Origin of the sequence: Novosphingobium sp., assembly GCF_965229225.1 — a bacterium.
Lineage (GTDB): Bacteria > Pseudomonadota > Alphaproteobacteria > Sphingomonadales > Sphingomonadaceae > Novosphingobium.
The window spans coordinates 3267892-3323252 of record NZ_OZ245867.1; the positions used below are offsets into that span (position 1 = coordinate 3267892).

Genomic DNA, 55361 nt, shown 5'->3' on the forward strand with positions numbered 1-55361 from the left:
CGATCACCGCGATGACCGCGAGCGTGCAGATGAACGGGCTGGCGAACCAGTCGGCATTGCGGCCCTCGTCCAGCATGATCTGCAGCGCGCCGACCCAGATCACCAGCAGCACCAGCCCGATATAGTCGATCGGCCGCTGCACCGTCGGCGTCTCGAAGCGCAGGACATAGCGCACCGCGAAGACCGCGCAGAATGCCACCACCGGCAAGTTGATGAAGAAGATCCAGTGCCAGCTCCAGCTGTCCGAGATCGTGCCGCCGAAAATCGGGCCGAGGATGGGCGCGACGACCACCGTCATGCTCCACAGGCCCAGCGCCATGCCCACCTTTTCGGGCGGGAAGATGCGCACCATCAGCGTCTGCGACATCGGCATGATCGGCCCGCCGCTGAGGCCCTGGAGGATGCGGAACACGATCAGCGCTTCAAGGCTGCGCGAAATCCCGCAGAGCAGCGAGAACAGCGCAAAGCCAATGATCGCGGTCAGGAACACGCGCACCGCGCCGAAGCGCGCCGCGAGCCATCCCGAGAGCGGTACGCAGATCGCCTCTGCCACCGAATAGGACGTGATCACCCAGGTGCCCTGCGAGGGCGAGACGGCAAGGCTGCCGGCGATATGCGGCACCGAAACGTTGGCGATGGTGATGTCGAGCACCACCACGAAGTTGGCCAGTGCGAGGCTGAGCCCGGCCAGCACGAGTTGCCAGCCTTTCAGTCCCTCCGGCCTCGCGTCCAGCGCAGCGCCGCCGCTCATCTCACTTCGCTCCGGTGTCGATCGTCGCGGTCATCGAAAGACCGACCCGCAGCGGATGCGCCTGCAGTTCCTTCGGATCGAGCGTCACGCGCACGGGCAGGCGCTGCACCACCTTGATCCAGTTGCCGGTGGCGTTCTGCGCCGGGATCAGCGCCTGCGCCGATCCCGTGCTGCCCGAGAAGCCCGCGACCCGCCCGTGATAGACCACGCCCGAGCCATAGAGGTCCGAGGTGAGTTCGACCGGCTGGCCCGGCGCGACACCGCGCAGCTGGCCTTCCTTGAAGTTGGCATCGACATGCGCCTCGCCCAGCGGAACCACCGTCATCAGGACAGTGCCGCCGGCGACGCGCTGGCCCACCTGCACGGCGCGCTGGGTGACGATGCCATCGACCGGCGCCCGGATCACGGTGCGCGCAAGATCGAGCTTCGCGCGCTCGAGCCGCGCCTTGGCGGCCAGCACGTCGGGGTTTCCGGCCGGCGCCGTACCGCCGACCAGCGCGGCATTTGCGTTCGATTGCCCCTGCGCCGATCCGCGCGAGGCACGCGCCTGCGCAAGGTCCGCTTCGGCAACGGTCAGCTGGCCCTGCGCCGCCGCGAAGGCATTGCGTGCGCTCGAAAGTTCCTCGCCCGAAACCGCACCGCCCGAAACCAGCGCCTCGCGCCGCGCGAGATCGATCCGGGCGCGGGCAAGGTTCGCGGAGGCGACACCGACAAGCGCCTGCTTGCGGCGGATATCCGCATCGGTTGCCTGAACCTGCGCGGCCAGCGCTGTCCCGGTCTCGACCGTCTGGTTCACGCGCCGCAGCGCCTGCGCCACGGCGGCTTCCGCTTCGGCCACGGCAATGCGTGCATCGGCCGGATCGAGCTCGATCAGCACGTCGCCCTTCTTCACCTGCATCGTATCGACCGCGGCGACGCGGATCACCGTCCCTGGTGCCAGCGCCGTGACGGGCGCGATCTCGGCCGCGACGTAGGCGTTGTCGGTCTCGACATATCGGCCCGCGAACAGCCATTCGTATCCGCCATAGACAATCATGGCCGCGAGAACGACGCTGCCCAGAATGGCAAAGCCGCGCTTGCGCTTGCCAGCCGGATCGCTGGTGGGGGCGTCGGGAGGGGGAGGCGCCATGGTTTCGGTCTCTTCGAGCATGATCTGGGGATCGCGGTCGGCCATCGGGTGATCTTTCTTCAGGCTTTCGGGCCGTATCCGCCGCCAAGGGCGCGGATCAGCTCTACATTGAGGGTCAGCGCACGCGCATCGAGCGCGGCGACAAGCTGGCGGTTGCGCAGCAGCGCGTCCTGCGCCGTCAGCACCGAGAGATAGGGCGAAAGGCCGCCTTCATAGCGCCGCCGCGCGATGCTGTAGGCTTCCTCCGAAGCGGTGAGCGCGGCATGAGCCTCAGCCTGCCGCACCCCGAGCGCGCGCTGCGAGGCAGCCACATCGGCTACTTCATTGAGCGCGCGCACGAGGGTCTGGTCATACTGCGCCACGGCTTCGTCAAAATCGGCCCGCACGGCGCGGTAGTTGCCCTGAATCCGCCCGCCCGAGAAGATCGGCAGGCTGATTGCAGCGCCGGCTTGCGCGATGTCCGATCCCTGGGCGGTCAGATTGCCGAGGCCCAGCGATTGCAGGCCGATGAAGCCCATGAGATTGACGTTGGGATAGAAGCCAGCGCGCGCGACGGTGATGCGCGCCCCGGCAGCTTCGGCGCGGCGGCGCGCGGCAGCGATATCGGCGCGGCGGCCGACAAGATCGAGCGCGAGGTTGGCGGGCAGGCCGGGGGTGGTCAGCCTGCGGGGCGAGGGCAGGGCAATCGCCGCGCCGCGCTCCGGCCCGGCCCCGAGCAGGGCGGCGATGCGATTGCGGGTGAGCGCGATGGCCTCGTCCGTCGCGGCGAGATCGCCCCGCGCCAGTGGCACTGCGGCATCGGCCTGACGCTGCTCGCCGCGCGTGTCGAGCCCGCTCGTCACCCGGCGAGCGACCAGCGCGGCCACTTCCTCGCGCTGCTGCACCGCAGCCAGCTGCACCTCGCGCTCGGCGGCGAGTCGGGCGAGATCGGCGTAAGAAGCGGCGACCGAGGTGGCTAGTGCCAGGCGGGCCGCGCGTGCCTCGAGCCCGGCGGCTTCACGCTCCGATGTTGCGGCGCGCAGGGCTGCGCGGTTCTTGCCGAAGAAATCGAGCTCGTAGTTGAGATCGAGGCTGACGCGTCCGGTATCGTTCAGCCCCTTGGGCACGAATTGCGCGGGGAAGCCATTGTTGTAGCTCTGCTTGACTTCGGTCACCTGGCCATCGGCGCTGAGCGAGGGAAGCAGCGCGGCGCCAGCGCTTTGCGCATAGGCCGCCGCCTTGCGGGCACGCGCATCGGCGGCCGCCAGCGTCGGCGAACCTGCCAGCGCTTCCTCGATCAGCGCGGCAAGCTGCGGATCGCCATAGTCCTTCCACCAGCCATCGCCGGGCCACTGGCCCGTGGCTGCATCCGCCGGAACGGCGACCGCGCCCAGCGTGGACGGATCGCGCAGGGCGGGACGCGGGCCGAGATCAGGCACGGTGGCGCACCCGGCCAGCGCGCCGCAACTGCCGAGCAAGAGAACGGTGCGCAGCGCCTTGCGGACGTGCTTTGGCGGAATACCCAAGTGCATCGATGACACCATAATGACAGTACGGTTCGGTCACTAACGAGATGAAGGCTTGCTTCCGCCGAGTCAAGTGAATAAGTGTACGGAATGGTCACTAGCGAGACATTGGCCAAGGGGAGGCTGGGGCGACAAAGCCCTGACGAACGGAGAGAAAACATCCTCGCCGTAGCGGCGGAGGCGTTTGCCCTTGAGGGCTATGGCATCACCTCGATGTCCACGATCGCCGCTCGGCTGGGGGGATCGAAGGCCACGCTCTACAAATATTTCACCTCGAAGGAGGAATTGTTCCAGGCGGTGATGCAGCGCAAGTGCGAGGCAGTGATCGGGCCGCTCGAGGAACTGGCCGATACATCGCGCGATCCGGCTTCGCTGCTCTACGCCTTCGGCAAGATTTTCCTTACCCGGCTGTGTCAGCCCGATGCGCTTGTCATTCACCGCACGGTGCACGGAGAAGGGCAACGTTTTCCCGAAGTGGCGCGAACCTTCTTCGCTTATGGACCCGAGGCAGCCTATTCCGTGCTGACGCCAGCATTTGCGCGGTTTCATGAGGAAGGGCTGATCGATTGCCCTGATCCGCGCCTCGCAGCCGAGCAGTTCCTCGCCATGGTGCGCGGCGATCTCCATCTGCGCGTCTCCAGCGGCCTGATCCCGCCGCCAGACGATGCCGAGATCGAGCGGCAGGTGGCCCATGCCGTCGGCATTTTCGTGCGCGGCATTTCGCGGCGTGACCGGGCCGATTGAAATCTCGCGCAGCCCTCCGCTCGCCCCTTGACCACATCCCCTCCGCGCGGGCACACCCCCTTCCGCACCGACCCCGAACCGGGGCGGTCACAAGGCTGACTACAAAAGGAGAGGCCATGTTTTCGCACGTCATGCTCGGCAGCAACGATATCGAGCGCTCGAAGAAGTTCTATGACGCCACGTTTGCGGCGTTCGGCGGCAATCCCGGGATGGTCGATCCCAAGGGGCGGCTCATCTACGCGCACAACGGCAGCATGTTCCTGCTCACACCGCCGATCAACGGTGAGCCCGCCACTTGCGCCAACGGCGGCACGGTCGGCTTCGCGATGACGCCCGAACAGGCCGATGCCTGGCATGCGGCCGGCTGCGCCAATGGCGGCACCGCCTGCGAAGATCCGCCGGGGCCGCGCGAAGGCTCGCCGTTCTACCTTGCGTATCTGCGCGATCCGGACGGCAACAAGCTGTGCGCGCTGCACGTGATCGGCAGCTGAGGCAGGATATCCATGGTGCCTGATTCCACGTTCGAGACCGTTTCGACCAGCAAAGCCCATGGCGGCACGCTCGGCGTCTATCGGCACCAATCCACCGCGACGGGGACGGGAATGACCTTTTCGGTCTTCCTGCCCCCCCAAGCGGCAAAGGCGCAGGTGGAAGCGGGAGCCAAGCTCCCGGTGCTGTTCTACCTTTCGGGGCTTACCTGCACCCACGCCAACGTGACGGACAAGGGCGAGTACCGCCGTGCCTGCGCGGAAGCAGGGCTGATCTTCGTGGCGCCGGATACCAGCCCGCGCGGCGAGGGTGTGGCGGATGATACCGAAGGCGCCTACGATTTCGGCCTTGGCGCGGGCTTCTACGTCAATGCCACCGTGGAACCCTTCGCGGCGCACTACCGCATGTGGGACTACATCGCGCATGAACTGCCTGCGCTGATCGAGGAACATTTCCCGATTGATCCTGCGCGCATGGGCATCACCGGCCATTCGATGGGCGGCCACGGTGCGCTGACCATCGGCCTGACCTTCCCGGACAAGTTCAAGTCGCTATCCGCCTTCGCGCCGATCGTCGCGCCCGGGCAAGTGCCGTGGGGCCACAAGGCGCTCGGCGGCTATCTGGGGCAGGACCGCGCCGCGTGGCGCGCGCACGATGCGACCGCGCTGGTGGAAGACGGCAAGCGCCCGGCGGGCGCCGTCCTGATCGATCAGGGCGCGGCGGACGGCTTCCTCGCTGAACAACTGCGCCCCGAACTGTTCGAGGCGGCCTGCAAGGCGGCGGGTGTGGACCTCACGCTGCGTCTGCAGGACGGCTACGACCACAGCTACAACTTCATTTCCAGCTTCATGGACGATCACATCCGCTGGCACGCCGAGCGGCTCTAGGTCTCCGACTATCGTCACCCGCGAGAGTAGCGAAGCAATCTAGGGCCGAGTAAAGCTGCCCTTGATTGCTTCGTTACGCTCGCGGGCGACGCGGCTCATGGTTGGTTGAAAGCTGAGCCCCACCCAATTCTTCGTCATTCCCGCGAAGGCGGGAATCCAGTGCGGCTGGCGCTGGGTGTGGGGCTCTGGATTCCCGCCTTCGCGGGAATGACGAGATAGGGGAGCTCTGCCGAGGGGGCGTTTACTTCCGCACGTCCTTCGCCACCGCATCGAGCAGCCCGTTGACGAACTTGGTCTCGCGCGCGTCGAAGAAGGCGTGGGCGACATCGAGGTATTCGCCGATCACGGTGCCCACGTTGATATCCGCGCGGGCCATCAGCTCGTAGGCACCTGCGCGCAGGATCTGGAGCATTGTGCGGTCGAGCCGGGAGATCGACCAGCCGTCCGCCAGCCGGCGCGTCAGCACGTCGTCGATCTCGTCACGCCGCGCTGCGACGCCGCGCACCACATCGTCGAAGAAGGCGACATCGGCTTCGAGGTACTGGTCGTCCTCGATCTCCGCGCCGAGGCGGTGCATGTGGAACTCGTCCAGCAGCAGGTGCAGCTGGGGTTTCTCCATCTCGAGCTGGTAGAGCGCCTGCACGGCGGCAAGCCGCGCGGCAGATCGATTGGGGGCCTTCGAGCGGGTCATATTCCAAGCCTTAATTCGATCGAGCGGGCATGCGCGGCAAGCCCTTCCGCCTCGGCCAGCGCCACTGCTGCCGGGCCTACCGCACCAAGCGAGCCTTCGCTCACGGAAAGGAAGCTGGTGCGCTTCATGAAATCGAGCACGGACAGGCCCGAAGCAAACCGCGCGCGCCGCCCGGTGGGCAGCACATGGTTGGGTCCCGCCACGTAATCGCCGATGGCCTCGGGCGTGTAGCGGCCGAGGAAAACGGAACCCGCATGGCGGATGCCCGCAAACAGCGCTTCGGGATCATCTGTCGCGATTTCCACGTGCTCCGCCGCCAGCGCGTTGGCGAGGGCAGGGGCTTCCTTAAGCGAATCGACGACGATGATCACCCCGTGCGCATCCCAGCTGGCGCGGGCGACGGCGGCGGTCGGCAGCAGCGCGATCTCGGCCTCGACCGCCGCGGCGACGGCATCGGCAAACGCGGCGTCGTCGGTGATCAGGATCGCCTGCGCGGCGGGATCATGCTCGGCCTGGCTGAGCAGGTCGGCGGCGATCCACTGCGGATCGTTCGCGCCATCGGCAATGACGAGAATTTCCGAGGGGCCCGCCACCATGTCGATGCCGACCACGCCGTAGAGCTGGCGCTTGGCTTCGGCCACCCAGGCATTGCCCGGACCGGTGATCACATCGACGGGCGCGATGCGATCCGTGCCATAGGCCAGCGCGGCAATCGCCTGCGCACCGCCGACGCGCCAGACTTCATCGACGCCGGCAAGGTGCGCGGCGGCGAGGACGAGCGGATTGATCTGACCCTTGGGGGTCGGCGTGGTGACCACGAGCCGGCCAACGCCCGCTACTTTGGCGGGAATGGCGTTCATCAGCAGCGAGGACGGGTAGGCCGCGCGTCCGCCGGGAACATAGAGCCCCGCACCATCGACCGGACCCCACTTCGCGCCGAGGCGGACGCCGGCAGCATCGACATAGTCGCGGGGCTCGGGAAGCTGCGCCTCATGGTAAGCGCGGATGCGCTCCGCTGCGAGTTCAAGCGCGGCGCGCAAGGGCGGATCGAGTGCGTCGAAAGCCTCGCGGCAGGTCTCCGCCGGGATTCGCCAATCCTCGCCCAGATTGTGGCCATCGAAGCGCGCGGTGTAGTCCGCCAGTGCTTCGTCACCGCGTGCGCGGACGTCGGCAAGAATGGCGGAGACATCGCGCGCGACATCGGTATCGCTCTCGCGCCGGTCGCCGACGACAGCGGCGAAAGCTTCGGCAAAGCCCGCGTCACGCGTGTGGAGGCGCTGCATCAGGCGGCCTTCCGGCGCGCTACGAGTTCGCGGAAAGTATCGATCAGCGCGCCCATGCGCGCTGGATCGGTCTTGAGCGCGGCGCGGTTGATGATGAGGCGCGCCGAGACGGGAATGATCCGGCTCGTCTCGACCAGCCCGTTGTCCTTGAGCGTGCGGCCCGAAGAAACGAGATCGACGATCCGGCTGGCGAGGCCCAGCGAAGGCGCCAGTTCCATCGCGCCGTTGAGCTTCACGACTTCGGCGGCAACGCCGAGCTTTTCGAAGTGGCGGCGGGTGAGGCTGGGATACTTGGTCGCGACGCGGGCATGGCTCTCGCGCGCGGTCGCCCCGCTGGCGACAGCATCAGCCGGCTCGGCCACCGAGAGGCGGCAATGCCCGATATCGAGATCGACCGGCGCGTAGAGATCGGCATAGTCGAATTCGTCGATCACGTCCGAACCGACGATGCCGGCCTGCGCCGCACCGTGGGCCACGAAGGTCGCCACATCGAACGCGCGCACGCGGATGATCGTCATGTCCGCCCGGCTGGTGGCGAAGCTCAGCTTGCGCGAGGCCTTGTCGAAGAAGTCCGCCTCGGGCACGACACCGGCGTCCGCCAGCAGCGGCAGCGCCTCGTCGAGGATGCGGCCCTTGGGCAGGGCGAAAACGATAGGGGTCGGCGCGGTCATGACGCGCTCGCCCCTATGGCAAAGGGCCGGAAAGGGCAACCGTATGGAACGGGTCATGGATACGCACGACGTCGCGGCAGCGATTGCCTGGCAGGCGGATCACGCGGCAAACAACGGCGCGCCCTGCACTGCGCGAGTGGTGCGGGCGCAGCTGGCGCTGCTTTCGGGCGAGACCGAAACGGGACGGCGGCTGGCAAGCTGGCCGGGCATTCCGCTCGAAGATGCGCTGCCGCTGCGGCTGGCGGGGGGCTTCCATCATCTGGTCCTCTCCGGCGCGGATCTGCGGCTTGCCGCGGTCTATCGCGGGGAAGTGACCGATCAGAACGCAGTGGATGCGCTGATTGTGGACCTTGCCCGCCAGCACGACGCGGCGCTGCTGCCATGGCTCGATGGGCCGCCGCAGACCAACGAGGCTGGGCGGTCTGCCTCGATCATGGCAGCGCTGCTGTGGCTTTCACCGCGCATGGGCCCCCGCTTCGAGCTGAACGAGCTGGGGGCCAGCGCGGGCGTCAACACAATGATGGACCGCTATCACTACGAACTCGGCGGCACCGAAGTCGGCCCGGCGGATTCGCCGATGCGGATCATGCCCGAATGGCGTGGGCCTGCGCCTGTGCCCGCGCCGGTTGAGATAACGTCCATTCAGGGCTGCGACCGCGCGCCGGTGAACCTCGCCGATCCCGCTGAGGCGCTGCGCCTCAAGAGCTATGTCTGGGCCGAGGTGACCGAGCGCATGGCCCGCATCGACGCGGCAATCCGGCTGGCGGGGGAGCAGCCGCCGACTCTCACGCAGATGGATGCAGGGGACTGGGTGGACCAGCGCCTTTCCGCGCCACTGGCGGAAGGCACCACCCGCGTGTTCTACCATTCGATCGTCTGGCAATATCTGCCACCCGAAACCCGCGCGCGGATCACGGCGGCGATCACCGGCGCGGGTGAGGCAGGCCAGCGTATCGCGTGGATCATGCTGGAAACCAATCGCGAGACGTTCCGGCATGAGCTGACCGTGCGGTTCTGGCCCGGCGGCGCCGAGCCGGTGCTGCTGGGCGAGGCGCATGCCCACGGTGCGTGGGTGGCGTGGCACGGGGCAGCGTGATTGGCCGCAGGGACCAATTGCGCCTGCCGCCGCGCGTGCTAGCCTCTTGCCAACTTCGCGGAGAAAGCCCCCCATGCGCCCGATGAAACTGCTCCTCGCCGCCCTCGCGCTTGCCGCCGTTCCGGCCGCCGCCTTTGCCGATTCCCCGCCCGTGGGCTGGCGCGAGCAGGTGCGCGCGTTCAACATCGAGCACTGCAAGCACCCGGCCTGGGGCACCTCGCATTCGGACCGCGACTATGCGCTCGCCAAGGCCATGGCAGCCACGGACAAGGTTGCGCTGGACGACGACGTGCTCTTCGCCGCCGCCTATCTCCACGATATCGCGGCGTTCAAACCCTACGAGAAGTCTGATCTCGATCATTCGGACGTCGCCGCCGATATCGTCGGCAGCATCCTCGCGCCCACAGGCTTCCCGATGGCGAAGCTGCCACGCGTGCAGGCCGCGATCCGTGAACACATGTACTACCGCACGCCGACCGTGCCCGAATCGCTCTATCTCCACGATGCCGATGCGCTCGATTGGCTCGGCGCGATCGGCGCGGCGCGGATCATGGCGCTGGCGGACCCCAACGGCGGCCAGCCCGATGGCCCGGCGGTGCTGCCGATGCTCAAGGAAAACCTGCGCGATGTGCCCGCGCGCGTGCTGTCGCCCGCAGGCAAGGCGCTGATGCCCGCCAAGCGCGATTCGCTGGCCAGGTGGATGGAGACGCTCGCGGCGGAGACGGACGGGTACAAGACGCTTTGACCATGCCCGGGATCCAATACCGCCCCTACGCCAAGTCCGACGAGGACGCCGTCATCGCGCATATCCTTGCCATCCAGCAGGGCGAGTTTGCGGTGCCCGTCACCGCCGAGGACCAGCCCGATCTGCGCGCGGTGGCTGAGGTCTATCAGTCCGGCTCCGGAGGCTTCTGGGTCGCCGAAATGGAGGGCCGCATTGTCGGCACTATCGGCCTGATCGGCTTCGGCGGTGGTAAAGGGGGCAGTGGCGAAGGCGCGCTGCGCAAGATGTTTGTCGCCGCCGAGGCGCGTGGGCGCGATCTGGGGGTGGCGGCGGGGTTGCTGGCCATACTCGTCGATCATGCCCGCGCCGCCGGGATAGTTGGGATCACCCTCGGCACGATCGAGCGCCTTCATGCCGCGCGCCGGTTCTACGAGAAGAACGGCTTTGTGCCGATCGATGCCGCTGCATTGCCCGAAGGCTTCCCGCGCATGGCGGTGGACACGCATTTCTACCGGCTGGAGCTGTAGGCAACACCGTTCGATCGACACGAACGGAACCGGGGTGATTGGCGTTGGTCAATTACCCCAGAAACGCATCCAACGCGGCGTTGACCTTCCCGGGCGCTTCCCACGGCACGAAGTGGCCGCAATCGGGCACTTGCACCACGGTCAGATTCGGGATCATCGCGTCCAGCCCCTCAAGGTTCGAGGGCGGCAGGGCCATGTCGTCCATCGCCCAGATCACCAGCGTCGGGATGCCGAGCGGCGGCAGCGGCGGCGGGGCATAGCCTTCGGGCAGCGCGAAAGGCGCGTCCATCGTCGGCACATCCATCGGGCTTGCGCGGTACCAGTTGAGCATGGCGATCGCACTGTCCGGGTTCGACCAGTCCTTCAGCAGCGCCGCGCGCTCTTCCTCTTCCATCACCGGCGCGCGGTCGCCCCAATCGAGCGCTTGCATGAGCAGCGCACCGAGGCCGTGTTCGCGCACCAGCGGATCGTGGGCGGTATCGCGGAAGGCGCGCATATACTGGCTCGCGCCGCGCTGGACGGGATCGAGCCAGAGCAGCTTCTGGAAGATAGCCGGATGCGGGGCATTGGCGACCACCGCGCGCGTCACCCGCGTGCCCTGTCCCATCAGCGCTACACCCCAGGCAATCGCGCCGCCCCAATCGTGGCCCAGAACGGTAAACTGCCCCACACCCAGCGCATCGGCGAGGAGGAAGATATCGCCGATCAGCTTGTCGGGCGTGTAGTTCTCCGCGCCCTCGGGCTTCGACGAGCCGCGATAGCCGCGCTGGTCTGGCGCGATGCAACGGAAACGGCCCGAAAGGTGCGCGATCTGGTGCCGCCAGGTGCGATGCGATTCGGGAAAGCCGTGGAGGAACATCAGCGCGGGCGCATCGCGCGGGCCGACATCCACCACATCGAGCTCGATTCCGTTGGCGAGCTTCACGCGCGTCAGTTCACTCGACACTGGCCTGCTCCATCTTCTTCGCATAGCCATCTGCCACCATCGCGGCCATCTTGTCGAAGATGGCTTCAGGCGTGCGGCAGGCTTCGCCGATCTCCTGTTCGAACCCGCGCGCGACGATGATCTCGCGCTCCCCGGCGGCCATGGCGGCAAGGATCGCCGCGGCTGCATCAGCCGGATCGAGGCCCTTGTCGATCGCCTTGTCGCTCACGCCCCGGCGGCTGCCATCGGCATTGAGCGCATTGCGCGAGACATTGGTGCGGACCGAGCCCGGCGCGATGACATGGACCTGCAGCCCCTCGCCGGTCACTTCGGTGCGCAGCGCATTGGCATAGCCGATCAGGCCGAACTTGGCTGCGCTGTAGGCTGTGCGCATCGGCACGCCGACTTTGCCCGCCACGCTCGAAACCATTGCGATGCGGCCCTTGCCGCGCGCCACCATGCGGCCCAGCACCGCCTGCGTCAGCGCGATGGGGGCGAGAAGATCGACCGCGATGATCCGTTCATAGACAGTGTAGTCGGTATCAATGGCGAGGCTGCGCTGCGAGATCCCTGCGTTGTTGAAGAGGATGTCGATCCCGCCGCTGCGCTCTGCCGCCCAGGCCCAGGCCTGCTCCGCTGCCGCAAGGCCGGCCGGATGGTCGGTCGCTTCGAATGGCAGAACGAGGGCGGTGGCATTGCCGATGGCGCAGTCCGCCGCGACTTCCGCCAGTGCCTCCTCGTTCCGGCCCGACAGGATCACATGCGCGCCTTCCGCCGCCAGCGCGCGCGCCATTGCCGCGCCGATCCCCGATGATGCCCCGGTGATCCATGCCACCTCTCCGGCAAATGCCATGTACGTCTCTCCCTCTTGTATTCTGATCTAAAGATTGGCGCGCGTGTTGGGCACCTTGGGCAGGGGGATGAACTCGTCCTCGTCCCCCGGCACCTTGGGAAAGCGCCCTTCATCCCAATCGTGCTTGGCCTGCGTGATCCGCTCGCGGCTTGAGCTCACGAAATTCCACCAGACATGGCGCTGCGTGGTAAAAGCCTCTCCGCCAAGCAGCATCACGCGCCCGCCGCCTTCGGAGGATAGCTTCAGCGCCGTGCCCGGCGCCAGCACCGCGAGGCTGTAGAGCGCGAGCGGCACGCCATCGACGCTGGCTTCGCCGCCCACCAGCATGACCGCGCGCTCGTCCGCCGCAGCGTCGATGGGGATCGCGCCGCCGGGTGCGAACAGGATCTCGGCATAGATCGTCTGGCTGTGCTGCGTGGTCGGCGCGGTCTTGCCCCAGAGCGTGCCCATGATCACCCGCGCGGTGGTGCAGCCGTCCTCGATCAGCGGCAGGTCCGCCTGCTGCTCGAAGGCAGGGTCGATATCCTCGCGCCCGTCGGGCAGCGCCAGCCAGGTCTGCATGCCATAGAGCGCCGGGCTGCCTTCTCGCTCCGATGCAGGGCTGCGCTCGGAATGAACGATGCCGCGCCCCGCCGTCATCAGGTTGACCTGACCGGGGCGGATCGTGGCGAACGTGCCGAGGCTGTCGCGGTGGTCGATCGCGCCCGCATACTTGCCCCCGAACAGCCAGGTGACGGTGGCAAGGTTGATATGCGGGTGCGGCCGCACATCCATCGCCGTGCCCGTGGGCAGCACGGCGGGACCGAACTGGTCGACGAAGATGAACGGGCCGACCATCGTGCGCTCACGCGCGGGCAGCACGCGGCGCACCTGAAAAGCGCCCAGATCGTGCGTCACCGGGGTCAGGGTTTGCATCACAGGCCCACCTGACGTTTCACTCATGGCGATACCTCCGCCTGAAGCAGCTCAAGGATGTTCACCGGAAACACCGGTTCGTGCCATTGTGCCAGTTCGGCGGCGGCAAACCAGCGGAATTCCTTGATCAGTTCGCGTTCAAGTGCGGTGTGCCCGGCAGGATCGGGCGTGAAGCTGGTGGTGCGCACACGGAAGAAGCGCTCGTCTGAGGTCACGGGCTCGCCCTCCAGCGTGATGAAATCATCGGTGCGCTGTGCGATCTCGGTGCCGCAGCTTTCCACGCTGAGCCCGGTCTCCTCAAACAGTTCGCGCACCGCCGCAGCGTGGAAATCCTCGCCCGGGTCGCACTCGCCGCCCACCCCGCACCAGAATGCGCGGCGCGTGGGCGGGGCAAAGCGGATCAGCAGCAAGCGATCGTGCTCGTCCATCAGCAGGATCCGCGCGGCCCTGCGGACGCGCCGCGGGGCATTACGCACCGCCTCATCACTCACCGGGTGCGCGGGCCTTGATCGCAAGCGCATGGACGCGCTGCCCCGGAATATCCCCCAGCGCGGCGTTGACCATGCGCTGGCGCATCACGCGCGAAACGCCGTTGAACTGCGCGCTGGTGATCTCCACGGTGAAGTGCGATTCGCCCGATCCATCATCGCCCATGTGGCCGCTATGGCTGGCGCTGTCGTTGATCACGGCGATGAGTTCGGGGGCGAGGGCTTCGGTGAGAAGCTGGGTGATTTCTTGGGCAAGGGGTCCGGTCATGGCTTCCATCTTGGCCGATCCATCTCCATGTGAAAAGCCGAATGAGACATGATCGCTTCCATGGCCGGGTGCAGGGCACCGGACGGCAATGTGCTGCCCCGGGTTGCAGCGAACCGGGCGAGTTCCGCGCGCCCGGCGCTCGTGCGGCAGGAGCCGATGGTCCGGGCGACTATCGCTGGATGTGCCTGGAACACGTGCGCCAGTTCAACGCGGGCTACGATTTCTTCAAGGGCATGACGCCGGAGGAAATCATGGCGGCGCAGTCTCCGCTGGCCGGTTGGGCGACCGAGACGCGTGCCTTCCGCCCGACCGCCGGGATCGATCAGGCCCCGCGCTGGAACGATTTTGCCGATCCGCTCGATGCTATCGCCCAGCGCGCCAAGGCGCGCCGCGAGGATGCGTTGCACCGGCAGGAAGCGGCGCGGCGCGGCATCGGGCCGGAGGAGCGCAAGGCCTACGAAACCATGGGCCTCGGCTTCGATGCGGATCGCAAGGCACTGCGGGCGCGCTATTCGCAGCTCGTCCGCCGCTTCCACCCCGATCGCAATGGCGGCGACCGGGCCTATGAGGGCCGCCTTCAGGCGGTGGTCGAGGCCTATAACCTGCTGCGCGCCCTGCCTGCTTTCAACGCCTGAGGTTCCCCTGAAATCGGGAGGAAGGCTGGACAAGCTCCCCTTGCAGCGCAAAGCTGCGCAGCTGGGGCCATGCAGGGGGCAAACGACATGAAGAGCGAAGATCGGCAGCTGGGAATGGACCGCGCCATCAGCCGGCGCGATTTCGTGAACGGAGTCGCCGCTGGGACGCTGGCCGCCGGCATTCCCGGCACATCGTTCGCCGCCGCGCCCCGCGCCAAGGCCGTCATGACGCCGGAGATCGATCCCAATCCCTATCCCCCCGCGCGGCAGGGCATGCGCGGCTCGCACGCCGGGACGTTCGAGGCGGCGCATATGCTGCGCGATGGCACGCTCAAGCTGGCCGACGCCGAGAACAGCGGCGAGGTCTATGACCTGATCGTGGTTGGCGGCGGCCTCTCTGGTTTGTCGGCTGCGCACTTCTTCCAGAAGCGTGTCGGCCCCGGCGCGAAAGTGCTGGTGCTCGACAACCACGACGATTTCGGCGGGCACGCCAAGCGCAACGAATTCACTGTGGGTGGCCGCCTGCTCGTCTGCAACGGCGGCACGCTCAACATCGAAAGCCCGAGCCGGTACGACAAGTGGTCGCGCGTGCTGCTCGATGACATTGGCGTCGATATCGCGCGATACGAGCGGGACAACACGGCCAACGCGGGGCTCTACAAGTCGCTCGGCATGGGCCACGGCATGGTCTTCGATGCCGAGACCTTCGGCGGTAGGGACGTGGTCCTCGCCATGGGCGGCGGCTGGCGTGGCGGTGCGATCGAGCCCGAGAAGCTGGAGAAGGCGCCCCTTGGCCCCAAGGCGCGCGGCGATCTCGCCCGCCTCTTCGCCAAGCCGCAGCCCGATTATCTGCCGGGCCTCGATCAGGCCGCCAAGAAGGACTGGCTCGCCCGCCATTCCTACAAGGAGTTCCTCACCGAGAAAGTCGGCGTCGATCCGCAGGTCTACTGGCTGTTCCAGAACATCGGCATGGCGAGCTTCTGCGTCGGCGGCGATGCCGTGCCCGCGCTGTTTGCATGGGTGCAAGGCTACCCCGGCTTTTCCGGCATGGCGCTGGGCGAAGTGCCGGCGGACCTCTTCGCCGATCTCCCCGGCGGCCAGCACGGCCGCCAGCGCGAGGGCGAGAAGTCGATCCACTTCCCCGATGGCAACGCGACGCTGGCGCGGCTGCTGGTTTCCAAGCTGGTGCCAGAGGCGACGGCGGCCCGCACGCAGGAGGACATGGGCACGGCCGTGATCGACTACGGTGCGCTCGACCGGCCCGGTACGCCCACCCGAATTCGCCTCTCCAGCGTCGTCCTCAATGTCGCGCATCGCGGCGATCCCGCTTCGGCGGGCGATGTGGCGGTGCATTATGCCAAGCAGGGAAAGCTCGTCGAAGTGCGGGGCAAGGCCGTGATCATGGCCTGCTGGAACATGGCGATCCCCTACATGATGCCCGAACTGCCCGCCGCGCAGAAGGATGCGCTCGCGTATGGGGTGAAGGGCCCGATGGTCTACACCAGCGTCGCGGTCACCAACTGGCGGCCCTTCGCGAAGCTGGGCGCGGCGAATTTCCATTGCCCGACGATGTTTCATCAGGAAGTCGGCCTCACCGAAGCGGTCAGCCTTGGCGACTTGAAGCACCCGCAATCGCCTGACGAGCCGGTGGTGCTCCACCTCGTCAAATATATGAACAAGCCCGGCCTTCCCCGGCGTGACCAGCACCGCGTCGGCCGCGCCGAACTGCTGGCGATGAGCTTCGAGACTTTCGAGCGCGAGACGCGGCGGCAATTGCAGCGCATGCTGGGGGCTGCGGGCTTCGATGCCGCGCGTGATATTGCCGGGATCACCGTGAACCGCTGGGGCCACGGTTACTCCTATACCTACAACTCGATCTACGATCCGGTGGATTGGGTTTACAGTGAGAGCCCGAACCGCCCTTGCGTGGTGGGGCGCCAGCCCTTCGGCCTCGTCAGCATCGCCAACAGCGATGCGGCGGCGAGCCCGCACACCGATGCCGCGATCCAGGAAGCCCACCGCGCGGTGCAGGAAGTGATCGAGCGGCGGACTTATCCCTTCGTCCCGCGCCGGACGGGGTGAGGGTAGACGGATTTTTCGCGCAGAGATCGCAGGGATCGCAGAGGCGCAAAGAGGGTGTGCCCGGCCGCAGGCCTTTGTTATCATCGCAGTGCAAAAGAGGAGAGCGGCCTTGCCGCAAAGCGCTACATCTCCGCGCCTCTGCGATCTCTGCGCGAACCCTTTATTCCGAAACCGCCGCCAGATCCGGCTCCACCCATCCGCGCCGCGCTTCCACGCTGAACAGGCGCTCCTTCGAATAGAAGCACAGCGGCCACTCGCGGTCGCCGATCTCGCTTTCGAGCAGCGCGTTCACCGCGCCGACCAGCGATGTCCCCTCCGTCAGCGTATCCGCAAAGGCGCGCACGCCCTTGATGTAGAGCTGGGTCAGTGTCTCGTGATAGCCCGCGCCATCGGTGTTCTCGCCGCCGACCGCCACGTTGTAGGCGCGGATGGTTCCGGGCAGGTCCTGCTCGGGTGCAAAGTCCGGCCGCTCGCGGATCAGCCAGAGGCACGCGGCCAAATGTGCCTCGTGCGTCCACTCCGGCTTGGGCAAAGTGCGCGCGAGCAGCCCTTCGCCCACATGGCGCACCGCCGCATCATCGGCAAAAAGTCGGATCGAATGCGCGGACATGGGAGAACACCTTTTGGAACGAGAAGCGCGCCCTTACCCCCGCCGTCGTCATTGCGACAGCAACGACTGGCCGACACCGGCACAAAAAAAAGAGGCCTCGCACAGGGCGAGGCCTCACGCCAGATAGGATTGTCGTCTTCTTGCTTATGCCGCAATCGGTGCCGCGTTGCGTACGCTTTCGTCGACGTGGTCGGCGAACTGCGCGAAGTTGTCGATGAACTTGCGCACCAGCTCTGCCGCGGTGCGGTCATAGGCTTCGCCGTCGGCCCAGGCGCCGCGCGGATCGAGCAGCGCAGTGTCCACGCCCGGTACAGCCACCGGCACTTCGAAGCCGAAGTTGGGATCGATGCGGAAGTCGGCGCTGTTGAGGCTGCCGTCGAGCGCGGCGTTGAGCAGCGCGCGGGTCGCCTTGATCGGCATGCGCTTGATCCCCGGCATCGTGGCAAGGCCGCCCGACCAGCCGGTGTTGACCAGCCAGCACTTCACGCCGCCCTTGGCGATGCGCTCCTTGAGCAGGTTGCCGTAGATCGAGGGATGGCGCGGCATGAACGGTGCGCCGAAGCAGGTGCTGAACGTCGCTTCCGGTTCGGTCACGCCGATTTCGGTGCCCGCAACGCGCGCGGTGTAGCCCGAAAGGAAGTGGTACATCGCCTGATCGGGCGTCAGCCGCGCGATCGGGGGGAGCACGCCGTAGGCATCGGCGGTGAGGAAGATGATGTTGGCGGGCACGGGGCCGAGGTTCTTCTCGCTCGCGTTCGGGATGAAGTCGATCGGGTAGGAACCGCGGCTGTTCTCGGCGAGCGAGGCATCGTCGAGGTCGATCTTCCGGGTTTCCGGATCGATCACGACGTTCTCAAGGATCGTGCCGAAACGCTTGGTCGTCGCGAAGATTTCCGGCTCGGCCTCTGCCGAGAGACGGATCATCTTGGCATAGCAGCCGCCTTCGAAGTTGAAGACCGCCGTGTCCGACCAGCCATGCTCGTCATCACCGATGAGGGTGCGGCTCGCGTCCGCCGAAAGGGTGGTCTTGCCGGTGCCCGAAAGCCCGAAGAACACAGCCGTTGTCCCGTCGGCACCGATATTCGCCGAGCAGTGCATCGGCATGACACCCTGCACCGGCAGCAGATAGTTGAGAATGCCGAAGACCGACTTCTTCATCTCGCCCGCATAGGCGGTGCCGCCGATGAGGATGAGCTTCTCGGAGAGGTTCACCGCAACCACCGTCTCGCTCCGGCAGCCGTGGCGCGCGGGATCGGCGCGGAAGCTCGGGATATCGATGATCGTGTACTCGGGGGCGAAGCTCGCCAGTTCTTCCGCCGTCGGGCGCACCAGCAGGGTGCGGATGAACTGCGAATGCCAGGCGAACTGGGTGATCACGCGCACCGAAACGCGATATTCGGGCTGCGACCCGCCGAACAAGTCTGCGACATAGGCCTTGTCGAGCCCGCCGAAATGGCCAAGGAAATCCGCCTTGAGCACGGCGAACTGCTCGGGCGTCATGCTGACGTTGGTCTTGCCCCACCACACGGTGTCTTCGGTCTCGGCATCGCGGACGAAGAACTTGTCCTTCGCGCTGCGACCGGTGTGCTTGCCGGTAGCCACGACGAACGGGCCGTCCGCCGAAAGCACGCCTTCGCCATTGCGGATCGCATGCTCGACCAGCGGCGCGGTGCCGAGGTTGGCAAAGATCTGTGCCGGCTCGGGAAGGCCCTGTTCGGCCAGGCTCACGTTCAATGCGGTATCAGACACAGATCGGTCTCCCATGGCAGGTCTGCCAGTTGCCCGGGCCGGTTGGGGCTCCGGGCGAGGCAGGGCCCCGCGTTGCAATCACACCCAGATGCTTTCGTCCGCCGGCGAATCCGCTGCTGTTTTGCATACGAATGCGCTGAGTCCGTTTTGGCGCATAGCCACCCGGCCATGCTGCGTCAAATGTCCTCGCGGCAACCAAGTTTTTTGCGCAGCAAGTTGCACCGCGTACAACTGCACCGCAAACCCGACCGGTTCCCGCACCGGTTGCCAGCCGCGAGGTGAACCGGTAATCGATTGGGCCCTGCCTCGCCGCCAGCCAGACCGGAAGCCGCCCTGTCCGACGCATCGCAATCTCCGGCTCCCTCCGCGCTCCGCGCGCCCGCGCGCAGCGGCGATGATCCCCGCGTGATCGCGCTGGTGGACGATGACCGGAACATTCTCACCACCGTCTCGATCGCGCTGCAGGCCGAAGGCTTTGCCACCCGCCTTTATTATGATGGTGCCGCCGCGCTGAAGGCACTGATCGAAAATCCGCCGGACCTGGCCATCTGCGATATCAAGATGCCGCGCATGGACGGGCTCGAACTGCTCAGTCGCCTGCGCGAGAAGAGCCAGCTTCCGGTCATCTTCCTCACCAGCAAGGATGCGGAAGGCGATGAGGCGCTCGGTCTTGCGATGGGGGCGGACGACTACATCGCCAAGCCGTTCAGCCAGCGCCTGCTGATCGCCCGCATCCGTGCAATCCTGCGCCGCTCCGAAATCGCCCGCAGCGATGCGGCGGGGCCGGCCGAGCCGGGCGAGGAGGCGCAGCCGCTGCCCGAGCCGATCCGCCGCGGCCGCCTCGTGATGGATCCGGCACGCCATACGGTGACCTGGGATGACGCGGCGGTTTCGCTCACCGTCACCGAATTCCTGATCCTCGAGGCGCTCGCGCTGCGCCCCGGCGTGGTCAAGACGCGCAACCAGCTGATGGACGCGGCCTACCACGACGACGTCTTCGTCGACGACCGCACCATCGATAGCCACATCAAACGGCTGCGGCGCAAGTTCCGCGCGGCAGACGCCGAATTTGCCGCCATCGAGACGCTCTATGGCGCCGGATACAGTTTCACCGATTCCTGATCTGGCGCCCGAGTCCGCCCGTGCGGGTCAGCGTCGCCGCACCTGGCGCGTGCGCGGTGTCTCGCTCACGGTGCGCATTCTCGCGGTCAACGGCATTGCGCTGGCGCTGCTGGCCGGCTCGTTCTTCTACCTCGACAGCTACCGCAAGCAGCTGCTCGCCGAACGCTTCAAGCTGGCCCGCGCCGAAGCGGAGATTGCCGCCACCGCGCTCACCGAAGCGCGCCCGGCCAAGGCCCGCGAAGTGCTTGCCGAAATCGGCGTTGCGCAGAAACTGCGCCTCACGCTGTATGACGCGAAAGGCGGCCTGATCGCGGACAGCTTCCGCCTCGCCCCGCCGCCCTTCGCCTTCGCCGATCCGGACAAGGAGGCCTGGTACACCACCGCCGCGCGGCTGCTCGATCGCGGCGTGGATTTCATCGTCGGCGCCCCTGTGATCGAGCGCTACCGCGAACCGCCCGAGACGGGCGCGGCCAACTGGCCGGAGATCGCGCGCGCCCGCACCGCACGGGCGACCGAGGTCTACTTGCGATACGCCCCCGATCGCACCCCGGTGATCACCGCCGCGACCCCGGTCGGGACGGATGGCGAGATGCTGCTTGCGCTGCGCAACGCGACCGATGTCACCCAGTCGGTCCGCGATGCGCGCCAGTCGCTGGGGATCATCATCGGCGTCGCTTTCCTGCTCTCGATCCAGCTCTCGCTGTTTCTTGCGCGCACGATCGTCCAGCCACTGCGGGCGCTGGTTCGCGCGGCGGTGCGCGTACGGCTCGGGCGTGATCGCGCCGTGGTGGTGCCGCGCCTGCCCGAACGCGGCGACGAGATCGGCCTGCTCGCCCGCGCCTTCTCCGATATGACCACCGCGCTGCGCCAGCGCATCGATGCGGTCGAAAGCTTCGCCGCCGATGTCGCGCACGAGCTCAAGAACCCCCTGGCCTCGCTTTCGAGTGCGCTCGAAACCATGGAGAAAGTGGACGACCCGGCGCTGCGCCAGCAATTGGCCGCAATTGCCGCGCACGATGTCCAGCGGATCGACCGCCTCATCACCGAAATCGCCGATGCCAGCCGCATCGATGCGCAATTGAGCCGGGCCACATTCGCCCCGCTCGATCTGGCGGGGCTAGCCGGAGATGTTGTCGGCGCGCGCGGTGCGCGGCCCGACCGTGAGGCCTGCCCGATCCGCATGGTGCGCGGTGGCGGCAACGCCATGGTGCGCGGCGATGCCCTGCAGCTCGAACGTGTGCTCGAGAACCTGCTCGACAATGCGGTCTCTTTCTCCCCGCCCGGCGGCGCCGTTGAAGTGGTCGTCTGGGGCAGCGAGGGCCGCGTCTTCCTCGCCGTCTGCGACGATGGTCCCGGCGTTCCCCCGGCCGAGCGCGAGAAGGTGTTCGAGCGCTTCCATTCGGTGCGCCCCGCCAGCGAGGCGTTCGGCGCGCACAGCGGCCTTGGTCTCGCCATCGCGCGCACGATTGCCGAGGCGCACGAAGGCTCGCTCACCATCACCGACCGCCCCGGCGGCGAGCACGGCGCGCAGCTGGTGCTTGAATTGCCGATGGCCGGGGAGGATGAGGAGTGAAGCAGGCGATCAAGCATCTGGCCACCTGCGTCGCCATCGAAGGCCGCGCAGTGCTGATCGAGGGACCGCCGGGTGCGGGCAAATCGAGCCTCGCGCTCGCGCTGATTGATCGCGGGGCGGTGCTGGTGGGGGATGATGGCGTCACGCTCGAACGCGATGGCGCGCGGCTGCTGGCCAGCCCGGTGCCCGAAACAGCCGGCCTGATCGAGGTGCGCGGCCTTGGCCTCGTTACCATGCCCACCGCGCGCGGCGTGCCGGTCGCGCTGGTGATTGCGCTCGACCGCGAGGGCCCGCGCTTCATCGAGGATGCCGAAGTCGTCACCCGCCACGGCGCGTTGATCCCCCAGGTTCAGCTCTGGCCAGACAGCCCTGTCCTCCATCTGCGCGCCGAACTGGCCTTGCGCACATTCGGCCTCGTCGATTGAGCCGGATGTCGCAAAGCGGAACAGAGCCGCGCGCTTACCCACGTCCGTTGCACCCAAGCGGTCTTTCCTTCGCGCCTCGGCTGGCGCACACCACCTGCCATGTCGGCTGAGTCGGAACCGGAACAAGCGCGGCAGCGCATCCTGCTCGTCACCGGCGTACTCGGCGCCGGCAAGACCACCGCGCTGCGCACGCTGGAAGACATGGGCTGGGAAGCCATCGACAACTTCCCGATCCGCCTGCTCGACCGTTTGCTGGAGACCGAGCCGGGCTCGGCGCAGCTGGATGCGGGTTCACCGCTCGCGATCGGTTTCGATACGCGCACCCGCGGCTTCGATCCCGCCAAGACGATCGAGCGGGTCAAGCGGCTCACATCGCGCGGCGATCTCGCGCTCACCACGCTGTTTCTGGATTGCGGCGGGTCCGAGCTTGAACGCCGCTACAACGAAACCCGCCGCCGCCATCCGATGAGCGAGGACAAGCCCGCCGCCACCGGCATCGCCGCGGAGCGCGAACTGCTCGAGCCGCTGCGCCGCTGGGCGGATGTGGTGATCTCCACCACCGATTTTTCGACCAACGATCTGCAGCAGGCGATTCGCGAACAGTTCGGCAGCCACACGCCGCAGCGCACCACGCTCACCATCAGCAGCTTCGGCTTTTCGCGCGGCACGCCGCCGCTGGCGGATCTCGTGTTCGACATGCGTTTCCTCGCCAATCCGCATTGGGACGATGTCTTGCGGCCCATGTCCGGGAAGGATGCGCCGGTCGGCGAATATATCCGCCGAGATCCGGCATTTAGCGAGGCGTTCGCGCGGATTCGCGATCTCCTGCTGCTGCTGCTCCCGCGCTTCCAGGCGCAGGGGAAAGCCTATGTGAACATCGCCTTCGGCTGCACTGGCGGGCGCCACCGTTCGGTGTTCATGGCCGAACAGATCGCTTCAGCCTTGCGCGAGGCGGGATTTTCTCCCACATTGCTGCATCGCAACCTGGGGTCGCGCGCGGCCGACATGGTCGAAGGCGCGCAGACGTGAAAACAAGAGACATCTGCCGTCCATCCGGGGAGACAGGCAGGGAACCGGGGGAATGGGCATGCACTGGAAGTTGGCGGGACCGATCGGGCATTCAGCCGGATGCGGCACCAGCCTCGACCGAAATTGCCCAGCCTGAACGCGGCACATCGCCGCGTCGCCCTTCGGAGCCACCCCTTCATATGAACCGCCAAGCATGATCGGTCTCATCCTCGTCACCCACGGCGCCCTTGCCGATGAATTCATCCATGCGATGGAGCACGTCGTTGGCCGCCAGCCGGATATCGTTGCTGTCTGCATCGGGCCCAACGACGATATGGAGCGCCGCCGCAAGGAAATCGCCGAGGCAATCCGCCGTGTCGATTCCGGCTCGGGCGTTATCATCCTCACCGACCTTTTCGGCGGCACACCGTCCAACCTCGCGATCTCGCTGATGGAAGCGGGCAAGGTCGAAGTGATCGCGGGCATCAACCTGCCCATGCTGATCCGCCTCGCCAAGGCCCGCAACGCGATGGGCGTGCGCGAGGCGACCGCCGCCGCGCGCGATGCCGGGCGCAATTACATCACGATTGCATCCGAATTTCTGGGGCAGGACGCCTGAGCATGACCGACGACGCCGCTGCCACCTCATCTGATGTCGCAACGGCGCGCGAAACGGTCCTCATCGTGAACCAGCGCGGGCTGCACGCGCGGGCGAGCGCCAAGTTCGTCAATGCCGTGGCGCGCCTGCCCGATGGGGTGGAAGTCCTTGTGATCAAGGACGGGACGGAGGCCCAAGGCGGCTCGATCCTCGGCCTGATGATGCTGGGTGCGGCGAAGGGTGATTCGGTCGAGATCGTCGTCACCGGACCTGACGCGCAGGGCGTGCTGATGAAGGTCGCCGGGCTCGTCAAGGACGGCTTCGGCGAAGATTGAGCGGCTTGTGACCCGCCGTCAGATCACCGGGTTTTCCAACCCGACCATCAAGGCCGTCCGCGCCCTGCGCGAAAAGAAGCACCGCAAGCGCGAGGGCCGCTTCCTCGCCGAAGGGCTGCGCCTGCTGACCGATGCGCGCGAAAGCGGCCGCCTGCCCGAATTGCTCATGATGGCCGAGGGGCGCGAGGGGCATCCCTTGCTCGATGCGCTGGAGACGGCGGTGGCGCGCGCGGGCGGCGATGTGATTGAAATGCCCGAAGATTTGCTCGCCAAGGTGACGGGCAAGGACAACCCGCAGGCTGTGGCGGGCGTGTTTGCCGAATGGGATACCCGGCTGGATGCGCTGGACCGCACGCGCGCGCCCCTGTGGCTCGTCGCGCAGGCCATGCGCGATCCCGGCAATCTCGGCACGATGCTGCGCACGGCTGATGCGGTGGGGGCAGGCGGCGTGATCCTGCTCGACGACTGCGCCGATCCTTTCTCGGTCGAAGCGGTGCGCGCCAGCATGGGCGCGGTGTTCACCGTGCCGCTGGCGCAGGCGCGGTGGGACGATTTTCAGCGCTGGCTGCGTGCGGGCGAAGGCCAGCTTGTCGCTGCATCGTTGCGGGAGGCGGTGCCTTATCGCGGCGCGGCCTATGCGGCGCCGTGCTTTGTGATGGTAGGCAACGAATCGCGCGGCCTGCCCGAAGAGTACGAAATGGCTTGTGATTTGCGCGTGACGATGCCCATGAAGGGCCGCGCCGACAGCCTCAACGCGGCGGTGGCAGCGGCGGTGCTGGCCTATGAGGTGCTGGCGGCGCTGGGCGATTAAGTGCCCTAAACCCATCTGCGTCATTCCCGCACAGGCGGAAATCCAGAGCATCCGCATCGCCCACGCCCCTTCCCCGCATTCGCGGGGATGACGAAAGGGAGGGGGTAAGCCGGCCACCGTTCAATCGCCGCCGATGATTGCGTCGATGCGCCAGCCGTTTTTCCCGCGCGTAGCTTGTACGCGGTAGTCGATGATGCTTCTCAGTTTGGCGGTTTCGACAAAGGCGGTGCTCTTGCCATCGGGAAGCGTGACTTTGGCGAGGGGTTTGCCTGGTTCCGGATAGGTCTGGACCGCTACCAGCGCCCAATCGAGCGTGCCGACCACCGCCGACGCCGAGCTTGGCTTGGCATAAGCCGGGACACTGGGGCCAAGGACCAGCATGGCCGCATAAGGATCGACGTCCTGCGGCGACCTCTCGAAAATCCAAGGCATGCTGGCGCTCTTGCCCTGTCCCTCCACCGGCGATGAACTGCAACCCAGCGGCAGAACCGCCGCGATCTCGTCCCACAGCCGGTATTCCTTGTCGGTCAGCCGCTTCTTCAACTCAGTGATGCCGTAGCCCCCGCCGAAATCGAGTTTCACAGCGGGATCAGCGAGCGCGGCCAGCGCCGCCGCATCGCGCCGCACTACCGCCTGTTCCAGCTTCGCGCGAAAGTCCGTCCAGCCCGGCAGGCCGGCGCAATCGTCGCGCGGCGGGTAGCTGGCGGCTTTGATCAACGGTGCGGCAGGTGAGGCTGCTGCAACCGGCGCTGCTGTAGAAGGCGCTGGAGCCGGGCTGGCCGGAGCACTCGCCGTAGATGAGGCAGAGGGGGCTGCGGTCGGCGCGGATTTCCCGCCGCAGCTGGCAAGGAGGGCTAGCGCGATCAGGCCCGGCGCTACGTGTCTTGCCTTCATGGATGATCCCTGCTGACCTGCGCCTTCGCGAAAGGGGTCGCACGAAGGCGCTGGCCCCGTCCAGAAGCACGCGGCGAACGCTACTCCGCCGCCTCTTCGCCTAGTACGGCTGAACTGTCCTCAGGTTCCACCAGCGCCAACTTTGCGGCCTCGCCGCTTTCGGCGTGGCGCGGTGCTGTCTCGATCAGGGGCACGTCCTCGATCTCGCGCTTGCCGATCTCGATATGCTTGTCGCGGAGGCGGCGCCCGGCGGAGAGCACGTTGCGTTCGAAGCTGCCAACGAACTTGTTGTAGTGCCCGACTGCGCTGTCTAGCCCTGAGCCTACGCGCTTGAGGTGTTCCGCCGCCACCGCGAGCCGGTCATAAAGTTCGCCGCCCATTTTGCCGATCTCACGCGCCTCGCGTGCGAGGCCGTCCTGCCGCCAGACTTGCGCGATCGTGCGCGCGATGGCGACGAGATTGGTGGGGGAGGCGAGCAGCACGCGGCGTTCGAAGGCAAAGTCCCACAGAGCCGGATCGCGTTCGAGCGCAGCGGCGATGAAGTGTTCGCCCGGAACGAACATCAGCACATAGTCCGGCGCCTCATCAAACTGGCTTTGATAGCTCTTGGCACCAAGTGTCTGGATGTGATTGCGCATCGACTGGACATGCGCCGCCAGCGCCACGCCGCGCGCATCGTCGTCCGCCGCCTCGAAGGCGTCCTGATAGGCGTTGAGCGAGACCTTGGCGTCGATCACGAGGATCTTGTTGCCCGGCACCTTCACGATGGCATCGGGGCGTAGCCGCCCGTCCTCGGTATCGACCGAATGCTCGGTGACAAAATCGGTGTGTTCGGCCAGCCCGCACTGTTCGAGCACGTTGCGCAGCTGCAGTTCGCCCCAGCGCCCGCGCGTCTTGGGGCCGTTGCGCAAGCTGTTGCCCAGCTGCAACGCAGCGGTGCGGACCGCTTCCTGCCCCTGCCGCATCCCTTCGATCAGCCCCGTCAGCTGCCCGAAGGCATCGACGCGCTTGGCCTCAAGCTCCTGCACTTGCTGCTCGTATTTCTGCAGCCGCGCGCCGACCGGTTCCAGCACGGCTTGCAGCCGCGCTTCGCTGGTCTTCTCGCTTTCGGCAAAGCGCGCATTGGCGCGGGCAAGGAAGGCTTCCTGCGCGCGTTCGAGCACTTTGTGCCCGGCGTTCTCGAATTCCTTGCGCAAGGTCTCCTGCGCTTCGATCAGCAGGCGCTTCTGTTCGGCGAAGTTTTCTGCATCGGCCTTCATCCGCTCCAGTTCGGCGCGCAGGGCCTCGCGGTCGGCGCGCAGCGCGGCGAGTTCGGGGCGCATCCGATCTGCCTCGGCAGCGCGTTCCTGCGCGGCGGCGAAACCGGCGGCGAGCGAATCGCGCTCCTCACGCACGGTGCTCACTTCGGCGGCCAGTGCATCGTGCTGCCCGGCCTTGACGCTGGCGGCAGCGAGTTCGGTGATCGCGCGGCGGAACTTCTCGTCGAGCTCCCGCGCCTCACCCTCGCGCGCGGAGAGCCGCACCTGCAGCTCCGCAATCGGGCGCGCGCCGAGGAACCAGCCGACCGCCAGCCCAGCGAGCAGCGCAACGATCAGAAAAACAAAGACAAGGGTGGTATCCACGCCGACTCCCGAACCGGAACGAAGCGTGAACTTATCCTGACTCTACCGGCAGCGCAAGCCGCGTGCCGATCACGCCGCGCGGCGCATCTTTTCGAGCTTGCGCAGCACCATCTGCCGCTTGAGGCGCGAAAGGTGATCGATGAACAGCACGCCTTCGAGGTGGTCCATCTCGTGCTGAAGGCAGGTGGCGAGGAGGTCGTCCATCTCTTCCTCGTGGACCGTGCCGTCGAGGTCCTGCCAGCGCGCGCGGATGCGCGCGGGGCGTTCCACTTCGGCGTACATTTCGGGCACCGAGAGGCAGCCTTCGTTGTAGACGCGGCGTTCTTCGGAAGGATCGAGGATCTCCGGGTTGATGAAGACCCGCGGCTCGCGCTTCGTCGGCTGATGATGGTGGTGATGCCCGTCGTGGGCGCACGGCACCGGCTCGGCATCCGGATCGTCGGGCTGCAGATCGATCACCAGCACACGCAGTGGCACGCCGACCTGGACGGCGGCCAGCCCGATGCCAGGCGCATGGTACATCGTCTCGAACATGTCGGCGACGAGCGTCTTGAGCTCCTCGTCGAACACGGTGACGGGCGCGGAGATCTGCTTGAGGCGCGGATCGGGGACTTCGAGGATTTCGCGGATAGCCATGGCGGTCAGATAAGCAACGCGCGCCCGACTCGCAAGGTGCTACCCGACCGGCCTTCGCGCCCGCAGCGCCTGCGCAAGGGTGCCTTCGTCGAGATAGTCCAGTTCGCCGCCCACCGGCAGGCCGTGCGCCAGTTGCGTGACGCGCAAGGGCAGGGTGTCGATCCGTTCGGCGATATAGTGGGCAGTGGCCTGACCCTCCAGCGTGGCGTTCATCGCGAGCACCACTTCATCGATCCCGCCTGCCTCCAGCCGCACAAGGAGCTGGCCGATCGAAAGATCCTCCGGCCCGACGCCATCCAGCGCGGAGAGTCGGCCGCCGAGGACGTGGTAGCGCCCGGTGAACAGGCGCGCGCGGTCGAGCGCCCAGAGGTCGGCGACTTCTTCCACAACGCAGAGCGCGCGGGCATCGCGGCGCGGATCAGTGCAGATGCTGCAAGGGTTATTCGTATCGACATTGCCACACGTGCTGCATTCCACCAGCCGTGCGCGCACGCCTTCCAGCGCCTCGGCCAGCTGGACAAGGCTCGTCTCGCGCCGTTTGATCAGCCACAGCACCGCGCGCCGCGCCGAGCGCGGGCCAAGCCCGGGGAGCCGCGCCAGCGCGCTCGCCAGCGCCTCGATCTCTTGCGATGCCATGGGGTGAGAGATAGGGCGAGCGCACGTAAACGAAAGGCCCTTTTGAGCGTTATGCGCATCGTCGTCATGGGAACCCCGGATTTCGCGGTGCCGACCTTGCGTGCGCTGGTCGCGGCGGGGCACGCAGTGGTGGCCGCCTATAGCCAGCCGCCGCGTGCCGCAGGGCGGGGCAAGCACCTGCAGCCCTCGGCCGTGCATCAGGCCGCCGAATCGCTTGGCATTCCCGTGCGCACCCCTGTTTCGCTCAAGGGTGCGGACGAGCAGGCCGCATTTGCCGCGCTGGAGGCCGATGTCGCGGTGGTCGCCGCCTATGGGCTGATCCTGCCGCAGCCGATTCTCGATGCACCGCGCCTTGGCTGTCTCAATGTCCACGGCTCACTGCTGCCGCGCTGGCGCGGGGCAGCGCCGGTGCAGCGCGCGATTCTCGCCGGGGACGAGACGACCGGTGTGACGATCATGCAGATGGAGCGCGGGCTCGATACCGGGCCGATGCTGGCGACGGTGGAAACGCCGGTGGATGGCAAGACGTCGGGCGAACTCACCAAGGAGCTCGCGGAAAAGGGCGCGGCGCTGATGGTTCAGGTGCTGGCAGATCTCCCCGCGCATCCGCCGGTGGTCCAGCCGGAAGAGGGCGTGACCTACGCGCACAAGATCGAGAAGGCCGAGAGCCGGCTCGATTTCACTCGGAGCGCGGTGGATGTTGAGCGGCAGGTGCGCGCCTTCACCCCTGCGCCGGGGGCGTTCTTTGAACTGGACGGCGAACGCTACCGCGTGCTGGCGGCTCAGGTGGCGGAAGGAAGCGGTGTGCCCGGCACCGTTCTAGATGCGGCGCTCACCATCGCCTGCGGGAAAGGCGGGCTCCGCCCCACGCTGATCCAGCGGGCAGGCAAGCCGGCGATGGAAACGGCGGCGCTGCTGCGGGGGCGGGCGATTCCGGCGGGGACGGTGCTAGGGTGATGGGGCTGTCGTCGCGCATGGTGCTTCGACAAGCTCAGCACGAGCGGGTCTTTTGCTCGCCGCCCACCCAAAACTCGCTCATCCTGAGCTTGTCGAAGGATGCCGTCACCATCGCCGGCAGCACGCCATGACCCGCTACGCACTCACGCTCGAATACGATGGCAGGCCCTACATGGGCTTCCAGCGGCAGGCGCATGGCCCCTCGGTCCAGCAGGCGGTCGAGGAAGCGGCGGAAAGTGTCGTCGGCCATCCGGTCACGCTTCATTCCGCGGGGCGCACCGATGCGGGCGTGCATGCGCGGGCGATGCGCGCGCATTTCGATAGCGAGAAGCCCTTGCCGCCGTTCCGCATGGGTGAGGCGCTCAATGCGCGGCTGCGGCTGGCGGAGCAGGCGGTGGCGGTGCTCGATTGCGTGGAAGTGCCGGAGGACTGGCATGCGCGGTTCTCGTGCATTGGGCGGTCCTACGAGTACGTGATCGCCAATCGCCGCGCGCCGCTGGTGCTGGAAGCTTCGCGGGCGTGGCGCATCGCGCAGCGGCTGGACGCGGACGCCATGCACCACGCCGCGCAAGTGCTGGTCGGTCGGCACGATTTCACCACCTTCCGTTCGGCGCAGTGCCAGTCGGCGAGCCCGGTGAAGACGCTGCGCCACCTCTCCGTCCGGCGTGAGGCGGATCACGTTGTCGTCGCGGCGGAGGCGCGCAGCTTCCTCCATCATCAGGTGCGTTCGATGGTCGGCTGCCTTGCCTTGGTGGGTGAGGGGCGCTGGACCGCTGCCGATCTGCGCGACGCGCTGGAGGCGTGCGATCGCCGCCGCCTCGGCCACAATGCGCCGCCCGATGGGCTCTATTTCATGCGCGCGCTTTACCCGGCTGATTGAGCCGTTAAGTTGCGGATTGAAACCCGCGCGGGACAGACCCGGCGCGGCCGCAATCAGGAGAGAACCATGGCATTTTCCGGCAAACAGCTCACCACCCGACTCGATGCGGACGGCACGCTGACCGTCCAGATCGTACCGAAGACGTGGGAGGCCCCCGCCGGCAGCCAGGTCCTCGTGCAAGTGGAAGCGACGCCGATCAACCCTTCGGACCTCGGCCTGCTGTTCGCTTCGGCCGATACCGCCAACGCCACCTACAGCCCCGGCAAGGTCGTCGCGAAGATGCCCGACAATGCCACCCGCGCCATGACGGCGCGCCACGGGCTCGATATGCCAGCGGGCAACGAGGCGGCGGGGGTTGTCGTCGCTGCCGGTGACAGCCCTGCCGCGCAGGCGCTGATGGGCAAGCGCGTCGCCTGCGTGCCGGGCACCGCCTATGCCAGCTACGCCTATGCCGAGGCGGGCATGTGCCTGCCGGTGGACGACAGCGTGAGCGCCGCGCAGGCCGCTTCCAGCTTCGTCAATCCGATGACGGCCTTGGGCTTTGTCGAGACGATGCGGATGGAAGGCTTCACCGGCCTCGTCCACGCCGCCGCCGCTTCCAACCTTGGCCAGATGCTGGTGCGCATCTGTCAGGAAGACAACGTGCCGCTGGTCAATATCGTGCGCAGCGAAGAGCAGGTCGCGCTCCTCAAGGGCCTTGGCGCCACGCACGTGCTCAACATGACCGAGCCCGGCTTCCAGGCCGCGCTCACCGATGCGATCCATGAGACGGGCGCGATGCTCGGTTTCGATCCGATCGGCGGCGGCACGCTGGCGGGGCAGATCCTTGCGGCGATGGAATCCTCGGCCAGCCGGGGCGCTGCGTTCAGCCGCTATGGCTCCTCGGTGGCCAAGAAGGTCTACATCTACGGCGCGCTCGATCTCGGGCCGACGATCCTCAACCGCGCCTTCGGCCTCACCTGGGATCTTGCCGGCTGGCTGCTGACGCCGTTCATGGCCAAGGCCGGGATGGATACGGTGGGCCGCATGCGCGCCCGCGTTGCGCGCGATCTGACCACCACCTTCGCTAGCCACTACAAGGCCGAAGTCAGCCTCGAAGGCATGCTGGAGCCGGCTGCGGTCGCCGAATACAACGCGCGGCGGACGGGCGAGAAGTATCTCGTGGTGCCGACTGCCTGACAGGAAAGAGGGGCGCCTTGCGGGGCGCCCCTCGTTTGTTTCTCAGACCTTGCCGACGACGCTCTCAGGCAAGTCCTTGCCGAACACGCGCTGGTAGTATTCGGCCACCAGCACCCGCTCGGTCTCGTCGCACTTGTTGAGGAACGACAGGCGGAAGGCAAAGCCGGTATCGCCGAAGATGCCGGTGTTCTGCGCCCAGCTGATCACCGTGCGCGGGCTCATCACGGTCGAGATGTCGCCGGCCATGAAACCCTTGCGGGTAAGGTCGGCGACGCGGACCATGTCCGCCGCCGTCTTGGCGTCGAGCCCGGGGACCTTCTTGGTCACCACGTCGATCTCAGTCGCGGCAGGCAGATAGTTCAGCGCGACGACGATGTTCCAGCGGTCCATCTGACCCTGATTGATCGCCTGCGTGCCGTGATAAAGCCCGCTCGTGTCACCCAGACCCACCGTGTTCGCGGTGGCGAAGAGGCGGAAGTTGGGGTTCGGGCGGATCACGCGGTTCTGGTCGAGCAGCGTGAGCTTGCCTTCGGTTTCGAGCACGCGCTGGATCACGAACATCACGTCCGGGCGGCCGGCATCGTATTCGTCGAAAACCAGTGCGGTCGGCGTCTGCAGGGCCCAGGGCAGCAGGCCCTCGCGGAACTCGGTGACCTGAAGACCATCGCGCAGCACGATCGCGTCGCGCCCGACGAGGTCGATGCGGCTGATATGCGCATCAAGGTTGATGCGGATGCACGGCCACTTGAGGCGGGCTGCCACCTGCTCGATGTGCGTCGATTTGCCGGTGCCGTGATAGCCCTGCACCATCACGCGGCGGTTGTGGGCAAAGCCCGCCAGGATCGCCAGCGTGGTATCCGGATCGAACACGTAGTTCGGATCGAGATCCGGCACCCGCTCGTCGGCCACCGAGAAGGCCGGGACTGTCATGTCGATGGGAATGCCGAAGGTCTCCCGCACGCTCAGCGTGATGTCGGGGGCGGCAAGGACGGTGGTGGCGCGGGTATCGGCCTGCAGGTTCGGAATGTCGGTCATCGCCTCATCGCCTATACGGCGCTGCGAAAGGCTGCAATAAGCTTTGCGTGCTGACTCGACCGCGGGAGGCGGATGCTATGAAATTGTATGGGGCTCTTCTCTCGCCCTTCGTGCGCAAGGTGGCGGTGGTTCTGGGCGAGAAGGGCGTGGACTACACCCCTGCGCGCGGCGGCCCGGGCAATACCGATCCGGAGTTCCTCGCCGTCAGCCCGTTCGCCAAGATCCCGGCGATCGATGACGATGGCTTCACACTCGCCGATTCGTCGGCAATTGTTCATTATCTCGAGGCGAAGTACCCCTCGCCTGCATTGATCCCCACCGATCCGCAGGCGCTGGGCCTGGCCGTGTGGTTCGACGAGTTCGGCGATACGATCTTCGCCGCCTCGGGCCTCAAGATCCTGTTCAACCGCGTGGTCGGCCCGCGCTTCCTCGGCCTGCCTGTCAACGAGGCGCTTGCCCTTGAGGGCGAGGCCGAACTGCCGCGCATTTTCGATTACATCGAGAGCGTGGCTCCGGACGAAGGCTGGCTGCTGGGTGAGGCCTTCACCATCGGCGACATCACCGTCGCCTCGATGCTGTGCACGCTGCGCTATGTCGGCCATGGCCCCAATGCGGCGACCTATCCGAAGACCGCCGCATGGCATGCCCGCGCGCTGGCGCGCCCTTCGTGGCAGGCTGTCGCGCAGAAGGAAGCGGCACTCATGCAGCGCATCCTGCCCGATCTCGTTCCCGCCTGATCGCAGGCGCCGGGCACCGGGGTGGAGATCGCGTAAAGAGGCAAACGGCGGGCATCGGCGGACGGGAGACTGCGCATGACCTGGATTGACGGTTTCGTGATCCCCGTGCCCGAGGCGCGCCGCGCCGATTATGCTGCGATGGCCGAAAAGGTTGGCCGCATCTTCCTCGATCACGGTGCGAGCCAGATCGTCGAAAGCTGGAGCGCGGATGTGCCCCGCGGCGAGGTCACCGATTTCTACCGCGCCGTCGCCGCCGAGCCGGGCGAGGGGATCGTGTTCTCTCTGATCGTCTGGCCCAGCCGCGAAATCGCCGAAGCCGGGCACAAGGCCGCGTTCGCCGATCCGCGCATGGCCGAGGCGGGTGACATGACGATGTTCAATGGGCGGCGCATGATCATGGGCGGCTTCGAACAGCTGCTGTGGATGGGAGAGCGGACATGACCAATCCAAACGTGCCCTTTATCTGGTACGAACTGATGACCAGCGATGCAGAGGCCGCCGCCGCGTTCTATGGCGCGGTCGTCGGCTGGACGATCCATTCGCCTGAAGCGGGCTCGCCGGTCGAATATCGCATGATCAACCGCAGCGATGGCGGTGGGCAGGGCGGGGTGCTCCAGCTTACGCCCGAAATGCAGGCGGAAGGCGCACACCCGGCGTGGATCCCCTATTTCCATGCAGCCGATATCGACGCCGCGATTGCCGCGATCCTGGCCGACGGGGGCCGCCAGCTTTCGCCGCGCATGGATATTGCCGAGGGCAGCTTCGCGATGGTGACCGACCCGCTCGGCACGCCGTTCTACCTGATGAAGCCCAATCCGCCTGAAGACCGCCCGGATGCGGGCAGCGATGTGTTCGCAGCGGAGAAACCGCAGCACGTGCGCTGGAACGAACTTCCGAGCCCCGATCCCGAAGCCGCCAAGGCCTTCTACACCCGCCACTTCGGCTTGAGCTTCACCCGCACGATGCCCATGGGCGAAATGGGCAACTATGAATTCATGGACCACGGCGACGTGGCGCTGGGCGCGATCATGCGTCGCCAGAACCCGGACCAGCCCCCGCTCTGGACGATGTATTTCGGTGTCCCCGATATCGATAAGGCGTGCGCGGCGATCACCGCCAGCGGCGGCACCATGATGTGGGGCCCCCATGAAGTCCCCGGCGGGGAATTCAGCGGCGTCGCGGTCGATCCCCAAGGCGCCATGTTCGGCGTTGTCGGCCCCAAAGGAGCCTGATTGATGGTAGACTACACCTTCTTCACCGTCCCCATGTCGCGCGGCCAGATCGCCCGCTGGGCGCTGCACGAGGCGGGCGCGAATTACGAACAGGTACTGGTCGACTGGGCCAACCGCCCACCCGAACTCGCCGCCGCCAACCCGATGAACAAGGTGCCGGTGCTGATCCATCACGCGCCGGAGGGCGACCGGGTGATCACCGAATGCGCAGGCATCTGCGCTTATCTGGCCGACGTCCATCCGGAGGCGGACCTGTTCCCCCACGATGCCGAAAAGGCCGATTACTACCGCTGGCTGTTCTTCGCCGCCGGCCCGCTCGAACAGGCGGTGGTGAGCCGCGCGATGGGCTGGGAGGTGCCCGAAGGCAAAACGGGGATGGCCGGGTTCGGCACCTATCAGCTCACCATAGAAGTGATGGACGGGCTGCTTTCCAGCCGCGACTGGGTCTGCGGCGCGCGCTTCACGATGGCCGACGTCTATGTCGGTAGCCAGATCGACTGGGGCCTCAACTTCGGCTCGATCCCCCCGCTGCCCAGCTTTGCCGCCTATGCCGAACGCATCCGCACCCGCGCCGGCTACCAGTCGGCCAAGGCCATCGACCGCGACCTGATCAAGGCGGCCAAGGGATGACCGACGCCGTCCTCTGCCTCTGGTACGAAGGCGCGGCGGAAGAAGCCGCGGCTTTCTATGCAGAGACCTTTCCGGACAGCCGCGTCACCGGCATTCACCGCGCGCCGGGCGATTATCCCGATGGCAAGCAGGGCGATGTCCTCACGGTCGAATTCACCGTGCTCGGCTTCCGCTGCATCGGGCTCAACGGCGGCCCCTATTTCAAGCACAGCGAAGCGTTCTCGATTCAGGTGCCGACCGATTCGCAGGAAGAGACCGACCGCCTGTGGGACGCCATCGTCTCGGGCGGCGGCAGCGAGGGCCGCTGTGGCTGGTGCAAGGACAAGTGGGGCCTCTCGTGGCAGATCACCCCGCGCGCCCTCACGCGCGGCATGGCCGATCCCGATCCCGCCGTCCGCAAACGCCTGTTCGATGCGATGATGACCATGGGCAAGATCGATATCGCCGCGATCGAAGCCGCGCGCGCCGGAGCCGTCTGATGCTCGAACTCTATGGCCACCCCTTTTCGTCCTACACGTGGAAAGCGCTGATCGCGCTCTACGCCAGCGAAACGCCGTTCGCCTTCCGCATGCTCGGCCCGGATGAGCCGGAAAACGGCGCGCGCGTTGCCGCCGCGAGCCCGCTCGGCAAGTTCCCGCTGCTGATCGATGGCGATGCCGAAGTGTTCGAGGCAACTTCGATCATCGAGCATCTTTGGCTTCATTATCCCGGCGCGGCGCACTTGCTTCCGGCCGATCCTGTCCGGGCGGCCCATGTGCGGATGATCGACCGGGTTTTCGACAACTACGTCATGGGCCCGATGCAGGCGGTCGTCGATGAACACTTGCCCGGCGGCGGGATGGATCCGGCGCGCATCGCCAAGGCGCGCGCCAATCTGGAGCGGACCTACGTCTGGCTCGAACGCTGGCTGGAGAACTACACCCCGGGCGAGGACATCAGCCTGATCGAATGCGCCGCGGCGCCGTCGTTGTTCTATGCCGATTGGGTCCTGCCGATCCCAGCGTCATACCCGCGCCTTGCCGCCTACCGCGCCTATCTGCTCGCGCTGTCCCCGGTGGCGCGCTGCGTCGAGGATGCGCGCCCCTACCGTCCCTTCTTTCCGCTCGGCGCGCCCGACCGCGATTGACGGCAAGGCGCGCCGCGCCCGTCAGCCAGCCTGCATCCCCGCAATATACCGGTCGATATTGGCCGCCAGCACATCGAGCGGCACGTTCCCGCCTTCGACCACCGCATTGTCGTAATCGCGCAGGTCATAGGCCTTGCCGAGCGCGGCTTGCGCCCGCGCGCGCTGGCGCAGGATTTCGCTGCGCCCGATGAAGTAGCCGCAGGCCTGCCCCGGCCAGCTGCAATAGCGCTCGACCTCGCTGGTCACTTCATCGCGGCCCGAACCGTTTGTGTTCGCAAACCAGTCGATCGCCTGCTCGCGGGTCCATTCGCGGGCGTGGAGGCCGGTATCGACCACCAGACGGCAGGCGCGGAAGGCGATGGATTGCAGGTAGCCCAGCTTGCCCACCGGATCGTCGTCATATGCGCCAAGCTCGTCGCCCAGCGTCTCCGAGTAAAGCGCCCAGCCTTCCGAATAGGCATTGAAGGCCAGCATCGCGCGAATCGTCGGCAATTGGTTCGAATATTCGCCCTGCCACACATGGCCGGGAATCGCCTCATGGTGGACCAGTGTCGGCAGGCTGTAGGTGCTGTGGAGCCGCGTGGTGCCGAGATTGATCCACATCTTGCCGGGGATCGTGCCGTCAATCGAGCCGGGACCGCCATAGGCACCGGGTGCGCCCGGCTCCTCCGCCGGGGGCAGGCGCCGGACTTCAAGATTGCCGCGCACCAGCTTTGAAAACGCACGCGGCATCTGCGCGCGGATATAGGTCAGCCGCTTCTGGATGAACGCGATGATCTGCGCGCGGCCCTCGTCGTTGTCCGGAAACTGGAAGCGCGGGTCCTTGCCCAGCGCGGTCATGCGCTCGCCCACCGTGCCGCTGGTGTAGCCCAGCTTCCTGAGGATGGGGTCCATCCGCCCCTGCAATTCGGCGAGCGATTCCATGCCGAGCTTGTGGATCTCGTCGGGCGTCATGCGCGTCGTCGTGCTGGCGCGCAGGGCCCAGGCGTAGAACGCATCGCCGCCGGGGCGCGTGTGCATGCCGGCAGCCGGCACGGCCAGCTTCCGCTGAGCGATGAGCTCGGCCAGCTGCCGCTCCAGCGTCGGCGCGACTTGCTTGGTCACGATTTCGCGGGCGCGGGCGGCGTAGTCTCCGGCAATGCCCTTCTCGCGCGTGCGCCGCTCGATCGATTCGACGAGCCCGCCGCCCGCGCTCATCGCCGAAAGGCTTGCGCCCATCTGCTTGATTGCCTTGTCGAGCAGGAACGAAGGCGCGATCACGCCTTGCGCCGCCGTCGCCCTCAGCCGCGCCGTCTCCCCCGCCAGTACCGCCGGGAACTGCGCCAGTCGCGCCAGATAGGCTTCGGCATCCGCCGCCGTGTTCACCGGATGGTCCGAATCGAGGAAACGCGGCACATCGATGTAGGCGCCCACGTTCTGGATCACGACGTAGGGCGTGTTGCGCCATCCGCCGACGGTGACGTCGCCATAGGGCAGCGCAAACCCATCGAGCGCGGTGCGATAGGCGCTTTTCACCACCGCAAGGCTGGTACGGGTGACGGGATCGAGGCCCGCATCGGCAATCGCCTCGACCTTGGCGAGATCGGCGCGCACGAGCGCCGCGACAGCCGCTTGCCCCGCAACCGAGCGGTCTTCCAACGCGCCCCGCAAGGCAGCATGGGCCCCGGTATCGAGCCCCAGCGACGTTGCGCTCTCCGGCTTCAGCGCCAGCATTCGCCATGCGGCATCATCCAGCAGTGCCGCAGCCGGCGAGGTCGCTCCTGCCGGTTGCACCTGCGCGGAAAGAGCCTGCGCAGGCAGCGCCAGCGCGGCGGCCCCTGCGGCGAGGCCCGCGATCGCCTCGCGGCGCGATAGGGCAGGGGAGAGAGCGGGCGAAAGGGCGGGGGCGTCAGAGGCTTGCTGTGTCATGCGGCGAACAGTGTCCCACCAGCCGCCCGCTGTCAAAGCCGCGTCGCGCTCCATCGCGCGGCGGGGATTGGTTCGGAAATGGAGCAACCGGGCGTGGACTTGCCGGCCCTTTCTCCCGCCTTTCAGCGCGAACGAAGGAGATCTCGGCCCATGGCTGGTCACGAACGCTATCGGCTGCTTGATGAACTGCGCGGCGTTGCCGCGCTGGCGGTGCTGGCCTTCCACATCGGCACGCGGGGCGGCGGCCCGCTGATCCTGCCCAACGGCTTCCTCGCGGTCGATTTCTTCTTCATGCTCAGCGGTTTCGTGATGGCCGAGGCGTATGAGGCGCGGCTTGCCGCCGGCATGTCGTTCAACGCTTTCGCCGCGCGCCGCCTTGTCCGCATGGCGCCGGTGGCCGTGCTCGGGGCGCTTGCCGGCGGGGCCTATCTCGTCGCGCGTGCCTTTGCCGCGCCTGCACGTTCCGATCCGCTGGCCGAAGTTCTCGGCGCGAACCTGCTGAACCTGCTGTTCCTGCCCAAGCTGTGGCATGGCCGCGCGACGGGCTGGGAGTTGTTCCCCGCCAACGGCCCGTTGTGGTCGCTGTTCTTCGAGATCGCGATCAATTTCGTGTGGGCTGCTTTCCTTGCCGGGCGCAGCACGAAGGTGCTCTGCGGCCTCGTTGCGGTGAGTGCGGGGCTACTCGTCGTGCTGGGCTTGCGCTTCGGCACGCTCGATATCGGCTGGGAGGCCGTGTCGCTGGCTGGCGGCGCGGCGCGGGTGGGATTCGGTTTCGGCAGCGGTCTGCTGTTGCACCGCGTGCGGCACGATCTCCCGCGCATGGGCCGTCCCAGCGCGATCATGGTCTTGGCAGCGCTGGTTTATTTCCTCACGCTGCCATTGCCGGTGCTGGGCTGGCAGCTGCTCGTCGTGCTTGTGTGCATGCCGGCCGTGCTGATGGTCGCCGTTGCGGCCGGACAGGAACACGTGCTGCCCGGCGGCGCGCTGCTCGGGCGGCTTTCCTATCCGGTCTACGGCACGCATGTGCCGCTGCTCGCGCTTGCTGCCGGTGCGCTGAAGTATGCCGGGGGCGGTGCAGGCGGGAACTGGAAAGCACTGCTGCTCGCGCCCTTGCTGCTGTTGGCGGCTTGGGCCGTGCTCGTCTGGTTCGATGAACCGGCCCGCGCCTGGCTTGCGCGGCATGTTCTAGCCAGCGCCGATTCGCCAGCAGGCACCACGCGGCCGCACGGCACTGGCTTTCTCCGCCGTTTTCGTGCGGCGACATAGCGTGAGCGCCGCCAACTGCTTCGGAACTGAACCTGTTTCCAAGCGGCGAAGCCACCAGGCGCCGCTATGCACGAGGGCAGCGGCGTTCGCTGCGCCGGCTGTCTGCCTTGATCAAGGCCAATACCGACTCGGTTACCACGTATAGATAAGTATTTGTCAAACGTGCTAACCTTAATACGGAATTAATATTTGCAATTGTCGGGCGTTAATTCCGGATCAGAGCGTCAAGCGCGCGGTCATAGCAGTATTGGAGATTGAGATGGCGACGATCAACGGAACAAAAAGCAATGAAGTCATCACGGGCACGGCAAATGCCGACACGATCACCGGCGGGGGTGGCCGCGATGTGATGTTTGGTGGCGGCGGTGACGACATGCTTTACGGCGGTGGCGGCAAGGACTGGCTCTATGGCGGCGATGGTAACGACGTTCTGAAGGGCGGCGGGGGCCAGGATTCGCTTACCGGTGGCGCCGGCGCGGACCAGTTCGTGTTCCGCTCGGGCGAAGGCTTTGCGCCCATGAGCTTCAGCGGCGGCCACGGTGTCACCGAGGTCTGGCAGTGGGTCATGGTCACCGACCTCACCTTCGCGGACGGCGACAATGTGCGCATCACCGGCTTCGATGATATCTTCGGCACGCTCGGCATGTCGCGCAAGGGCACCGGTTCCTACTTCATCGACGGTCAGGAAGACATCAACGCGATGGCCCGGTTCCTCACTGCGAACCCGACCAAGGGCAGCTATTACGAGATCAAGGGCGGGCCCTTCGATGGCACCACGTTCCTGCTCAACGATGCCCTCGGCCACACACAGGCGATCACGCTCAGCAACATCCATCCGGATCCCATCGTGATCTGAACCTGAAGGCTGCGGAACGGCGCGCGCTCCTGCGCGTCGTGCCGCGGCGGGTGCCGATGGCCGCTTGTCCCGCAGGAGAATGCACGATGCGGTTCCACACTCTCGATGGCATGCGCGGTGTTGCGGCCCTCGTCGTGCTTGTGTTCCACATCGTCCAGCAGCGCACACTGGCCGCGCTGCCCTTCGCCGGGCTTGCGGTCGATTTCTTCTATGTATTGAGCGGCTTCGTCGTTGCCCATTCCTATGAGGCGCGGCTGGCTGGCGGCACGCTTTCGCTGCGCGCGTTTGCACAGCTTCGCTTCGTCCGGCTCTATCCGCTGGCGTTCCTTGGCATCCTGCTGGGCACGGTGCTGGCGGCGCTCGCGGCAGCGGTGAAGGGTTCGGTCAGCCCGGCCGATGTTGCGACTGCGGCGCTCTTTGCCTTCCTCCTGCTGCCGTCCTTCGTGTTTCCGCAGTGGCCCACGGCTTATCCTTTCAATCCGGCGGCGTGGTCGCTCACGTTCGAAGCGCTCGCCAACGTGTTCTTTGCGTGCATCGCGCGCTGGCTCAGCAACGCGGTGTTGATCGCGATCCTGCTGGCAGGCGGCACGGCACTGGCGTGGCTCGCCTATGCCACTGCTGGGATCAGCGGCGGGCACGAACAGGCAACCGTATTCCTCGGCGTGCCCCGCGTGATCTTTCCGTTCTTCGCCGGTGTCCTCCTGCGCCGCCTGCCTGCCGCCCCTGGCAGCGGCGTGCTGGCGGGGGGAGGCCTGATGCTTGTCCTGCTTGCCGTGCTGCTGGCGCCGTTCGGCTGGGGCGCGGGGAGTTCGCTTGCCTGTGTCGTCGTGCTGTTTCCGCTGCTGGTGTGGCTGGGCATCGCCAACCGGCCTGGCCCCAGGCTTGAACGCGCCTTTGCGGTGATCGGGGCCTTGTCCTATCCGCTCTACATCACGCAGGCAGCTGTGCTGCGGCTCGGGCTCGAAGTGGTCCGCCGCTACCCGCTTTCGCCCGGCCAATTTGCGCTGTTCGCCCTGACGGAGGCGGCCTGCGCCCTCGCGCTCGCCTGGTTCGCGATGCGCTGGTTCGATGTGCCGGTGCAGCAGATCCTCCGCCGGCGCGATCAGCCGCGCACGGCGCCCACGGGCGCGCGCGGCGCTTTCGCCTGATTGCGGCGGGCCATATTGGTGATGGCTTCCGGGTCATCATCGGCTAGATTGCGCGCCTCATCCTTCAGGGAGTTCGGCGCATGAGCATTTTCGATCAGATCCTCGGCCAGATCAGCAGCAATGTCGATGTGAAGAACCTTGCCGCCAAGGTCGGTATCGACCCCTCGATGGTGGAATCTGCGATTGCCGGGCTCGCCGCTGGCCACGCCGCGCCGACCGATACGGTCGAAACCGCTGCGGCCAACACCGGGATCGATGCCGGCGTACTGCAGCAGATCGTTGGCCACATCGGCGGCGAGGGCTCGCTCGCCAGCTTCGCGACCATGCTCGCCCAGCACCCCGATGCGGCCAACATGATCGGCGGCCTGCTCGGCGGGAAGGAAGGCGAAAACCCGCTCGGCAATCTTGGCGGCCTGGCCTCGGGCCTGTTCAAGTCCTGACAGCCAGCGTTTTCGAACCTCGATGACTGACGCGGCACTATCCCTCGCCATGCTTACCGCGCTCGCACTCCTCGCGGGCGCGGTGTTCCTCTGGCGCAAGGGCGAACGCCAGCGCCCGGCGCTCATGGCGATCCTGGCCGCCGTGATGATCACCAATGTCGTGATCTGGTCACTGCCGACAACCGGCGGCCAGACGCTCACGGCAGCGGCTGCGCAGCCCTGATGCCGGTGACGAAATGCGGCGCCTGAAGGAACGGGGGTGGATTCCCGCTGCCGCCGCCGTAAACCTCTCCGCTTGACCCGGTGCCTCAAGGCACCCAGACTTTCGGAGAGAGCATGACCAACCACATCGCCGGCAAATCCATCGTCATCACCGGCGCGGGGGGCGGATTTGGCCGTCTTGTTGCGCTCAAAGCTGCCGCGCTCGGTGCCAGGGTCGCTTGCGGTGATATCGATCTTGCCGCTGCCGAGGCTACTGCGGACGCGGCTATCAGCGCTGGCGGTGCGGCCATCGCGGTCGAAACCGACGTGCGCGATCTCGGTGCGGTCAAGGCGCTCATCGCCCGCGCTGCCGAAGCCCACGGCGGGATCGACGTGATGATCAACAACGCCGGCATCATGCCGCTCGCGTTCTTTTCCGATCACGAGGCGGCCTATCCCGCGTGGGAGCGCTGCATCGATATCAACATCAAGGGCGTGCTCAACGGCATGGTCGCCGCTTACGATCCGATGATCGCCGCCGGGCGCGGGCATATCGTCAATCTCTCCTCGATCTACGGCAACTTCCCGGTGATCGGCGCGGCGGTCTATGGCGCGTCCAAGTCTGCGGTGAACTTCCTTTCGGAGTCGCTGCGTGTCGAAAGCAGGGGCAAGATCAAGGTCACCACGATCAAGCCCACCGGCGTGCCCACCACGGGCCTTTCCGGCACCGTGATCAACCCCGCCGCAGGGGTTGGGATCGTGGCGCACAACATGCCCGATTTCATGGAGATGGTCGGCCAGATGGGCGCCGGAACTTTCCCCGCAGAGCGCCTCAGCCCCGATTCGATCGACTACGCCAGCCTCGCGCCCGATCACATCGCCGATGCGATCATCCACGCGATCAACCAGCCGTGGGGCGTCTCGATTTCCGAGGTCACCGTCCGCGCTTCGGGGGATCATTTCGTTCTTTGAGGACGCCGCCGCACTGCGCGGTTTCCCCTAACCAAATCCGCAGTGGCCCAAAGGTGCGATCCAGTTCAGCCTCTCTCCATCGGCGTTTGGCCTTGTTGCCGTTCGCCGAAACAAAACAAAAATGGGGAGAGGCAGCATGAAGCAATTGGCCCGCGCCAATAGGGCGCGCTTTTTCAAGCTCTTGATGATCGGTGGTGCGCTGGTGCCCGCCGCCGCCATGGCACAGGCCCAGCCAGCCGATGCGCAAGGCGCCGGCGAAGGCCAGACCGACACCAGCGGGATCGACAACATCGTGGTCACCGCGCGCTTCCGCAATGAAAAGCTGCAGGACACGCCGCTCTCCGTCAGTGCGCTCAATGCGAACATCATCCAGAACTCGGTGCTGCTCGATGTGCAGAACATCCAGAAGTTCCTGCCCAACGTGCAGCTTGCGCGCGTATCTTTCGCGGGCAACGCGCTCGCCGCCTCGATCCGCGGCGTGAGCTTTGCGGACCTTGAAAAGACCTTCGATCCGGCCATCGGCATCTCGATCGACGGCGTGTTCCTCGGCACCAACACCGGCGCCAATGTCGATTTCTTCGATCTGGAATCGGTCGAAGTGCTGCGCGGGCCGCAGGGCACGCTCTACGGCCGCAACACCATCGGCGGCACGATCTCCATGCGCCGGACCAAGCCCACCGGCGAACTCGGCGCGACCCTCCATGGCCGCTACGGCAGCTATGGCACGTATGATCTCGATGCCGTGGTGAACCTGCCCAAGATCGGCGATGTCGCCTCGATCAAGCTGTTCGGCCTCTTGCGCAAGAGCGACAGCTTCACCCGCAACCGCTACACCGGCGAGCGCGAGAAGGGCCGTGATTTCTGGAACATCGGCGGCTCGATGCTGCTGGATCTGGGGCCGGATACCACCGCGCTGCTCTCGGTTGATTACCAGAAGGACCGCTCCGGCTACCCGTCCACGGTCAACCTCACGCAGGCCAGCGGCCTCCCCTTCGGTGCGGGCGGCAATATCTGCGATTTCACGCTCGCCATCGGCCTCGGCGATCTCGGCTGCGCCTCGCAGGGCTACCTGAAGCAGGCCAAGGAGAACTACACGCTGGCCAACACCTCGCTGCCGTTCCGCAGCTTTATCGACGGGGTGAACGGCAGCCTTGAAATCAACACCAAGCTCGGCGGGTTCAAGCTCACCGCGATCACCGGCTACCGCAATACCAACGACTCGCTGCTCGAGGAAAACACCGGCGCGCCGCCGATCCCGGTTGCACCCGGCGTGGCGCTGCCGTTGTTCGTTGCCGCGCGCGATCAGTCCTACAAGCAGTTCAGCCAGGAAGTGCGCATCAGCGGCAACCTGACCGACCGGATCGATATCGTCGCCGGTGCCTACTACCTGCACACCAACTATTTCATCAAACCCTACCCCTACAACGGCGCGCGCGCCGCGCAGGCCTATATCCTCAATGGCCCGGTGCAGAACTTCACCGCGGGGCAAAGGCTTGATTCCTTCGCAGTCTTCGCCGAATCGATCATCAAGCTGGGTAGCAATGTCCGCCTCACCGTCGGCGGGCGCTACACGTGGGAAACCAAGGACTTCAACATCGACTTCACCGTGCCCGGCGCATTTTCGGCCAAGGCGAAGAAGACCTTCAGCGATCCCACCGGCCGCGTGATCCTCGATTGGAAGCCGAACCCCGACACGATGCTCTATGCCAGCTGGTCGCGCGGGTTCCGTTCGGGCGGCTTCAACGGCCGTGCCACTTCGGCCACCTCGATCGGGCCCTACAATCCCGAGAAGGTCGATAGCTACGAAGCCGGTGCGAAGAGTGAGTTCTTCGGCGGCAAGCTGCGGCTCAATCCCACCGCGTTCTGGGTGAACTACAACAACAAGCAGGAAGACATCATCCGCGCGGCGGGCGCCGGCACTGAAACCATCGTCGAGAACGCGGCCTCGGCGCGGATCTGGGGCCTCGAGCTTGAAATGCAGGCCCGCCCCACGCCCGACCTCACCCTGCGTGCCTCGGGCGGCTACCTCAACGGCAGGTACAAGACGTTCCTCATCCCCAACCTTGCCAATCCCGGCACGTTCATCGACGTATCGAGCCAGCGCAATTTCCGCCGCGCGCCCAAGGTCTCGTTCAACGCCGGCGTCGATTACGGGATGCAGGTGAGCTCGGCCGACCGCGTGACCTTCACGCTCGACTACGCCTTCATCGACGACCTCACCGCCTCGCCGCTCGCCGATACCACCGGCGCCCGGCGCGACGTGATCCCGGCCTACGGCACGCTCGATGCCTCGATCGCGCTCCTCCACGAAGGCAGCGCGATCAAGAACCTGCGCGTCTCCGCCTATGCCCGCGATCTGCTCAACAAGGGTGGCCGCCTTGCCAACGTGCTCGACGCCGGCCTGTTCTACTTCGGCGTGGTCGCGCCGCGCCAGCAGTTCGGCATCGAAGCGACGGTGAAGTTCTGATCTGAGCCCGAAAAGCCCTCTCCCCCGCTCATCCTGAGCTTGTCGAATGACAGGGGAGAGGGTTGGGAGAGGGGGCTCTCGGCCCCGAGCAAGTTCCGAGGAAAAAGCGAGCCTCTGGCGGGCAAGGGCCACAGCCCGTGCATCCCCGAATTTGGCGCCTTGAAGGTGGCCCGCCCCGCCGTGCGTTGTTCCAGACCCGACCGACAGTGATAATGAGCAAGGGCCAAGGCCTTGGGCAACCTTGTGCCAAATCAGCGCGTTGGAGGAAAATGGTACTGCGATGGGTGTGGATTGGATTTGAGGGGGCAATGCACTTGTTACCGTGATTTCCATTCCGCATGATCGGCTCGCACCCATGGCAGCGCCAGCATACGGGCAGCGTGGGTTCCGGGGAGAAGGTTGCAACATGGACGGGCAATTTGATTTTGTGATCGTGGGCGGCGGGTCTGCAGGGTGCGCGCTGGCCAATCGGCTGTCGGCCGATCCAGGCACGCGCGTGGCGCTGCTCGAGGCTGGTGGTAACGACAAGAACATGTTTATCCAGATGCCGGGCGGCATCGCCGAAATCATCCCGCCGGACAAGAACAGCGCGTTTGACTGGAGTTTCTGGACCGAGCCGCAGACCCACCTTGGCAATCGCAAGCTTTACTGGCCGCGCGGGCGCGCGCTGGGCGGATCGTCCTCGATCAATGGCATGGTTTATATTCGCGGCCATGCCAGCGATTACAATCGCTGGGCGCAGCTCGGCCTGACCGGCTGGGGCTGGGAGGATGTTCTGCCCTATTTCCGCAAGGCCGAAGACAGCGAACGCGGTGCGGACGATTTTCACGGCAGCGGAGGCCCCTTGCACACCAGCCGCAAGGGCGCGCTGCAAAGCGTGCTCAACGAAGCCTTCGTACAAGCTGCGACACAAGCCGGATATGCCCGCACCGATGATTTCAATGGCCCGCAATTCGAAGGGGTGGGCCAGTATGATGCCACGATCAAGGATGGCGAACGCTTCTCTGCAGCCAAGGCCTATCTGACCGAGGCGGTGCGCAAACGCCCCAATCTTGCCATCCTGACAGGGGTGCAGGTGGAACGTGTGCTGTTTGAAGGCAAGCGGGCGACCGGGGTGGCCTATCGGCAGAACAATGCCGCGTTCAGCGTCACTGGCCGCGAAGTTATTCTTTGCGGCGGCGCGGTCAACAGCCCCCAATTGCTGATGCTGTCTGGCATCGGGCCGGCGGCGCATCTGCAAGCCTTTGGCGTGCCGGTGGTGGCCGATAGCCCGGATGTCGGGGGCAATCTTCAGGATCACCTCGATGTGATCGTGCAATGGCATTGCAGCCAGCCGATCACGCTGAACCGCAACAGCAAGATGATCAACAAACTGGCGGCGCTGGGCAAATGGGTGTTTCTGCGCTCTGGCAACGGCGCGCATATGCCCACGCCCATGGGCGCGTTCCTTTCAACCCGCGAAGGTCTTGCCGCGCCCGATATCCAGATGCATTTCATGCCGGTGCTTGGCAATCCGCATGGCCGCGGCGGGCTTGGCAGTCGCCATGGGTATCAGCTCCACGTTTGCCAGCTGCGCCCCGAAAGCCGCGGCACAATCCGCCTGGAATCGCCCGATCCGCTTGCACACCCGGCGATCGACCCGAATTATCTCAGCGCGCCCGAAGATGTCGAAACGCTGCTCAGCGGGGTTGAAATGGCCCGGCGCATTGGCGGCCAGCCTGCGTTTGCTGCGTTCAACGATGGCGAAGCCTGGCCCGGACCACAGGTGACCGACCGCGCCGCCTTGCTTGAAAAAATGCGGGGCTGGGCGGAAACCATTTATCACCCGGTGGGCACCTGCCGCATGGGCATCGATGATCGGGCAGTGGTCGATGGCGCGCTGCGGGTAAACGGCGTGGATGGGCTGCGGGTTGTTGATGCCAGCGTGATGCCATGTCTGGTTTCGGGAAACACCAACGCGCCGACGATCATGATTGCCGAAAAAGCCGCAGACATGATCGCGACTCGTAACCGGGCCTAAGATCGGTAAACACGCAACAGCGCATGGGAATGTTGGGGCACCCCCTGCCCAAAACGCGAGTGGCCGCGGCCACGCGCCCTGCCCATGGTCGCGCATCGCAACACGCAAAGAAGGAACGCGCAATGGATCTGGGGCTCAAGGACAGGAAGGCCATTCTGGTTGGCGCCAATGGCGGGATCGGGCGCCAGGTGGCGCTCGCGCTCGCGGCGGAGGGTTGCCATGTCGCGGTTTGCGGCCGCACGCAGGCCAAGGTTGACAAGATCGTTGGCGAACTCGCCCCGAGCGGGGTCACCGTCTATGCCGAGGCGCTCAATGTCACCGATGCCGAGGCGGTTCCGGCCTTCGTCGACAAGGCGGCCGAAGCACTGGGCGGCTGCGACATCTTCATCAGCTTCACCTCCGCCAATCTGGGCGAGGACAGCGATGCCGGCTGGGATGCAGTGATGCAGGCCGATATCCTGCCGATGCGTCGCGGTGTCGCGGCGGCGAAGCCTTATCTGCTGAAGTCAGATGCCGGCTCGATCATCTGCATGAGCTCGACCGGCGCGGTCGAGGAATTCATGGGCGTGCAGCCCTACAATGCGCTGAAAGCGGCGGTGATGGTCTATTCGTCAGACCTGTCGCAGGCGCTCGCGCCGCAGGGCGTGCGCGTCAATTGCATCACCCCCGGTCCGATCATGACCGAGGACGGCCCTTGGACTTATATCAAGAACAACATGACGCCCTTCTATGAGAGCACTCTGGCCAAGATTCCGATCGGCCGGATGGCAACGGGCGAGGAACTGGCCCGGGCGATCGTGTTCGTCGCCTCGCCTGCCTGCATGGCGATGACGGGTGCGAACATCGTCGTCGATGGCGGCTATACCAAGCGCGTGCAGTTCTGATCTGAACACCCCCTCTCCCGTAACGGGGAGGGGGCTTTCCCGGCTCAGCGGATCGGGCAATCCGGCGAGAGGCGCATGTCGAGGTAATTGTCCACCGCGCGCATCATGTCGTCGAGTTCGTTCTCGAAGAAGTGGTTGGCGCGCGGGATCTCGTCGTGGTGGATGGTGATGTGCTTCTGGGTGCGCAGCTTGTCGACCAGCTTCTGCACCGCGTTCGGCGTCACCACCGTATCGGCCGCGCCCTGCACGATGATGCCGGAGGCGGGGCAAGGGGCGAGGAAGCTGAAATCATACATGTTGGCCGGCGGGGCGACCGAGATGAAGCCGCGGATTTCCGGGCGGCGCATAAGAAGCTGCATGCCGATCAGCGCGCCGAACGAATAGCCCGCAATCCACGTCGTGCTCGCTTCGGGGTGGATCGACTGCACCCAGTCGAGCGCGGCGGCAGCGTCAGACAGTTCGCCGATGCCGTTGTCGAAGCTGCCCTGGCTGCGGCCAACGCCGCGAAAGTTGAAGCGCAGCACAGCAAAGCCGCGCGCCACGAAGGTCTTGTACATCGCCTGCGTGATGCGATCGTTCATCGTGCCGCCCGCCTGCGGGTGCGGGTGCAGGATCATGGCGACAGGCGCGCGCGGGCGTGAGGCGGGCTGGAAGCGGCCTTCGAGGCGACCATCGGGACCGGGAAAGATGACTGCGGGCATGGACTGTCCTGATTTACCGAGCCCTGTCGTGGGGCCAAGGGGCCGCGCGGCACGCCGGGGCTGGGAAAAGCGAGAAGCCGCTATATAGAAACGGTTGCCTCAAAAGCAATCATTCCCGCCATACGACGGATCCCTGCGCCCGATGCCTTCCATCTACCTCGATCATGCCGCCACCACGCCGCTGCTGCCCGCAGCGCGCGAGGCGATGATGGAGGGCTTTGCGCTCTGGGCCAACCCTTCGAGCCCGCACAAGGCCGGCCGTGCGGCGCGGGCAGCGCTGGAGGACGCGCGGGCGCGGGTAAAGGCGGCGCTGGGTTGGCCGGGCGAGGTGGTGTTCACCAGCGGCGCGAGCGAGGCGCTGGCGATCGGTCTGGGCCGGGCGCAGGCGGACCGGCGGATTGTCTCGGCAGTGGAGCACGATGCGGTTTTCCGCGCGGCGCCCGATGCGCAGGTGCTGCCTATCCGCGAAGGCGAACCGGATGCCGATGCGCTTGCGGCCATGCTTGCCGCATCGGGCCGCGCGGTGGTTGCCGTGCAATCGATCAATTCGGAAACGGGCACCGTGCTGATGCCGCTTGTGCGGAACATCCTTGCCGAGCAGGTCCGCGCGGCGGGCGGTCTGCTGCTGGCGGACTGTTCGCAATCGGCGGGCAAGGCGGCGCTGCCGGATGCCGACATGATCGTGGTTTCCGCGCACAAGCTGGGCGGGCCGATTGGCGTGGGCGCGCTGCTGGTGCGCGATTGGGCGATGCTGCAGCCCAGCGGCGGGCAGGAGCGCGGCTATCGACAGGGGACAGAGAACCTGCCCGGCGCGCTTGGTTTTGCCGCCGCGCTCGAGGCGGGGGGGCACGAAAGCTGGCAGACTACCGCCGAGCAGCGCTTCGACTTCAAGAACGCGCTGTTCCGACATGGTGAAGTGCTCACGCCCGGCGTGCAATGCAGCCATATCTTCGCCGTCGCTGCGCCGCGCATGGCTGCCACGGCGATGCTCATCCGCATGGATTCGCTGGGCTTTGCGATTTCCGCAGGCAGCGCCTGTTCGTCGGGCACGCTGAAGCCCAGCCGCGTGCTGCAGGGCTTTGGCATCGATCCCGATGTGGCGCGCCGCACGATCCGGGTCAGCCTTGGCTGGAACACCACGCCCGCCGAACTGGATGCCTTTGCGCAGGCCTGGGCCGAGGTGAACGCGTGATCTACCTCGACTATCAAGCCACCACCCCGCTCGCTCCCGAAGCGCGCGAGGCCATGCTGCGGTGGCTGGGGGAAGACGGTTTCGCCAATCCGCACAGCCCGCACCGCCCGGGCCGGACAGCGGCGGCGGCCGTGGAAGTGGCGCGCGAGCAGGTGGCGGCGCTCCTGCCGCCCGGTGGCCGGGTGATCTTCACCTCCGGCGCGACCGAGGCGCTCAATCTCGCCATCCTTGGCTGCGGGGCGCGGCGCATGGCGGTTTCGACCATCGAGCATGCAGCGGTGCTCGATACCGCGCGCTTTGCCGATCTGGATTGCGCCCTGCTGCCGGTGGACAGCGCCGGCCTCGTCGATCCGCAGGTGCCGATTCCGCCCGGCACAGGCCTCGTCGCAGCGATGCAGGTCAACAACGAGATCGGCACGATCCAGCCGGTGGAGGCCTTGGCCGAGGCGGCGCATGCGGCGGGCGCGCTGTTTCTGTGCGATGCGGTGCAGGCTGCCGGCAAGCTCGCACCGCCCGCGACCGCCGACATGATCGCGATCTCTGCGCACAAGCTCCACGGCCCCAAGGGCATTGGCGCGCTGTGGGTGCGTGACGGGCTGGTGCTGACACCGCTGATCCATGGCGGCGGGCAGGAGCAGGGCCTGCGCTCCGGCACGCTTTCGCCCGCGCTCTGCGCTGGGTTCGGTGCGGCGGCCGCCCTGTGTTCAAGTCTGCGGGAAAGCGATGGAAAGCACGTGGAAAGCCTGTGGGAGCAGGCCCGCGCGCAATTTGCGGGCTGGACACTCAACGGCAGCGCAAGCCAGCGCTGGCATGGCAATCTCAATATCCGCCGCGATGGGCTCGATGTGGCGCGACTGATGTCCGATTGCCGCAGCCTCGCATTTTCCGCCGGTTCCGCCTGCGCCAGTGGCTCCGGTCGGCCCAGCCATGTCTTGCGCGCGCTCGGACTTTCGGACAGGGAAGCAAAAACCGCGATCCGGATCGGCTTCGGACGCTATACCAGGGCAGAGGATCTTGAGCGGGCGGCGGCTGCGATCAACGCGGCGGCGAACAGTCAGTGAGCGCGTGGCGCGCTGTGCGCGCCGGGTTGCAGGGAGCGACATAAGCCATGGTCAAGGTCACCTTCATCACCGCGCAGGACCAGCGGATCAGCGCCGAGGCGGCAGCTGGGACGCGGCTGCTCGAAGCGGGCCAGAATGTCGGGATGCCGCTGGAAGGCACGTGCGAGGGGCAGATGGCCTGCTCGACCTGCCATGTCGTCGTGGCGCCCGAATGGTTCGGCAAGCTCGATCCTGCCAGCGATGACGAGGAAGACATGCTCGACCTTGCCGCCGGGGTGACGCGGACGAGCCGCCTTTCGTGCCAGATCGTCCTCACCGATGCGCTCGACGGGCTGGAAGTGCGCGTTCCCGAAGAAGCGCGGGATATGCAGGGCCGCTGAGGGACGCCGGGTAGCAGTTGCAGGGGCATCATTCGGCGGTATGCTCGTTTTCCCGAACGGAGCGCCTGCCATGGCCTATGATAGCTACAAACTGCTGCATGTTTCGCAGACCGGTGCAATGGTCACCGCCGTCGTCGATGCACCGCCGATCAACGTTATCACCATGGCGCTGTTTGCCGAATTGGCGGCGCTGGCCGAGGAACTCGAGGCGGACCCCGACGCGCTGGTCTTCTTGCTCAAGAGTGCCGATCCCGATTTCTTCCTCGCCCATTTCGATGTCAGCCTGCTGATCGCGATGGCCAACGCGCCCTCTGGGCCGAGCGGCGATGTCAACACCTATCACGCGATGTGCGATCGCTTTCAGCGCATGGACAAGGTGACGATCGCGCAGATCGAAGGCCGTGTTGGCGGCGGCGGGGCGGAACTCGCGATGAGCTTCGACATGCGCTTCGGGGTGATCGGCAAGACCGTGATCAACCAGATGGAAGTGCCCATCGGCATCCTGCCTGGCGGCACCGGCACCCAGCGCCTGCCGCGCCTCGTCGGCCGCGCTCGGGCCATCGAAATCATCATTGGCGCGGGTGATCTCGATGCCGAAACTGCCGAGAAGTGGGGCTGGCTCAACCGCGCGCTGCCTGCAGACGCTATCGATGCGCACGTCGCCGCGCTGGCGCAGCGCATCGCCAGCTTCCCGCCAGAGGCCGCCCGCCTTGCCAAGCGTTCGATCGAGGCGGCGGCGCTGCCGCTCGACGAAGGCTGCAAGATCGAGGCCGGCTTGTTCCAGACCCTGCTGTTCAGCGATACCGCGCGGGAAAAGATGCGCAGCTTCATGGAGCGCGGCGGACAGACGCGCGAGGCCGAACTCAGGGTGGCGGAGCTGAGCGCAGAGGTTGCCTTGGGGACGTAAGTCCCGGCGGTGCGCTGCCGGTATTCCCAAATCATCGGGGTAAACTCACCCCCCGGCCTGTTCCCATGCCAGCGCGGGGATTGCTATGGATGATCGGCCATGACCAAGATAACCGAAGCCGAACCCGACCCCTTCGACGCCATCGTCGATGCGCCTTTCGATGCAGCGCTGTCGGAGCGCTACCTCGTCTATGCGCTCTCCACGATCACCGCGCGTTCGCTGCCCGATCTGCGCGATGGGCTGAAGCCGGTTCATCGGCGGCTGCTCTGGGCGATGCAGCAGCTGAAGCTCGATCCGACGGGCGCGTTCAAGAAGTCCGCGCGCGTGGTGGGCGATGTCATCGGCAAGTATCACCCGCACGGCGATGCCTCGGTCTATGATGCGATGGTCCGCCTCGCGCAGGATTTTGCCCTCCGCTACCCGCTGGTCGAGGGGCAGGGCAATTTCGGCAATATCGACGGGGATAATGCCGCCGCCTACCGCTACACCGAAGCGCGGCTGACGCGCACGGCGATGCGGCTGATGGCGGGGCTGGAGGAAGGCACCGTCACCTTCCACCCCACCTACAACGGCGAGGAGGAAGAGCCCGAAATCTTCCCCGGCCTGTTCCCCAATCTCCTTGCCAACGGCTCCAGCGGCATTGCCGTCGGCATGGCGACCAATATCCCGAGCCATAACGTGGCCGAGATCGTCGACGCCACGCTGATGCTGATCGACAATCCGGCGGCCACCCATGCCGAGCTGATGGAGGTGTTCCACGGCCCGGACTTCCCGACCGGCGGCTTGGTGGTGGACAGCAAGGCCTCGATCAGCGCGGCCTATGAAAGCGGCAAGGGCGCGATCCGCGTGCGCGGGCGCTTCTCCACCGGGCGGCAGGAGGATGGCAGCTGGGAGGAAACCGGCATCGAGAAGCTGGGCAGCGGCCAGTGGCAGCTCGTGCTCTCCGAAATCCCCTACCAGGTGCAGAAGGGCAAGCTGATCGAGCAGATCGCCGCGCTCATCGCCGACAAGAAGCTGCCCATCCTAGAAGACGTGCGTGACGAAAGCGATGCCCAGATCCGCATCGTGCTGGTGCCCAAGAGCCGCAATGTCGATCCCGATCTGCTCAAGGAATCGCTGTTCCGCCTGACCGATCTCGAAGTGCGCTTCGGGCTCAACCTCAACGTGCTCGATGCGCGGCGCACGCCCGGCGTGCTGGGGCTGAAGCTGCTGCTGCAGGAATGGGTGATCGCGCAGATCGACATCCTGCTGCGCCGTTCGCGCCACCGGCTGGAGAAGATCGCCAATCGGCTCGAACTGCTCGGCGGCTACATCATTGCCTACCTCAACCTCGACCGGGTGATCGAGATCATCCGCACCGAGGACGAGCCCAAGCCGATCATGATGGCCGAGTTCGAGTTGACCGATCGGCAGGCCGAGGCAATCCTCAACATGCGGCTGCGCAGCTTGCGCAAGCTGGAAGAGATGGAACTGCGCAAGGAGCGCGACGGCCTGATCGCCGAGCAGGCCGACCTGCAGGCGCTGCTCGATGATCCCAAGCTCCAGAAGAAGCGCCTCAAGGCCGACCTCAAGGCGCTGCGCAAGGAGTATGCCGAGACCACCCCGCTCGGCGCGCGCCGCACCACGCTGCTCGAAGCTGCGCCGACGCGCGAATTCAGCATGGATGCGATGATCGAAAAGGAGCCGGTGACGGTGATCCTTTCAGCGCGCGGCTGGATCCGGGCCGCAAAGGGCCACCTCGCGCTTGATACGGACTTCAAGTTCAAGGAAGGCGATGGCCCCGCCTTCGCGCTGCATTGCCAGACGACCGACAAGCTGCTGTTCGCCCTCGACAATGGGCGGTTCTACACACTGGGGGCGGACAAGCTCCCCGGCGCGCGCGGGTTTGGTGAACCGGTGCGCACGATGCTCGATATCGATCCCGAAGCGCAGATCGCGGCGCTGGTGGTGCACAAGGCCAAGGGGCAATTGCTGTTGGCCGCCAATACCGGGCGCGGCTTTGCGGCAGAAATGGACGAACTGCTCGCCGAAACCCGCAAGGGCCGCGGCGTCGTCACAACCAAGCCCGGCGTGAAGCTGACGGTGGTGCGAGAGATCGCGGCGGAGCACGACCATGTCGCGGTGGTGGGCGAGAACCGCAAGCTGGTGATCTTCCCGCTGAGCGAAGTGCCGGTGCTCGCCAAGGGGCAGGGCGTGACCCTGCAGCGCTACAAGGATGGCGGACTGGCAGACGCCATCACGCTCACTTTTGCGGATGGCCTTTCGTGGGCAATGGGGGGAGAAAGCGGGCGCACGCGCACCGAAAAGGACCTTCTGCCGTGGAAGGTCGCGCGCGGCGCGGCTGGGCGGCTTCCGCCCACCGGCTTTCCGAGGGACAACAGGTTTACATGACGGGTAACAGACTGGCTGGACGCATCGCGCTGATCACCGGCGCTTCTTCGGGCCTCGGCGAGCATTTCGCGCGGCTCTACGCGAGTGAGGGCGCTGCGGTTGTCATCGG

At 66.3% G+C, this 55361-nt stretch carries 59 protein-coding genes (2 of these 59 only partly in view); 39 read left to right on the forward strand and 20 right to left on the reverse strand.

Annotated elements, in window-relative coordinates; genetic code table 11:
* The 3 genes in view from ACO06X_RS15240 to ACO06X_RS15250 are tightly spaced (at most 14 nt apart) and all read right to left on the reverse strand, a layout consistent with a single transcriptional unit that may run on beyond the window.
* Positions 1-751 carry the 5' portion of a DHA2 family efflux MFS transporter permease subunit gene (locus ACO06X_RS15240; RefSeq protein ID WP_421837070.1) on the reverse strand. It extends 773 nt beyond the left edge of the window, so 751 of the gene's 1524 nt are visible here — the first part of the coding sequence; its start codon is at positions 749-751; the stop codon falls past the left edge of the window.
* Position 752: 1 nt separating this feature from the next.
* Positions 753-1925, reverse strand: coding sequence for an HlyD family efflux transporter periplasmic adaptor subunit (locus tag ACO06X_RS15245; RefSeq protein WP_421837071.1), 1173 nt, complete (start codon positions 1923-1925; stop codon positions 753-755).
* Between the two features lie 14 nt (positions 1926-1939).
* Positions 1940-3391 carry an efflux transporter outer membrane subunit gene (locus ACO06X_RS15250; protein WP_421837072.1) on the reverse strand — a complete coding sequence of 484 codons (1452 nt, stop codon included), beginning with the start codon at positions 3389-3391 and terminating at the stop codon, positions 1940-1942.
* 84 nt (positions 3392-3475) lie between these two features.
* On the opposite strand from ACO06X_RS15250, the gene ACO06X_RS15255 reads away from it, so the two are divergent.
* From ACO06X_RS15255 to fghA, 3 genes are all read left to right on the forward strand, one after another.
* A complete protein-coding gene (locus ACO06X_RS15255; protein WP_421837073.1) occupies positions 3476-4129 on the forward strand; it encodes a TetR/AcrR family transcriptional regulator in 654 nt (217 codons plus the stop codon).
* Between the two features lie 116 nt (positions 4130-4245).
* Entirely contained in the window at positions 4246-4620 is a 375-nt protein-coding gene (locus ACO06X_RS15260; protein ID WP_421837074.1) for a VOC family protein, read from the forward strand.
* Between the two features lie 15 nt (positions 4621-4635).
* Complete coding sequence (fghA, locus tag ACO06X_RS15265; protein WP_421837075.1) at positions 4636-5505, forward strand: S-formylglutathione hydrolase; 870 nt, start codon at positions 4636-4638, stop codon at positions 5503-5505.
* A 241-nt stretch (positions 5506-5746) separates the two neighbouring features.
* Here fghA and nusB read toward each other — a convergent pair whose 3' ends face one another.
* From nusB to hisG, 3 genes are read right to left on the reverse strand one after another with little or no spacing between them, the layout of a single operon-like run.
* Positions 5747-6196 (reverse strand): transcription antitermination factor NusB, encoded by a 450-nt coding sequence (gene nusB / locus ACO06X_RS15270; protein ID WP_298171302.1) that lies wholly within the window; start codon positions 6194-6196, stop codon positions 5747-5749.
* Positions 6193-7479 carry a histidinol dehydrogenase gene (gene hisD, locus ACO06X_RS15275; protein ID WP_421837076.1) on the reverse strand — a complete coding sequence of 429 codons (1287 nt, stop codon included), beginning with the start codon at positions 7477-7479 and terminating at the stop codon, positions 6193-6195. Before hisD ends, nusB begins: the two co-directional genes overlap by 4 nt.
* A complete protein-coding gene (gene hisG / locus ACO06X_RS15280) occupies positions 7479-8150 on the reverse strand; it encodes an ATP phosphoribosyltransferase (RefSeq protein WP_421837077.1) in 672 nt (223 codons plus the stop codon). The genes hisD and hisG overlap by 1 nt, the downstream gene beginning before the upstream one ends.
* Positions 8151-8205: 55 nt before the next feature.
* Here hisG and ACO06X_RS15285 point away from each other — a divergent pair, with 55 nt between their 5' ends.
* The 3 genes from ACO06X_RS15285 (at position 8206) to ACO06X_RS15295 (ending at position 10497) form a co-directional block, all read left to right on the forward strand.
* Positions 8206-9246, forward strand: a complete 1041-nt coding sequence (locus ACO06X_RS15285; RefSeq protein WP_421837078.1) for a DUF2332 domain-containing protein — start codon at positions 8206-8208, stop codon at positions 9244-9246.
* An 82-nt stretch (positions 9247-9328) separates the two neighbouring features.
* Complete coding sequence (locus ACO06X_RS15290) at positions 9329-9991, forward strand: HD domain-containing protein (protein WP_421837079.1); 663 nt, start codon at positions 9329-9331, stop codon at positions 9989-9991.
* A gap of 2 nt (positions 9992-9993) precedes the next feature.
* Positions 9994-10497, forward strand: a complete 504-nt coding sequence (locus ACO06X_RS15295; protein ID WP_421837080.1) for a GNAT family N-acetyltransferase — start codon at positions 9994-9996, stop codon at positions 10495-10497.
* A gap of 52 nt (positions 10498-10549) precedes the next feature.
* Here the strand turns inward: ACO06X_RS15295 and ACO06X_RS15300 are convergent, their stop codons facing one another.
* The 5 genes from ACO06X_RS15300 to ACO06X_RS15320 are packed head-to-tail and all read right to left on the reverse strand — an operon-like array spanning position 10550 to position 13946.
* The gene (locus tag ACO06X_RS15300) at positions 10550-11467 is read right to left on the reverse strand and encodes an alpha/beta fold hydrolase (RefSeq protein ID WP_421839927.1); all 918 of its coding nucleotides are present in this window, start codon (positions 11465-11467) and stop codon (positions 10550-10552) included.
* Complete coding sequence (locus ACO06X_RS15305; RefSeq protein ID WP_421837081.1) at positions 11433-12275, reverse strand: SDR family NAD(P)-dependent oxidoreductase; 843 nt, start codon at positions 12273-12275, stop codon at positions 11433-11435. Before ACO06X_RS15305 ends, ACO06X_RS15300 begins: the two co-directional genes overlap by 35 nt.
* A 27-nt stretch (positions 12276-12302) precedes the next feature.
* Positions 12303-13190, reverse strand: coding sequence for a pirin family protein (locus ACO06X_RS15310; RefSeq protein ID WP_421837082.1), 888 nt, complete (start codon positions 13188-13190; stop codon positions 12303-12305).
* A gap of 23 nt (positions 13191-13213) precedes the next feature.
* Entirely contained in the window at positions 13214-13711 is a 498-nt protein-coding gene (locus ACO06X_RS15315) for an NUDIX hydrolase (protein ID WP_421837083.1), read from the reverse strand.
* Positions 13674-13946 carry a BolA family protein gene (locus tag ACO06X_RS15320; RefSeq protein WP_421837084.1) on the reverse strand — a complete coding sequence of 91 codons (273 nt, stop codon included), beginning with the start codon at positions 13944-13946 and terminating at the stop codon, positions 13674-13676. Before ACO06X_RS15320 ends, ACO06X_RS15315 begins: the two co-directional genes overlap by 38 nt.
* A gap of 41 nt (positions 13947-13987) precedes the next feature.
* Between ACO06X_RS15320 and ACO06X_RS15325 the strand changes: the two genes are divergently transcribed.
* A complete protein-coding gene (locus ACO06X_RS15325; RefSeq protein ID WP_421837085.1) occupies positions 13988-14581 on the forward strand; it encodes a J domain-containing protein in 594 nt (197 codons plus the stop codon).
* 87 nt (positions 14582-14668) lie between these two features.
* Positions 14669-16663, forward strand: a complete 1995-nt coding sequence (locus ACO06X_RS15330) for an NAD(P)-binding protein (protein ID WP_421837086.1) — start codon at positions 14669-14671, stop codon at positions 16661-16663.
* Between the two features lie 160 nt (positions 16664-16823).
* Here the strand turns inward: ACO06X_RS15330 and ACO06X_RS15335 are convergent, their stop codons facing one another.
* Both ACO06X_RS15335 and ACO06X_RS15340 read right to left on the reverse strand, forming a co-directional pair.
* Positions 16824-17273, reverse strand: a complete 450-nt coding sequence (locus ACO06X_RS15335) for a hypothetical protein (RefSeq protein ID WP_421837087.1) — start codon at positions 17271-17273, stop codon at positions 16824-16826.
* Between the two features lie 144 nt (positions 17274-17417).
* Positions 17418-19022 (reverse strand): phosphoenolpyruvate carboxykinase, encoded by a 1605-nt coding sequence (locus tag ACO06X_RS15340; RefSeq protein WP_421837088.1) that lies wholly within the window; start codon positions 19020-19022, stop codon positions 17418-17420.
* 405 nt (positions 19023-19427) lie between these two features.
* On the opposite strand from ACO06X_RS15340, the gene ACO06X_RS15345 reads away from it, so the two are divergent.
* The 7 genes from ACO06X_RS15345 to ACO06X_RS15375 all read left to right on the forward strand — a co-directional run bounded on the left by ACO06X_RS15345 (position 19428) and on the right by ACO06X_RS15375 (position 24894).
* Positions 19428-20144, forward strand: a complete 717-nt coding sequence (locus ACO06X_RS15345; RefSeq protein WP_298172407.1) for a response regulator transcription factor — start codon at positions 19428-19430, stop codon at positions 20142-20144.
* Positions 20113-21717, forward strand: coding sequence for a stimulus-sensing domain-containing protein (locus ACO06X_RS15350; protein WP_421837089.1), 1605 nt, complete (start codon positions 20113-20115; stop codon positions 21715-21717). The genes ACO06X_RS15345 and ACO06X_RS15350 overlap by 32 nt, the downstream gene beginning before the upstream one ends.
* Entirely contained in the window at positions 21714-22142 is a 429-nt protein-coding gene (locus ACO06X_RS15355; RefSeq protein ID WP_421837090.1) for an HPr kinase/phosphorylase, read from the forward strand. The genes ACO06X_RS15350 and ACO06X_RS15355 overlap by 4 nt, the downstream gene beginning before the upstream one ends.
* 99 nt (positions 22143-22241) lie before the next feature.
* On the forward strand, positions 22242-23171 hold the full coding sequence (gene rapZ, locus ACO06X_RS15360; protein ID WP_421837091.1) for an RNase adapter RapZ: 930 nt from the start codon (positions 22242-22244) through the stop codon (positions 23169-23171).
* A gap of 193 nt (positions 23172-23364) precedes the next feature.
* A complete protein-coding gene (locus ACO06X_RS15365) occupies positions 23365-23769 on the forward strand; it encodes a PTS sugar transporter subunit IIA (RefSeq protein ID WP_298172395.1) in 405 nt (134 codons plus the stop codon).
* Positions 23770-23771: 2 nt separating this feature from the next.
* Positions 23772-24083 carry an HPr family phosphocarrier protein gene (locus tag ACO06X_RS15370; protein ID WP_421837092.1) on the forward strand — a complete coding sequence of 104 codons (312 nt, stop codon included), beginning with the start codon at positions 23772-23774 and terminating at the stop codon, positions 24081-24083.
* A 7-nt stretch (positions 24084-24090) separates the two neighbouring features.
* Positions 24091-24894 carry a TrmH family RNA methyltransferase gene (locus ACO06X_RS15375; protein ID WP_421837093.1) on the forward strand — a complete coding sequence of 268 codons (804 nt, stop codon included), beginning with the start codon at positions 24091-24093 and terminating at the stop codon, positions 24892-24894.
* 120 nt (positions 24895-25014) lie between these two features.
* On the opposite strand, the gene ACO06X_RS15380 is transcribed toward ACO06X_RS15375, so the two are convergent.
* The 4 genes from ACO06X_RS15380 to recR form a co-directional block, all read right to left on the reverse strand.
* The gene (locus ACO06X_RS15380; protein ID WP_421837094.1) at positions 25015-25611 is read right to left on the reverse strand and encodes a hypothetical protein; all 597 of its coding nucleotides are present in this window, start codon (positions 25609-25611) and stop codon (positions 25015-25017) included.
* Positions 25612-25868: 257 nt separating this feature from the next.
* Entirely contained in the window at positions 25869-27410 is a 1542-nt protein-coding gene (rmuC, locus tag ACO06X_RS15385) for a DNA recombination protein RmuC (RefSeq protein WP_421837095.1), read from the reverse strand.
* A 69-nt stretch (positions 27411-27479) separates the two neighbouring features.
* Complete coding sequence (gene def, locus ACO06X_RS15390) at positions 27480-28046, reverse strand: peptide deformylase (protein ID WP_298172384.1); 567 nt, start codon at positions 28044-28046, stop codon at positions 27480-27482.
* A 39-nt stretch (positions 28047-28085) separates the two neighbouring features.
* Positions 28086-28682: a recombination mediator RecR gene (gene recR, locus ACO06X_RS15395; protein WP_421837096.1), complete on the reverse strand. Its 597-nt coding sequence runs from the start codon at positions 28680-28682 to the stop codon at positions 28086-28088.
* Between the two features lie 51 nt (positions 28683-28733).
* Here recR and fmt point away from each other — a divergent pair, with 51 nt between their 5' ends.
* From fmt to ACO06X_RS15410, 3 genes are all read left to right on the forward strand, one after another.
* On the forward strand, positions 28734-29639 hold the full coding sequence (gene fmt / locus ACO06X_RS15400) for a methionyl-tRNA formyltransferase (protein ID WP_421839928.1): 906 nt from the start codon (positions 28734-28736) through the stop codon (positions 29637-29639).
* 127 nt (positions 29640-29766) lie between these two features.
* A complete protein-coding gene (truA, locus tag ACO06X_RS15405) occupies positions 29767-30519 on the forward strand; it encodes a tRNA pseudouridine(38-40) synthase TruA (RefSeq protein WP_421837097.1) in 753 nt (250 codons plus the stop codon).
* A gap of 66 nt (positions 30520-30585) precedes the next feature.
* The gene (locus ACO06X_RS15410; RefSeq protein ID WP_421837098.1) at positions 30586-31698 is read left to right on the forward strand and encodes an alcohol dehydrogenase catalytic domain-containing protein; all 1113 of its coding nucleotides are present in this window, start codon (positions 30586-30588) and stop codon (positions 31696-31698) included.
* Positions 31699-31740: 42 nt separating this feature from the next.
* On the opposite strand, the gene ACO06X_RS15415 is transcribed toward ACO06X_RS15410, so the two are convergent.
* Entirely contained in the window at positions 31741-32733 is a 993-nt protein-coding gene (locus ACO06X_RS15415) for an AAA family ATPase (RefSeq protein WP_421837099.1), read from the reverse strand.
* Positions 32734-32810: 77 nt separating this feature from the next.
* Here ACO06X_RS15415 and ACO06X_RS15420 point away from each other — a divergent pair, with 77 nt between their 5' ends.
* From ACO06X_RS15420 to ACO06X_RS15445, 6 genes are all read left to right on the forward strand, one after another.
* Positions 32811-33470, forward strand: coding sequence for a glutathione S-transferase family protein (locus tag ACO06X_RS15420; protein ID WP_421837100.1), 660 nt, complete (start codon positions 32811-32813; stop codon positions 33468-33470).
* 75 nt (positions 33471-33545) lie between these two features.
* The gene (locus tag ACO06X_RS15425) at positions 33546-33911 is read left to right on the forward strand and encodes a DUF1428 domain-containing protein (protein ID WP_421837101.1); all 366 of its coding nucleotides are present in this window, start codon (positions 33546-33548) and stop codon (positions 33909-33911) included.
* The gene (locus ACO06X_RS15430; protein WP_421837102.1) at positions 33908-34702 is read left to right on the forward strand and encodes a VOC family protein; all 795 of its coding nucleotides are present in this window, start codon (positions 33908-33910) and stop codon (positions 34700-34702) included. The genes ACO06X_RS15425 and ACO06X_RS15430 overlap by 4 nt, the downstream gene beginning before the upstream one ends.
* Before the next feature lie 3 nt (positions 34703-34705).
* Entirely contained in the window at positions 34706-35332 is a 627-nt protein-coding gene (locus ACO06X_RS15435) for a glutathione S-transferase family protein (protein WP_421837103.1), read from the forward strand.
* Entirely contained in the window at positions 35329-35811 is a 483-nt protein-coding gene (locus ACO06X_RS15440; RefSeq protein ID WP_421837104.1) for a VOC family protein, read from the forward strand. The genes ACO06X_RS15435 and ACO06X_RS15440 overlap by 4 nt, the downstream gene beginning before the upstream one ends.
* Positions 35808-36458 (forward strand): glutathione S-transferase family protein, encoded by a 651-nt coding sequence (locus ACO06X_RS15445; RefSeq protein WP_421839929.1) that lies wholly within the window; start codon positions 35808-35810, stop codon positions 36456-36458. The genes ACO06X_RS15440 and ACO06X_RS15445 overlap by 4 nt, the downstream gene beginning before the upstream one ends.
* Before the next feature lie 21 nt (positions 36459-36479).
* Here the strand turns inward: ACO06X_RS15445 and ACO06X_RS15450 are convergent, their stop codons facing one another.
* Positions 36480-38366, reverse strand: coding sequence for a DUF885 domain-containing protein (locus tag ACO06X_RS15450; protein WP_421837105.1), 1887 nt, complete (start codon positions 38364-38366; stop codon positions 36480-36482).
* A gap of 150 nt (positions 38367-38516) precedes the next feature.
* Here ACO06X_RS15450 and ACO06X_RS15455 point away from each other — a divergent pair, with 150 nt between their 5' ends.
* From ACO06X_RS15455 to ACO06X_RS15495, 9 genes are all read left to right on the forward strand, one after another.
* Positions 38517-39632, forward strand: coding sequence for an acyltransferase family protein (locus tag ACO06X_RS15455; RefSeq protein ID WP_421837106.1), 1116 nt, complete (start codon positions 38517-38519; stop codon positions 39630-39632).
* A gap of 259 nt (positions 39633-39891) precedes the next feature.
* Entirely contained in the window at positions 39892-40488 is a 597-nt protein-coding gene (locus ACO06X_RS15460; protein ID WP_421837107.1) for a calcium-binding protein, read from the forward strand.
* 86 nt (positions 40489-40574) lie between these two features.
* Positions 40575-41636 carry an acyltransferase family protein gene (locus tag ACO06X_RS15465; RefSeq protein ID WP_421837108.1) on the forward strand — a complete coding sequence of 354 codons (1062 nt, stop codon included), beginning with the start codon at positions 40575-40577 and terminating at the stop codon, positions 41634-41636.
* Positions 41637-41716: 80 nt separating this feature from the next.
* Complete coding sequence (locus ACO06X_RS15470; RefSeq protein ID WP_421837109.1) at positions 41717-42076, forward strand: hypothetical protein; 360 nt, start codon at positions 41717-41719, stop codon at positions 42074-42076.
* A 22-nt stretch (positions 42077-42098) separates the two neighbouring features.
* Positions 42099-42299, forward strand: a complete 201-nt coding sequence (locus ACO06X_RS15475) for a hypothetical protein (RefSeq protein WP_298169826.1) — start codon at positions 42099-42101, stop codon at positions 42297-42299.
* 113 nt (positions 42300-42412) lie between these two features.
* Positions 42413-43249: an SDR family oxidoreductase gene (locus tag ACO06X_RS15480; protein WP_421837110.1), complete on the forward strand. Its 837-nt coding sequence runs from the start codon at positions 42413-42415 to the stop codon at positions 43247-43249.
* Positions 43250-43385: 136 nt separating this feature from the next.
* Positions 43386-45716, forward strand: coding sequence for a TonB-dependent receptor (locus ACO06X_RS15485; protein ID WP_421837111.1), 2331 nt, complete (start codon positions 43386-43388; stop codon positions 45714-45716).
* Positions 45717-46122: 406 nt separating this feature from the next.
* Positions 46123-47736 carry a GMC family oxidoreductase gene (locus tag ACO06X_RS15490; RefSeq protein WP_421837112.1) on the forward strand — a complete coding sequence of 538 codons (1614 nt, stop codon included), beginning with the start codon at positions 46123-46125 and terminating at the stop codon, positions 47734-47736.
* Positions 47737-47858: 122 nt separating this feature from the next.
* Positions 47859-48620, forward strand: a complete 762-nt coding sequence (locus ACO06X_RS15495) for an SDR family oxidoreductase (protein ID WP_336896109.1) — start codon at positions 47859-47861, stop codon at positions 48618-48620.
* 44 nt (positions 48621-48664) lie between these two features.
* On the opposite strand, the gene ACO06X_RS15500 is transcribed toward ACO06X_RS15495, so the two are convergent.
* The gene (locus ACO06X_RS15500) at positions 48665-49321 is read right to left on the reverse strand and encodes an alpha/beta hydrolase (RefSeq protein WP_298171912.1); all 657 of its coding nucleotides are present in this window, start codon (positions 49319-49321) and stop codon (positions 48665-48667) included.
* Between the two features lie 142 nt (positions 49322-49463).
* Between ACO06X_RS15500 and ACO06X_RS15505 the strand changes: the two genes are divergently transcribed.
* From ACO06X_RS15505 to ACO06X_RS15530, 6 genes are all read left to right on the forward strand, one after another.
* The gene (locus ACO06X_RS15505) at positions 49464-50513 is read left to right on the forward strand and encodes a cysteine desulfurase family protein (protein ID WP_421837113.1); all 1050 of its coding nucleotides are present in this window, start codon (positions 49464-49466) and stop codon (positions 50511-50513) included.
* Entirely contained in the window at positions 50510-51574 is a 1065-nt protein-coding gene (locus tag ACO06X_RS15510) for a cysteine desulfurase family protein (RefSeq protein ID WP_421837114.1), read from the forward strand. Before ACO06X_RS15505 ends, ACO06X_RS15510 begins: the two co-directional genes overlap by 4 nt.
* Before the next feature lie 47 nt (positions 51575-51621).
* Positions 51622-51954 (forward strand): 2Fe-2S iron-sulfur cluster-binding protein, encoded by a 333-nt coding sequence (locus tag ACO06X_RS15515; protein ID WP_421837115.1) that lies wholly within the window; start codon positions 51622-51624, stop codon positions 51952-51954.
* A 70-nt stretch (positions 51955-52024) separates the two neighbouring features.
* Positions 52025-52861, forward strand: coding sequence for an enoyl-CoA hydratase/isomerase family protein (locus ACO06X_RS15520; protein ID WP_421837116.1), 837 nt, complete (start codon positions 52025-52027; stop codon positions 52859-52861).
* Positions 52862-52960: 99 nt separating this feature from the next.
* A complete protein-coding gene (gene parC, locus ACO06X_RS15525; RefSeq protein WP_421837117.1) occupies positions 52961-55252 on the forward strand; it encodes a DNA topoisomerase IV subunit A in 2292 nt (763 codons plus the stop codon).
* Positions 55249-55361, forward strand: the beginning of a protein-coding gene (locus ACO06X_RS15530; protein ID WP_421837118.1) for an SDR family NAD(P)-dependent oxidoreductase. 655 nt of this gene lie beyond the right edge of the window; 113 of the gene's 768 nt are visible here — the first part of the coding sequence; the start codon lies at positions 55249-55251; its stop codon lies off the right edge, out of view. The genes parC and ACO06X_RS15530 overlap by 4 nt, the downstream gene beginning before the upstream one ends.

Coding starts and splice junctions, on each gene's coding strand:
- nusB (WP_298171302.1), bottom strand. CDS start 6,196: ATGACCCGCTCGAAGGCCCCCAATCGATCTGCCGCGCGGCTTGCCGCC.
- ACO06X_RS15500 (WP_298171912.1), bottom strand. CDS start 49,321: ATGCCCGCAGTCATCTTTCCCGGTCCCGATGGTCGCCTCGAAGGCCGC.
- ACO06X_RS15455 (WP_421837106.1), top strand. CDS start 38,517: ATGGCTGGTCACGAACGCTATCGGCTGCTTGATGAACTGCGCGGCGTT.
- ACO06X_RS15330 (WP_421837086.1), top strand. CDS start 14,669: ATGAAGAGCGAAGATCGGCAGCTGGGAATGGACCGCGCCATCAGCCGG.
- ACO06X_RS15475 (WP_298169826.1), top strand. CDS start 42,099: ATGACTGACGCGGCACTATCCCTCGCCATGCTTACCGCGCTCGCACTC.
- ACO06X_RS15365 (WP_298172395.1), top strand. CDS start 23,365: ATGATCGGTCTCATCCTCGTCACCCACGGCGCCCTTGCCGATGAATTC.
- ACO06X_RS15290 (WP_421837079.1), top strand. CDS start 9,329: ATGAAACTGCTCCTCGCCGCCCTCGCGCTTGCCGCCGTTCCGGCCGCC.
- ACO06X_RS15485 (WP_421837111.1), top strand. CDS start 43,386: ATGAAGCAATTGGCCCGCGCCAATAGGGCGCGCTTTTTCAAGCTCTTG.
- ACO06X_RS15435 (WP_421837103.1), top strand. CDS start 34,706: ATGGTAGACTACACCTTCTTCACCGTCCCCATGTCGCGCGGCCAGATC.
- rapZ (WP_421837091.1), top strand. CDS start 22,242: ATGTCGGCTGAGTCGGAACCGGAACAAGCGCGGCAGCGCATCCTGCTC.
- truA (WP_421837097.1), top strand. CDS start 29,767: ATGACCCGCTACGCACTCACGCTCGAATACGATGGCAGGCCCTACATG.
- ACO06X_RS15315 (WP_421837083.1), bottom strand. CDS start 13,711: ATGCGCTTGCGATCAAGGCCCGCGCACCCGGTGAGTGATGAGGCGGTG.
- ACO06X_RS15320 (WP_421837084.1), bottom strand. CDS start 13,946: ATGACCGGACCCCTTGCCCAAGAAATCACCCAGCTTCTCACCGAAGCC.
- ACO06X_RS15425 (WP_421837101.1), top strand. CDS start 33,546: ATGACCTGGATTGACGGTTTCGTGATCCCCGTGCCCGAGGCGCGCCGC.
- ACO06X_RS15440 (WP_421837104.1), top strand. CDS start 35,329: ATGACCGACGCCGTCCTCTGCCTCTGGTACGAAGGCGCGGCGGAAGAA.
- hisG (WP_421837077.1), bottom strand. CDS start 8,150: ATGACCGCGCCGACCCCTATCGTTTTCGCCCTGCCCAAGGGCCGCATC.
- ACO06X_RS15335 (WP_421837087.1), bottom strand. CDS start 17,273: ATGTCCGCGCATTCGATCCGACTTTTTGCCGATGATGCGGCGGTGCGC.
- ACO06X_RS15470 (WP_421837109.1), top strand. CDS start 41,717: ATGAGCATTTTCGATCAGATCCTCGGCCAGATCAGCAGCAATGTCGAT.
- ACO06X_RS15250 (WP_421837072.1), bottom strand. CDS start 3,391: ATGCACTTGGGTATTCCGCCAAAGCACGTCCGCAAGGCGCTGCGCACC.
- ACO06X_RS15520 (WP_421837116.1), top strand. CDS start 52,025: ATGGCCTATGATAGCTACAAACTGCTGCATGTTTCGCAGACCGGTGCA.
- ACO06X_RS15495 (WP_336896109.1), top strand. CDS start 47,859: ATGGATCTGGGGCTCAAGGACAGGAAGGCCATTCTGGTTGGCGCCAAT.
- ACO06X_RS15245 (WP_421837071.1), bottom strand. CDS start 1,925: ATGGCCGACCGCGATCCCCAGATCATGCTCGAAGAGACCGAAACCATG.
- ACO06X_RS15310 (WP_421837082.1), bottom strand. CDS start 13,190: ATGCAAACCCTGACCCCGGTGACGCACGATCTGGGCGCTTTTCAGGTG.
- ACO06X_RS15295 (WP_421837080.1), top strand. CDS start 9,994: ATGCCCGGGATCCAATACCGCCCCTACGCCAAGTCCGACGAGGACGCC.
- ACO06X_RS15325 (WP_421837085.1), top strand. CDS start 13,988: ATGAGACATGATCGCTTCCATGGCCGGGTGCAGGGCACCGGACGGCAA.
- ACO06X_RS15410 (WP_421837098.1), top strand. CDS start 30,586: ATGGCATTTTCCGGCAAACAGCTCACCACCCGACTCGATGCGGACGGC.
- ACO06X_RS15260 (WP_421837074.1), top strand. CDS start 4,246: ATGTTTTCGCACGTCATGCTCGGCAGCAACGATATCGAGCGCTCGAAG.
- fmt (WP_421839928.1), top strand. CDS start 28,734: ATGCGCATCGTCGTCATGGGAACCCCGGATTTCGCGGTGCCGACCTTG.
- ACO06X_RS15285 (WP_421837078.1), top strand. CDS start 8,206: ATGGATACGCACGACGTCGCGGCAGCGATTGCCTGGCAGGCGGATCAC.
- ACO06X_RS15370 (WP_421837092.1), top strand. CDS start 23,772: ATGACCGACGACGCCGCTGCCACCTCATCTGATGTCGCAACGGCGCGC.
- ACO06X_RS15465 (WP_421837108.1), top strand. CDS start 40,575: ATGCGGTTCCACACTCTCGATGGCATGCGCGGTGTTGCGGCCCTCGTC.
- ACO06X_RS15305 (WP_421837081.1), bottom strand. CDS start 12,275: ATGGCATTTGCCGGAGAGGTGGCATGGATCACCGGGGCATCATCGGGG.
- def (WP_298172384.1), bottom strand. CDS start 28,046: ATGGCTATCCGCGAAATCCTCGAAGTCCCCGATCCGCGCCTCAAGCAG.
- ACO06X_RS15415 (WP_421837099.1), bottom strand. CDS start 32,733: ATGACCGACATTCCGAACCTGCAGGCCGATACCCGCGCCACCACCGTC.
- ACO06X_RS15480 (WP_421837110.1), top strand. CDS start 42,413: ATGACCAACCACATCGCCGGCAAATCCATCGTCATCACCGGCGCGGGG.
- ACO06X_RS15460 (WP_421837107.1), top strand. CDS start 39,892: ATGGCGACGATCAACGGAACAAAAAGCAATGAAGTCATCACGGGCACG.
- ACO06X_RS15255 (WP_421837073.1), top strand. CDS start 3,476: ATGGTCACTAGCGAGACATTGGCCAAGGGGAGGCTGGGGCGACAAAGC.
- ACO06X_RS15515 (WP_421837115.1), top strand. CDS start 51,622: ATGGTCAAGGTCACCTTCATCACCGCGCAGGACCAGCGGATCAGCGCC.
- parC (WP_421837117.1), top strand. CDS start 52,961: ATGACCAAGATAACCGAAGCCGAACCCGACCCCTTCGACGCCATCGTC.
- recR (WP_421837096.1), bottom strand. CDS start 28,682: ATGGCATCGCAAGAGATCGAGGCGCTGGCGAGCGCGCTGGCGCGGCTC.
- ACO06X_RS15420 (WP_421837100.1), top strand. CDS start 32,811: ATGAAATTGTATGGGGCTCTTCTCTCGCCCTTCGTGCGCAAGGTGGCG.
- ACO06X_RS15505 (WP_421837113.1), top strand. CDS start 49,464: ATGCCTTCCATCTACCTCGATCATGCCGCCACCACGCCGCTGCTGCCC.
- ACO06X_RS15430 (WP_421837102.1), top strand. CDS start 33,908: ATGACCAATCCAAACGTGCCCTTTATCTGGTACGAACTGATGACCAGC.
- ACO06X_RS15300 (WP_421839927.1), bottom strand. CDS start 11,467: ATGCGAAGAAGATGGAGCAGGCCAGTGTCGAGTGAACTGACGCGCGTG.
- ACO06X_RS15490 (WP_421837112.1), top strand. CDS start 46,123: ATGGACGGGCAATTTGATTTTGTGATCGTGGGCGGCGGGTCTGCAGGG.
- ACO06X_RS15450 (WP_421837105.1), bottom strand. CDS start 38,366: ATGACACAGCAAGCCTCTGACGCCCCCGCCCTTTCGCCCGCTCTCTCC.
- ACO06X_RS15350 (WP_421837089.1), top strand. CDS start 20,113: ATGGCGCCGGATACAGTTTCACCGATTCCTGATCTGGCGCCCGAGTCC.
- hisD (WP_421837076.1), bottom strand. CDS start 7,479: ATGCAGCGCCTCCACACGCGTGACGCGGGCTTTGCCGAAGCTTTCGCC.